Raw genomic sequence first — 56,399 nt, 5'->3', positions numbered from 1 at the left:
GATCAAGGTGCTGAGCCGGGTGATCCTGGGCGCGGTCGGGGCTTGATGGCCCGGGTCGAGATCGTCGAGATCCAGGTACCCGACGGCAGCACCCTGCCGGTGCGGCTCATTCCGGCCACCGGCGCCCACCGGCATCCGGTCACCCCGGACGCGCCACGCGCGGTCGTGGTGATCGTGCCCGGCCTAGCGGTGCCGGGGGAGTTCTACGAGTACTTCGGACACCGGCTGGCCGCCCGCGGATTCGATGTCGCCATCGGCGAACTGCGTGGTCAGAGTGAGAGCACGCGTCGTCCCGACGCCGAAAGCACCTACGGCTACCACGAACTGGTCTCGGTGGACTTTCCGGCGATGCTGGCCGCGGTGCGCAACCGGTTCCCGGCCAGCACGCCGTACCTGCTCGGGCACAGCATGGGCGGCCAGCTCGCGTCGATGTACGCGGCCAGGGTGCGCGGCAGGCTCGGCGGCTTGATCCTGGTCGCTTCCGGGACGCCGTATTTCCGTGGGTATCGCGGTGTCTTCGGGCCGGGCGTGCTGGTGGGCACCGCGGCGGTGGCGGTCGCGTCGAACCTGGCCGGGTTCTGGCCGGGGGACCTGCTCGGCAAGCGCGCGTACGGCAGGCAGTCCAAAGTGCTCATGTCGGATTGGGCCAGGCTGGCCCGCACCGGGCGCTTCGTGCCCGTCGGCGCCGATATCGACTACGACGAGCGGATGTCGCGGCTGAAGTTTCCGGTCCTGTCGATCACCATCGCCGGTGACGACCTGGCCCCGCAGACCTCCGCCGACCACCTGCTCGGCAAGCTGCCCGGCACGCAGGTGACCCGGTGGTTCCAGCCGGAGGCCCTGGGGCACAACGGCTGGATCACCAATCCGGACTCCACCGTCGACACGGTGGAGAAGTGGCTGCGCGACCGCTGAGGATCAGGCCGAGCGGCGGCCCTCGATCAGCATCTGGATGAAGAATTCGTAGACCAGCGCGGACAGGTAGGCCGACTGCTTGTTGTCGGCGGCGCCGCCGTGACCACCCTCGATGTTCTCGTAGTACCAAACAGTGCGATCTTGCGACTCCAAGAGCGCGGCCATCTTTCGCGCATGGCCGGGATGGACCCGGTCGTCGCGAGTGGAGGTGGCGAGCAGGATCGGCGGGTACTGCTTGCCGGGGTCGGTGTTCTGATACGGCGAGTACTCGCTGAGGTAGGCCCATTCCTCCGGCTTGTCCGGGTCACCGTATTCGGCGACCCACGACGCACCGGCCAGCAGCAGGTGATAGCGCTTCATGTCCAGCAGCGGGACCTGGCAGACGATGGCGCCGAACAGTTCCGGGTAGCGGGTGAGCATCACGCCCATCAGCAGCCCGCCGTTGCTGCCGCCGATCGCGCCGAGCCGGTCGGGGGTGGTGATGCCGCGGGCCACGAGGTCGCGGGCGACCGAGGCGAAGTCCTCGAACGCGCGGTGGCGGTGCTCTTTCAGTGCGGCAGTGTGCCATTCGGGGCCGTACTCGCCGCCGCCGCGAATGTTGGTCATCACGTAGGTGCCGCCACGTTCGAGCCAGTTCATGCCCGCCGAGCCGAGATAGGCGGGGGTCTTGGAGATCTCGAAGCCGCCGTACCCGTTCATGATCGTCGGTCCCGGTGTGCCGCGCCGGTCGCGATGGCGGATCACGAAGTAGGGCACCGCGGTTCCGTCGTCGGAGGTGGCGAAGAACTGTTCGGTCTCGATGCCGGTGGCGTCGAAGTAGCCGGGCGCCTGCTTCAAGGTCACTGCGGTTTCACCGATGGCGCTGCTGAGCAGGGTGGTCGGGGTGGTGAAACCGGTGGTGGTGAGCATGAATTCGTCGCCACCCTCCAGCGGGTCCAGGTTGGCCACCGAGGTGGACGACATGGCGGGGGAATCGGTGAGCGCACTGGCGGCCCAGCCGTCCGGGCCGGGGGTGAGCACGCGGAATCCGGTCTGCACGTCCTGCAAAGTGGTCAGGATCAGGTGGTTCTCGGTCCATCCCCACGATTCCAGTGAGGTGTGCGGATCCGGTGTGAAGAGGACGTCGAATTCTCTGCCACCGGCGAGGAAGTCGTTCAGGTCGGTGACCAGCAGACTGCCGGGCGCGTAGGTGGTCTGGGCCGGAGTCCACTCGGTCTTCAAGCGCACCAGCAGCCAGTCGCGGTACCAGTCGACGTCGGCGTCGGTGGGGGTTTCGATCAGGCGCCACGCGCCGTCTTCCAGCAGGGACACCTCACTGTTGAAGAAGTCCGTCGACCGATGCAGATAGTGCCGCTCGTAGCCGGGGTGGCGGTCGTAGCCCGCGCCGATCGAGACATCGCTCGGCTTGCCCTCGTACACCGTGTCGGCGGTGGACAACGCGGTGCCGCGTCGCCAGCGCTTGGCGATGCGCGGGTAGCCGGAGTCGGTGAGCGATCCGGGTCCGAAATCGGTGCCGAGGTAGACGGTGTCGGCGTCGATCCAGCCGATGCGCGACTTGGCCTCCGGCAAGTAGAACCCGCCGTCCTCGGGGGCGATGAATTGCCTGGTGGTCAGGTCGAATTCGCGTTCGACGGTGGCGTCGGCGCCGCCGCGGGACAGATGGATGATGGCGCGTTCCTGCGACGGACGCAGCACGGCGGCGCCCGCCCACACCCAGTTCTCGCCGTCCGCCTCGGCCAGCGCGTCGACGTCGATCAGCACGTCCCACTCGGGCTCGTCGGTGGCGTAGGACTCGAATGTCGTGCGCCGCCACAGCCCGCGCTGATGCTGCGCGTCACGCCAGAAGTTGTACAGCCACGGCCCCCGCCGGCCGGGGTAGGCGATCTTGGTGTCGTCGTCGAGCATCGCCAGTACGCGACGCTCCATATCGGCGAATCGGTCGGTGGCCGCGAACCGCCGCCCCACCACCTCGTTGCGGGCGCGCGCCCAGTCCAGCGCGCCCTCGTCGGTCACGTCCTCGAGCCAAAGATAGGGATCGGTCACGTTCTGCTCAACGCCGCTCATCCCCACATTGTTGCCGATGTGAGGATTCGCATGTCGCGCGAGCCGTCACCAGTGGTGGGCGACGTCCACGACTACGCGGGCCGGGCCGTCGAGCGTGCTCACGCGGAAGGGTAGGCGGGCGCGGACGCCGAGGCCGAAAGTGCTCTGGCCTTCGAAGGAGCCGGCGAACGCGGCTTGTCGGAAGGTCGGGTAGCCGTTCACGCCGACGAGCTCGGTGCGGCTCGGCGGGTTGTAGGTGCTGTTGCCCGCGTTGTCGTAGGCGGGGGCCATGACGGCGATCTGCAAGAACGCGCCACCGCGGAGTGGGACAGCGGCGCCGGAGCCGTCCTGGGTGACCGTGCCGACGTAACCGACGCGGTAACCGGCGGTGGGCCCGGACAGATCGATGACCAGGCGGTCGAAGCACTCGTGGCGGCCCGCGCGGACGTCGGCGACGGTGGCGCCCGAGTAGTTCGATGTCGATTGGTCCTGTGAGCTCCAGGCGAGACCGCAGTAGGAGGGGGTGGCGGACGCGGGCAGAGTGGACAGCCCGAGGCAGGTCGCGAGGGAGGCGAGGAGGACGAGGACGCGACGCATGTCGCACCGCCTTTGGATCAGGGGGCAATGGTCGGGGACGCAGTACTGACTTATCGACGAATCAGACATCGCGTTAACGTCGGTCCGGCGTCGGATGTGCCGCGAAACGTACGATCACAGGTCACGAATCAACCGGAGGTGGATGTGTTCCTGTGGGAGCAGCACTGTTGTCTGCCGTTGCGGCCCACGGCCAGGGTCGCGGAGCTGGCTCGGTACCCGGCGGGGTCGTATCTGTCGGTCAACGTCGGGTACTCGGCGCAGACCAAGGATGATTCGCTGGCCTTGCTGCGGCAGTTCCGGGACGAGGCCGCGGCGGATTCGCGGTTTCGGTTGGTCGACCGAGTGGGCGATATCGGTGCGCCCGAGGTGATCTCGTTGGCCTTCGACCTCGAGGATTCCGGGCCACTCGACGGTGATCTCGACACTGTGGAACTGTTCTACGAGCTCGGCGTTCGCTCGCTGCTGCCCACCTACAACCACGCGAACGCGGCGGGCTGCGGTTGCCTCGACAGCGACGACACCGGGCTGACCGGATACGGAAAAGACTTGGTGCGCAAGCTCAACGAGGTCGGCATGTTCGCCGACGGCTCGCACTGCTCGCGCCGCACCGGCCTCGACATCGCCACCCACACCTCGGTTCCGATGATCTACAGCCACTCCAATTTCGCCGCGCTGTGGGACCACCCGCGCAATATCACCGACGAGCAGGCACGCGCGTGCGCCGCCACCGGTGGGGTGATCGGCATCAACGGCGTCGGAATCTTCCTCGGCCGCAACGAGCCCGCCGCGCGCGCCGAGCGGGTCGCGGCGACAGCCGACCACATTCGATACGGCGTCGACCTGGTCGGGATCGACCACATCGGGATCGGGTCGGACTATTCGTTCGACGGTCAGGAGTTCAACGACGAGATCCGCGACAACCCGAGCGCGTTCTCCGACTCGTACACGAAATGGGGCCCGCTGCAATGGACTCCGCCCGAGGACCTGCTCGGCGAATCCGACGTGCCCGGGCTGGACGAGCTCCTCGCGGCCCGTGGTTTCACCCCTGTCGAGCGCGCGGCGATCTTCGGCGGCAACTTCGCCAGGGCCGCGAGCCACGTCTGGCGTGAGTGACCTTTCGCCCCGCCGGACCGAGGATTTCGGTGCGCGGCGGGGCGTTCGGGTTCAGGCGAGGTGAACGAGCATTTTGCCGGTGTTGGCGCCGGTGAGAACGCCGAGGAACGCGGCGGGCGCCTGGTCGAGTCCGTCGTAGACGGTTTCGGCGGTGTGCAGGGCGCCGTCGGCGAGCCAGCCCGCGGCCTTGGCGATGTACTCGCCGAAGATCGGGAAGTAGCTGGTGACCAGCATGCCGCGCAGAGTGATCTCCTTCGTCGCCGCGAGGTAGAGATCGGGGGTCTGCCCGGTGGTGGCGCCGTTGTAGCCGCTGATCGCGCCGACCAGGGCGATCCGGCCGTGCTGGTTGAGCGCCTCGATGGCGACCTTCAGGTGTTCGCCGCCGACACTGTCGAGGTAGACATCGATGCCATCGGGTGCGGCCGCCGCGAGCTGACCATCGAGATCGCCGGCCCGGTAGTCGATCGCCGCGTCGAAACCGAACTCTTCGAGCAGCTTTCGGGCCTTGACGGGACCACCGGCCGAGCCGATCACCCGCTTCGCGCCGAGCGCCTTGGCGATCTGGCCCGCCACGCTGCCGACCGCTCCCGCTGCCGCCGAGATGAACACGGTGTCGCCGGGCTCGACCCGGGCGACGTCGGTGAGCGCGGCGTAGGCGGTGAGTCCCGTGGTGCCGAGCACGCTCAGGAAGTGCTGCGGTGCGGCGAGTTCGGGGTCGACGGGGGTGGCCGTCGCGGCGTCGACGATGGCGTGTTCGCGCCATCCGGCGAAGTGCGTGACCGTGGCGCCGACCGCGATATCGGCTGAGCGGGAAGCGATCACCTCGCCGATCGCCGAACCGTCCAGGGCCGCACCGAGTTCGAAGGGCGGGATGTAGGACGCCTTGTCGTCCATCCGGCCGCGCATGTACGGATCGACCGACATCCAGGTGTTGCGGACCAGGATCTGGCCCTCGGCGAGTTCCGGCAGCTCCCGCTCCACCAGGGCGAAATCGCCGGCGACCGGTGCGCCGTTCGGGCGGGAGGCGAGGTGGATCTCGCGGGTGAAGGTGGGCAGTGCGCGGGTGGCCGTGTTCGACATGATCGAGCCTTCTTTCGAGGTCAGCCGGTGTTTCTCGCCGGTGATGACTACGTTATGGCGGCCGGGACCTCGCTCCCAGGTCCGCGGACGCCACCACCCGGTCCGTTCACGCCATGGTGGGCGCGCTCACCCCGCGCGCGAGGCGGTCGGTGTGGTGCCGGTCCATCGGTGGAAGGCCTTGCGCAGGGCGCGGTCGTCGGTGAAGGCGAGGCGCTGGGCGATGGTGGCGGTGCTGTGGCCTCGGTCGAGCAGAATTCTCGCGCGTTCGTGGCGGAGCAGGTCGAGCTCGTCGCGCCAGGAGGTGCCGTGTTCGGCGAGATGACGTTGCAGGGTGCGCTGGCTCATGGCAAGGCTTTTCGCGACGCGGGGCAGAGCTGGGTCGCCCGCGTCCAGTGCCGCGCCGAGGGCGATGCGAAAGGCATCGAGGGGGTCGGCGATCGGGCGGGCGGAGGCGAGGACCAGGTCGGCGTGGCTGCGCATCAAGTCGGCCAGCATCGGATCGGCGCGGGCCAGTGGTGCGTTGGCGTCGTCGGCGTGGAAGGTGATCGAATCCGCCTCGGCCTCGAATTCGATGTCGGCGGTGCCGAATACGGCGACCAGCCCGGTGTGGTCGGCCGGTGCGGCGTGGCCGAAGCTCACCCGGATGGGCACGAGCGGGCGACCGATCGCCTCGCGCGCACGGCGTAGGTAGTAGGCGAGCACGTATTCGTTGACCACCGAGGCCACTGCCGGATCATCGGCCGAGGTCCGGTAGCCGATGGTGAGATCCCCGTCGCCGGACAGGTCGAAACCCTCGGTCGCCGCGGTCACCAGGCGGTGATAGGGCTGGGCCGCGCGCAGCGAATCCGCCAGTGTCTCGCCGGTTGTCACCAGGTAGTCCCAGGTGTTGAGCGAGCCGAGCGGCGCAGCCGCGGCGATCGCGGCCCCCGATCCCGCACCGGGTCGCGCCTGTGCGATCAACTCCCACAACCGGAGCAGCGAACTCATCGGGATCCGGTTGAGCTCACCGCGCAGAACCACCTCGTCGGTACCGGCCACGCGGGCCAGTTGGTCCTCGGCCGCACCCGCCTGCCTGGCTGCCTGCACGAGCAACCGGACGAGATGGGTCGACGCCGTGCCGTCGAGCCGGCTGCCGATTCCGCCCGCCGACCCAGCACCGCTCACCTTCTCGACAGTACTGGCGCCACAGCGACCAGCGGCCGGTCGAGGGCACATCTCACCTATAGGGGGGACGGGTGGGTGAACTCCCCGAAACAGAGTTAGGCTCGGTGACGTGACTTCCCACTACGATGTCGTCGTTCTCGGCGCTGGTCCCGGCGGATATGTCGCCGCGATCCGTGCCGCTCAACTCGGCCTGCGAACAGCGATTGTCGAGCAGAAATACTGGGGTGGCGTGTGCCTGAACGTGGGCTGCATCCCGTCCAAGGCACTGCTGCGCAACGCCGAGCTGGCCCATATCTTCCACAAGGAGGCCAAGACCTTCGGCATCTCCGGTGAGGTCAGCTTCGACTTCGGCGCCGCCTTCGATCGCAGCCGCAAGGTGGCCGACGGCCGGGTCAAGGGCGTGCACTTCCTGATGAAGAAGAACAAGATCGACGAGTTCGACGGTCTCGGTACCTTCACCGGCCCGAACTCGATCGACGTCGCGCTCACCAAGGGCGGCGCCGAGACGATCACGTTCGACAATGCCATCATCGCCACCGGCACCACCACCAAGCTGCTGCCGGGCACCCAGCTCTCCGAGAACGTGGTCACCTACGAGGAGCAGATCCTCACCCGTGACCTACCGGGCTCGATCCTGATCGTCGGCGCCGGCGCCATCGGCATGGAGTTCGCCTACGTCCTCAAGAACTACGGCGTCGACGTGCGGATCGTGGAGTTCCTCGACCGCGCGCTGCCCAATGAGGACGCCGACGTCTCCAAGGAGATCACCAAGCAGTACAAGAAGCTCGGCGTCACCATCTCCACCGGTGCGGCCGTGCAGTCGATCGACGACGACGGCTCCAAGGTCACCGTCCAGATCAAGGACAACAAGTCCGGCGCGATCGAGACCGTCACCGTCGACAAGGTGCTGCAGGCTGTCGGCTTCGCACCGCGGGTGGAGGGCTACGGCCTGGAGACCACCGGTGTCGCGCTCACCGACCGTGGCGCCATCGAGATCGACGACTACATGCGCACCAACGTGGCGCACATCTACGCGATCGGTGACGTCACCGCCAAGCTGCAGCTCGCCCACGTGGCGGAGGCGCAGGGCGTGGTCGCGGCCGAGACCATCGGCGGCGCCGAGACGATGCCCCTCGGTGACTACCGGATGATGCCGCGCGCCACCTTCTGTCAGCCGCAGGTCGCCAGCTTCGGTCTCACCGAGCAGCAGGCCCGCGACGAGGGCTACGACGTGAAGGTCGCGAACTTCCCGTTCCAGGCCAACGGCAAGGCGCACGGCCTCGGCGATCCGACCGGCTTCGTGAAGCTGATCGCCGACGGCACGCACGGCGAACTGCTCGGTGGGCACCTGATCGGCCCCGACGTCTCCGAGCTGCTGCCGGAACTCACCCTCGCCCAGAAGTGGGACCTCACGGTCAACGAGGTGGCCCGCAATGTGCACACCCACCCGACGCTGAGCGAAGCGGTGCAGGAAGCGATCCACGGCCTCGCGGGGCACATGATCAACTTCTGAGATATCAGCCGACCGGGCCGGGTACGCGAATCGCGTGCCCGGCCTTTTGGTTTCTTTTCGGTCTTTTTCCGGGCGTTGATTTGGTGAATCAGGGTCTGTGGCCGATGATCGACATCACCTCCAGGTAGTTGTTCCACGCTCGTGTTCGACATATTTGTGTTCCATGAGATGGTCCCCTCACCCGGGCAGGCTCGCGGGTGGCGGGCACGGTTGAGAGGCAACGACTCGATGAGCAAGAGCATTCTCGGTTGGACAGCACGGATCGCGGCAACAGCCGCAGTCGCTGTGGCCGGACTCGGCACGGTGACACCGGCCGTCGCGGAACCTCTTTTCCCCGGTGGACCGGACGTTCCCGGTGTTCCCGCCATTGTTCCCACCGCATCGCCGTGCCCGGTCGTCGAAGCCAGGGCATGCCTGCGGCTGTCGACGAACGAGGCGTGGCTGGTCGACAACGGCCGGGTGATCTTCGGACCGACGCCGATTTCGCACGGTATGGCCGGATACGAAACGCCGCCCGCGGTGACCAAGATTTCCTTCAAGCGGGAATTCCACTGGAGCACGATGCACAATGCGCCGATGCGATGGGCGACCTTCTTCAACGGCGACATGGCATTCCACGTGGGACCGGTCGATTCGAAATCGCACGGCTGTGTCCGGATGACCGAAGACGGCGCCCACCGCTTCTTCGACTACCTGAAGCCGGGCGACGTCACCCAAGTTATCGCGTAGGTGCGCCGGTAACTCACCGGGCCGAGCAGACCCGGTGAGTTACCGTCTGTCCATGCGTCGTTGGCTGGTGGGTGGGATTCTCGGCATCGTGGTGGTTTCAGTGGTGGCGGTCGGCCTGTACGTGCTGATGAATTCGCGGACCTATCAGGTGGCGGGACGGCTGGTCGATCGCGTCGAGACCGACGAGAAGGTTGTCGCGTTGACCTTCGATGACGGCCCGACCGCGCGAACCCCGGAAGTGCTGCGAATACTAGGGGAATCGCAGGTTCGCGCGACTTTCTATCTGGTCGGCGACAACCTGGCCGCCCATCCCGAATACGGTGCGGCGATCGTGGCAGCGGGCCACGAGATCGGAAACCACTCCTATTCGCACCGGCGCATGGTGCTGGTCTCCGGTGGCACCGTGCGTGACGAGATCGAACGCACCGACGACGAGATCCGCCGCGCCGGGTATCCGGGACCGATCACTTTCCGCCCGCCCTACGGCAAAAAACTGTGGACGCTGCCGCGCTACCTCTCCGACCACGATCGCACCACCGTGACCTGGGACGTCGAGCCCGATTCCGCGGGTGGCGCGTCGCGCGCGGCCATCGTCGCCGATACCCTCGCCGAGACCAGGCCGGGCTCGATCATCTTGCTCCATGTCATGCACGGCGCAGAATCCCTTGCCTCGGTCCCCGAGATCGTCGACGGATTGCGTGCGCAGGGCTACCGATTCGTCACTGTCTCGGAGCTGCTCACGCGTTGAGCTGGTCCTGGCCGATGACACCGGCGCGGTGGTAGCTGTCCTGTGCCGCGCGGACGGTGTCCATATTGGATTCCAGCACGACGATCAGCGACCGCAGATGGTCGGCGACCTGCGCGCCCAGCTCGGTGAGGGTGTATTCGACGCGGGGCGGGATCGCTTCCAGCACCTCGCGATGAACCATGCCGTCGCGTTCCAGCGCCTGCAGGGTCTGCGAGAGCATGCGCTCGCTCACGCCGTCTACCCGGCGACGCAGGGCGCTGAATCGGACGGGACCGTCGCGCAGCGCGACCAAGGCCAGCACACCCCACCGCCCGGCGATGTTCTGCAGGACGGGCCGAGAGGTGCAATTGCGCGCGAAGACGTCGGCTTCCAGCGTGGGGTCGTGGTCTGCGGGCGTCTCTGACATGAGTCCATCGTACCCACTTGACGCAAGTGCCCGCTAAAGGCATAGTGCTTACTAATAGTTAGTACTTGTAGCGCTGGAGGTAGCAATGACCGTGGCAGTGACAGCAGCAGGCGGAAAGCTCGGCCGGTTGGTCGTGGAGGCCCTGCTCGCCGCAGGGGAGCGGCCCGTCGCGATCGTGCGCGATCCGCGGAAGGTGGCAGACCTGGCCGAGCGAGGCGCCGACGTTCGGCAGGCGTCCTACGACGATCCGGCGGCCCTCGATGCCGCCCTGGTGGGTGTAAATCGGGTGCTGCTGATCTCGGGCAATGAATTCGGCTCTCGAATTGCCCAGCACACCAATGTCATTCGTGCCGCCGAGCGCGCCGGTGTCGAACTGCTGGCCTACACCAGCATCCCCCGCGCCGACAGCAATCCGATGCTGCTGGCGGCCGAGCACCGAGGCACCGAAGAGGTGCTGGCCACCGCCACCGTGCCGACGGTGCTGCTGCGAAACAGCTGGTACTGGGAGAACTACGACGGCGCCGTCGCGAACGCGGCGGAGTCGGGCGTCCTGCACGGCGCGATGGCCACCGGTCGCGTCTCCGGCGCCGCACGGGCCGACTACGCCGAGGCTGCCGCGCGCGTGCTCACCGGCGCCGGGCACGAGGGCCGCGTCTACGAACTGGGTGGTGACGAGGCGCTGACCGGTGCTGACCTGGCGGCCGCGGTTTCCGAGGCGAAGGGCTCCACCGTCCGCTACGCAGACCTCGCCGAGGCCGACTATCTGGCGGCGCTGCGCGCGGCCGGCCTCGACGGCCAGATCGCCGCCGCCCTCGCCGACGCCGACGCCCGTATCGGCGAGGGCATGCTCGAGGTGAACACCGGCGACCTGACCAAACTCCTCGGCCGCCCGGCGACCTCCGCGTCCACGGTCTTCGCGCGGTAGAGGCGCCCTCGTGACGACAGCACATGGGTAACTCGCCGGGCACGGGCTAGCGGTCCTCACGCTTACCGTCGGCCGCCGATGGATCGTCCTGCGCGCCTGGATCTGGCTCGAAGTCGCGGGCAGGCGGTACCGTCGGCGGTGTGGCTGATCAAACTCCCCGTCGACCCGCGCACTCCTGGTTGAGTGGACTGCTGTTCTTCGTGGGCATCCTGCACTTCGTCGCACCCAAGCCGTTCGACAAGATCGTGCCGCCGCAGCTGCCCGGCAACCCGCGGACCTACACCTATGGGTCCGGGGTTGCCGAGCTGGGCGTGGCGACCGCGCTGGCGGTGCCGCGCACGCGGCGGCTCGGTGGGTGGCTCGCCGCGGCGTTGTTCGTCGGTGTGTTCCCCGCCAATATCCAGATGACCGCGGATGTTCTCGGTAACCCGAAAGCGTCCAAGGTCTTCAAGGCAGGCGTGCTGGCGCGGTTGCCTTTGCAGATCCCGATGATCGTCGCCGCGCTGCGGGTCGCGCGCCGCTGATCAGACCCACTGCACGAGCTGGATGACGATGCCGTTGGGATCGGTCATCTGGAAGTAGCGCTCGCCCCACTCCTCGGTTTCGATGGGCGTCTCGATCGGGACGCCCTCGGCCCGCAAGCGGTCGTATTCGCGGTCGATATCGTCGACGACGAACACGACCAGCAGCCCCTCGCCCGCGTTGCCCGCGATGCGGGCGGGCTTGAACGAGCCGAGGCCGGTACGCAGGTAGATCACGTCCATACCCGCGTCGGCCCGCTCCACGTTGACGAATCCGTCGGCGGCCATCTTCTCGGTGAAGCCGAGGTGGTCGATCAGGAACTGGGCGGAGGACTGCGGGTCGGCGACGTTGAGCGAGAGGGCGGAAGCGGTGATCTGCATGGGTTCTCCTCGATGACGATGAACTCCGTACGTTGTACGTCTTTACTGTGGGAGATCCCGCGCGAGCTCGCTATATGACCTGGGTCACAGTGTCAGAACGTGTCACGCTCGATCCGCAGGGTCGTGATCGTCGACGCCAGACCTTCGTACTGGTTGATCAGCAACACGATCTCGATCAGTACCCGCTCGTCGTAGTGCTCGGCCAGCGCGGCCCACGCCGCGTCGTCCACATTCCGGGTGGACACCAGCTGATCGACCGCAGTCAGCAATGCCCGCTGCCGAGGTGTCCAGCCCTCGGCTTCCGGGCCTGCGGCAACGCGCTCGATCTCGACGGCGGACAGCCCTGCCTTTCGCCCCAACCGGCGATGATGATCGGCCTCGTAGTCGCACGCGCGCAGCTGCGCGACGCGCAGGATCACCAGTTCGGCCTCGGCGCGCGGCAACCTACCACCCGGCATCAGCTTGCCGGAGAAATGCAGCCAGCCGCGAAAGAGTCCGCCGGTGCGACCGAGGGTGCTGAACAGATGCGCGTCATCGGTACCCGACGCACGGGAAAGTACCTGCCAGACAACCCAGTTGATCGGCCCGAGTTCACCGAACCTGCCGGGCGAAACGCGTGGTAGTGGCGCTGAATCCATCGGTGATCCACCTGTCTTCTCGAACATCGTCGGCCAGGATCGGAGCGTACTCGCCGGTATAGCTGTGGTGGGCTGCCTGGAGGGTCCATCCTGCGTTTCTGCCGTTTTCTTTGGTTTCCAGTGGTTTTCGGAACAGTTGCGCGTCATGATCGGTGGGTACCGCAGCGGGCAGCGGCGGTGTGAAGTCGCAGCACTGGTAGGGGAACATCGAACATGCTGGTTCGGATCAGACCGGGTGCCGAGCTCACCGGCGCCGAGCGCGAGCTCGTGGATTGCCTGCGCGCTTATCCGAGTACGGGGCTCGCGCTGGTCGATTGCCGGGTGGGTGACCGGCGGCTCGGCGCGGTGATCGTGACGCCGCGCGGGATCACGGTGGTCGAGGTCAAGGGCTTCCGGCGGCGGCAGAGCGGCCTGCTCACCGTGACCGCCGATGGCTCGTGGCGGATCAGCGACAGTCCGCTGGATTTAGAAGCCGAGCCGTCGAACGGTCTCACCGACCGGGTCGAGCACGGAGTGCACGCGGTGCGGGTCGCGCTGGAACGGGCGTTGCAGGACAGCAGGCATGTGTCCGGCGCGGTGGTGCTCGTGCCGTATCGCGGCGTGGTCGTGCGGCCCGCGCGCACTGCGCTGCGGCCGGGTCTCGATGTGCTGGTCGCGAACAGCGTCGACGCGCACGAGCTGCGGGTATACCTCGAAGGGTTCTCGGCGGGGCCACGCGAATGGACGATCGATCGGGTGGTCAACACCTGCGCGACGCTCGGGGTGGCCGAGGTGCCCTCACGCGCCGAGCTGGCCGAGGAGGGGTTCACCGGCAATCGGCCCACGCCGACCCCGGTGGTACCGCAGGTGCGCAAGTTCAGCGCGCCGACCCCGCCCGCCCCGCCCGCCGATCCGTCGCGCCGGGGCAAGCTCGTCGGCATCGGAATGTTCGCCGCCGCGGTTCTCGGCATATTCGTCGTCTTCGTGGTGGTCGGGGTGGCGTTGTTCCAGGATTCGCCCGATTCGCGCCCGATGTCGGACACGTCGCAGACCTCGACGACCCGTGCGCCCTCGACGGCGACTCCGCGCAAGACCGAGTGCTGGCCGTTCCAGCAGGACTGTTGATCAATCCCGCACGGCGCGACCGAGTTTGGTGAAAGCGATCGCCTGTTCCGCGCGCACCCGAACGTGGGCGCGGGAGGAATCGATGTGGGTGGTGAGGGTGTGCAGGGCCTGTTCGTCGTCGCCGGCCAGCACCTGTTCGGCGATGGTGATGTGGTCGGCCGTCATGGCCGCGACCCGTTCGGCGGTGGGCACATCCATGGTGCGCACCGGGCGAACTCGCAGGTAGACGGCTGCTAGCGCCTCGGCGAGCGCGGTATTGCCCGCCGCCCTCAGCAGTTCGGTGTGGAACTGCTCGTCGGCGGCGACCAGATCGGGTCCGGGTTCCGGTGGGGTGTCGCGGTATTCGAGCCAGCGGGCCAACTCGGCGCGCACGGTGAGTAGGTCGTGCTCGGTCGGGACGTGTACCTGGACGGAACCACCGGCGGCGATGCGCTGAAAACCTCTGGATTCCAGCACAATTCGTAGCTCGTAGAGTTCGTCGAGTTCGTTGAGGCGGGGCCGGTACAGGTAGAGCCCATCGGGATGACGCTGCACGAGTCCGTCGGCCTGGAGCCGGGCCAGCGCCTCGCGCACCGGGGTGCGCGAGACGCCGTAGCGCTCGGCCAGCCGCTCGGCGCGCAGCCGTTCGGTCGGCGCCAGTTCCCCGGTGGCGAGGTCGTGGCGCAGCTCGTCGTAGACGCGCGCGGCCAGCGGAACCCGCCGTCTCCCTCCGGCGGGACGCAAGTCCTCGCCCGATCCCCTCCCGGCCATGCGCGCCGCTGCGATCAGATCGCCATCGCCGCGCGGACCGCGGATTCCGCGCCTGCCCCGCCTGCCCCGGTCGAGCCGAGATGTCCCGAATGCAGCACGTAGTACTGCTGCGCGGCCTGCAGTGCGAAGCCGATGTGCTGCTCCACCAGCAGCACGCTCAAACCGCCGCGCTGCGTCAATTCGATGATGGTGCGCTCGATTTCGGCGACCACCGACGGCTGGATGCCCTCGGTCGGTTCGTCGAGGATGAGCAGCTTCGGCTCGGTGATCAGGGCCCGCGCGATGGCCAGTTGCTGGCGTTGACCGCCCGAGAGCAGGCCCGCCTTGCGGGTGAGCAGGTCCTTCAGCGCGGGGAACAGATCGAGGGATTCGTCGATCAGCGCCTTGCCGCGCTTGCGTCCGTCCGCGACCACCTGGAGGTTCTCGGCGGTGGTCAGCTGCCCGAAGCTCTGCTGGCCCTGCGGCACGTAGCCGATGCCGCGCTTGACCCGTTGCGAGGGCGAGAGTTTGGTGATCTTCTCGCCGTCGAAGGTGATGGTCCCCGACTTGGTGGGCAGCAGTCCCACCGCGGCGCGCAGCAGCGTGGTCTTGCCCGCGCCGTTGTGGCCCATGATCGCCACGACGCTGTCGTCGGGCACGGTCATGCTGACGCCGTGGATGACCTCGGTGCGCCCGTATCCGGAACGGATGTCATGTAGCTCAAGCATCGGCCGACTCCTTGTCTGTCGTAACCAGAGTCGCGGTGCCGAGATAGACCTCTTGCACCTTCGGATCGGCCTGCACCTGTTCGACGCTGCCCTCGCTGAGTACCTTGCCGCCCGCGAGCACGGTGACCGAGGTGGCGAAGGACCGCATGAAGTCCATGTCGTGCTCGACGACGATCACCACGCGATCACTGCCGATGCGGCGCAACAGGTTTCCGGTCTCCTCGCGCTCCTCGGCGCTCATGCCCGCGACGGGCTCGTCGAGCAGCAGCACCGACGCGTTCTGCACCAGCAGCATGCCGATCTCGAGCCACTGTTTCTGCCCGTGCGCGAGTACCCCGGCGGGCTTGTCGCGCAGTGCGGTGAGACCCGTTGTCTCCAAAGCCTCTTCGATGCTGGGCAGGACCGACTTGCGGGTGCGCAGCAGCGACCAGGCCGAACGCCCCGCGCCCGCCGCGATATCCAGGTTCTGCAACACGGTCAGCTGTTCGAAGACGCTGGCCGTCTGGAACGTGCGCCCGATGCCGAGGCGCGCGATCTGGTGCACCTTCTTGCCGAGCAGTTCGGTGCCCGACTTCTGCGCCGAACCGGTGGCCGGAACGAGGCCGGTGATGGCGTCGATCAGCGTGGTCTTGCCCGCGCCGTTCGGGCCGATCAGGAACCGCAGGTCGCCCTGCAGCACCGTGAGATCGACCTCGGTGACCGCCTTGAATCCGTCGAAACTCACCGAGAGGCCGCGGATTTCGAGGTAGTCGCTGTCCATGCCCGCGTTGCCGCCGGCTTTGGGTTCGAGTGTCATCGCGCGTGCACCTCTTCCTCGATCACGACCGGGGCGGGTTCTTCCGGTGCGGGCGGCAACTTCTTGCGACTGTCGAGCCAGCCCTTGAACATCGGCCACAGCCCGGCCAGCCCGGCGGGGATGAAGCCGACGACCACGATGAACAGGATGCCCTGCATGTAGGTCCAGCCCGACGGGAACTGCTCCGACAGCGAGGTCTGCGCCCAGGCGACGCCGATCGCGCCGAGAATCGGCCCGAGCAGCGTGGTGCGGCCGCCGATGGCGACACCGATGAGGAAGGCGATCGACGGGATGACGCCGATGTCGGCGGGGGAGATGATGCCGACGATCGGGGTGAACAGCGCACCGGCGATACCGGCCAGGAACGCCGCCACCACATAGGCGACGATCTTGATATTGGCCGGGTCGTAGCCGAGGAAGCGCACCCGCTCCTCGGCGTCGCGCACCGCCACCAGCAGTTCGCCGTAGCGGCTGCGATTGAGCTGGCGGATCAGCGCGACCACTACCAGCAGCGTGCCCGACGCGATGAAGAACAGCATCTGCCGGTTGGCCGGGTCCGACAGCCGGAATCCGAAGAAGGAGCGGAAGTCCGACAGGCCGGTGAAGCCGCCGATGGCCTGCTGGCCGGTGAGCAGGATCGCCAGCGCCGCGGCCAGCGCCTGGCTCAGGATGGCGAAGTAGGCGCCGCGCACCCGGCGCTTGAACACGCCGTACCCGAGTACCGCGGCGACCAGCGCCGGCAGCACCAGGATGCCGAGAATCGCCACCGGCGCGGAACTGAACGGCTGCCAGAATCCCGGCAGTTCGCTGATGCCGGAGATCTCCATGAACTCGGGAACGTCGTTGCCGAGGCGGGCGGCGTCGGCGAGTTGCATGTGCATGGCCATGACGTAGGCGCCGATGCCGAAGAACACGCCCTGACCCAGGGTGAGCATTCCGCCGCGGCCCCAGGCCAATCCGATACCCGCCGCCACGATGGCGAAGCAGAGGAACTTGGCGAGCAGGTTCAGACGGAAGTCGCTCAGGACCGCCGGTGCGACGGCGAACAGCAGGATCGCGGCGATGCCGAAACCGGCGATCGGAGTCAGTCGCGGGTATTCGCGAAGACGTTGGGTGAGTGCGGTCATGCCAGGCTCCTCGTCCGCACGGTGAACAGGCCCTGCGGGCGGACCTGCAGGAAGATGACGATCAGCACGAACACGATCACCTTCGCGATGGACGCGGTGGTGGAGTATTCGATGAACGAGTTGAGCAGGCCGAGCGCGAACGCCGCGATCACCGTGCCCTTGATCTGGCCGAGTCCGCCGATCACGACCACCAGGAACGCGTCGATCAGATAGCTCTGGCCGATGGTGGGGCTGGTGGAACCGATCAGCGTGAGCGCCACACCGGCGACACCGGCCAGCCCGGAGCCGATGAAGAACGTGCTGATATCGGTGAATCTGCTCGAGATGCCACTGGTTTCGGCGAGTCCGCGGTTCTGCACGACGGCGCGGATCCGTCGGCCCATGGGCGTGGTCTTGAGCACCGCGGCCAGGGTGGTCACCGCGACGATCGCCAGCACGAGGATGAAGATGCGGGTCTTCGGCACGACCGCGCCCGCGATAGTGATGCCGCCACTGAGCCATTCGGGCACCAGCACGTTCTTGGCGGGCGCGCCGAAGATGTCGCGCGCGGCCTGCTGCAGCACGAGTCCGACACCGAAGGTGACGAGCAGCGTGTCGAGCGGGCGGTCGTACATGTAGCGGATGAGCCCCATCTCCAGGGCGGCGCCGAGCAGGCCGCCGATGAGGAAGCCCACCAGCAGGGACACGACCAGCGAAACTCCGGCCGACGAGAAGACCTGCTGCACAACGTAAGTGGTGTAGCAACCGGCCATGATGAATTCGCCGTGCGCCATATTGATGACGCCCATCTGACCGAAGGTCAGTGACAGACCGAGCGCGGCGAGCAGAAGAATGGATCCCAGACTCAACCCTGTGAAGAGCTGACTGATCAGCACGTCCATTGCAGTGGACTCCTTGGAGATGGGGCGATGTGGGACGCGCGCATCGCGCGTCCCACATCTGTCGGGCTACTTACTTGAGGCCCTTGGCCCACTCGTAGGACTTCAGGTACGGGTCGGGGGTGATGGCCTTGCCGGAATCCCAGACGGTGTAGATCAGGCCGTCGGGGCGGATCTCACCGATGCGGGCGGTCTTGGTGATGTGGTGGTTGGAGCCGTCGATGGTGACGGTGCCCTCCGGGGCGTCGAAGCTCACGCCGTCGGCCGCGGCCTGAATGTCGGCCACCGCGAACGACTTCGCCTTCTCGACGGTGTTCTTCCACAGGTAGACCGAGGCGTAGGCGGCTTCCATCGGGTCCGAGGTGGGCTTGTCGGCGCCGAAGGCGGCCTTGTAGTCGGCGACGAACTTCTTGTTCGCCGGGGAGTCGACGGTCTGGTAGTAGTTCCAGGCCGTCAGCTGGCCCGCGATGTTCTGCGCGCCGATACCGGCGACCTCTTCCTCGGCGATCGACACCGAGACCACCGGCATCTCAGCGGCTTTCAGGCCCGCGTTGGTGTACTCGCGGAAGAAGGCGACGTTGGAGTCGCCGTTGAGGGTGTTGAACACCGCGCCCGCCTTGGCGGCGCGCACCTTGTTGACGATGGTGGAGAAGTCGGTGGAGCCGAGCGGGGTGTAGTCCTCGCCCTTGATCTCGATGCCGTTGGCCGCCGCGTAGGCCTTGATCTCGCGGTTGGCGGTCTGCGGGAAGACGTAGTCGGAGCCGACCAGGTAGAGGGACTTGATGCCCTTCTGCTTCAGGTAGTCCAGCGCGGGGATGATCTGCTGATTGGTGGTGGCGCCGGTGTAGAAGATGTTCTTGGAATCTTCCAGACCCTCGTACTGCACGGGGTAGTAGAGCAGCGAGTTCAGGCTCTCGAACTTGGGCTTCATGGCCTTGCGGCTCGATGAGGTCCAACCGCCGAATACCGAAGCGACACAGTCGGAGCTGATCAGCTTCTCGGCCTTCTCGGCGAAGGTCTTGGGGTCGGAGGCGCCGTCTTCGAGGACGATCTCGATCTTCTTACCGAGCACACCGCCCGCCGCGTTGATCTGGTCGATCGCCAGCTTGGTCGAATTGGCCACGGTCACTTCGGAAATAGCCATGGTGCCCGACAGCGAGTGCAGCGAGCCCACCTTGATGGTGTCCTTGCTGGTGTCGACGCAGGAGGCGGCGGTCGAGCCGGTCGACGCGTCGTCGCGAGCACCACAGCCGGTGAGCAGCAGGCCGGCGACGGCCACCGCGGCAGGCACGACAAGTGCCTTGACCAAACGGGATTCAGACATGGGGCGGTTCTCCTCATCAGGTGTAACGGCGGCGCCACACGCGCCACAACGAACACCACCGCTGCTCCCGGCGACTGGATGTACACCGAGTTGTATACAGCTGCTGTATTCGTGATTCGAGACAGTAGATGGAACTTGTTGCCCCCGAATGACTCCCGGTCACGTGCCCGTTTCGTCTGTTTCGTCCGTGTGAATTGTTCGCCGGAGGGACTGCCGAAGGGTCGGCGTACCTACGGTTGCGTAAGGGCGCGCAGGTGCGGCACGCTCGATTTGTACGACGTCGAGCAGCCGAGTCACACGGCAATCCGCCGTGTGCGGTCAGTCGAGGAGGGCCCCGTGGGGCACTACAAGGCGAACGTGCGTGACATCGAGTTCAACCTGTTCGAGGTGCTGAACCTCGACAAGCTTCTTGACACCGGGGCCTACGGCGACCTGGACTCCGATACGGTGCGTCAGCTCCTCGTCGAGGTGAAGAACCTGGCCGAGGGGCCGATCGCGGACTCGTTCGCCGATGCCGACCGGCACCCGGTGGTCTTCCGCCCCGATACCCACGACATCACCGTGCCCGAGCCCCTGCGCAAGACGGTGGACGTGGTGCACGAGGCGGGATGGCACCGCCTCGGCATGCCTGCCGGTATGGACGGCACCGCCGCCCCGAACGTGGTGATGTGGGCGGTCAACGAGCTCATCATCTGTGCCAACCCGGCGGCCAGCTTCTTCAACATGGGCCCGCTGATGGGCTCGGTGCTCTACGAACTCGGCAACGACGAACAGCAGCGCTGGGCTCGGGGCGGGTTCGAGCGCGGGTGGCAGGCGACCATGGTGCTCACCGAGCCGGATGCCGGGTCCGATGTCGGCGCCGGTCGGACCAAGGCTGTGCCGCAGCCCGACGGGTCATGGCACATCGAGGGGGTGAAGCGGTTCATCTCCGGCGGTGACGTGGGTGATACGGCGGAGAACATGTTCCATCTGGTGCTCGCCCGACCAGAGGGCGCGGGCCCCGGCACCAAGGGGCTCTCGCTGTTCTACGTGCCGAAGTTCCTCTTCGATCCCGTGACGCTCGAACCGGGCGCCCGCAACGGTGTGTATCTGACCGGGGTGGAGCACAAGATGGGGATCAAGTCCTCACCGACCTGCGAACTCACCTTCGGCGGCACCGCGGTGCCCGCCAAGGGCTGGCTGGTCGGCGATGTGCACAACGGCATCGCCCAGATGTTCAAGGTGATCGAGAACGCTCGGATGACGGTGGGTGTGAAGTCGTCCGGGACGTTGTCGACCGGGTATCTGAACGCGCTCGAGTACGCCAAGTCGAGGGTGCAGGGTGCGGATCTGACGCAGATCGCCGATAAGGCGGCGCCGCGCGTCACCATTACCCATCACCCCGATGTCCGCCGGTCGCTGGCCATGCAGAAGGCCTACGCGGAGGGACTGCGAGCGGTCTATCTGTATACCGCCGCGCATCAGAACGCGGAGGTGGCGCAGCTGGTGTCGGGTGCCGATCCCGAGACCGCGCACCGCGTGGACGATCTGCTGCTGCCGATCGTCAAGGGCGTCGGATCCGAGCGCGCGTATCAGTTGCTCACGGAGTCGCTGCAAACGTTCGGCGGCTCCGGCTATTTGCAGGACTATCCGATCGAGCAGTACATCCGCGACGCCAAGATCGACTCGCTCTACGAGGGCACCACGGCGATCCAGGCTCAGGACTTCTTCTTCCGCAAGATCATTCGCGATCGCGGCATCGCTTTGGCCCATGTGAATGCCCAGATCAGCGCCTACCTGGACAACGACACCGGCCGCTTCGCCGTCGAGCGCGCCCTGCTGCGCACCGCCCAGGCCGACATCGGCGCCATGGCCGCCACTCTCACCGGCTACGCCATGGCGGGCCGGACCGAGCCCACCGAGCTCTACAAGGTCGGCCTCGGCTCGGTCCGCTTCCTGATGTCGGTCGGCGACCTCCTCATCGCCTGGCGCCTGCTGGTCCAGGCCGACATCGCGGCCGCCGCCCTGGCCTCCGACGCCACACCGCGGGACCGCCCCTTCTATCAGGGCAAAGTCGCCGCGGCGAGCTTCTTCGCCAAGAATGTGCTTCCCGAGCTCACCGCCACCAGGAACATCCTCGCCACCATCGACAACGACATCATGGCCGTCCCGGAAGAGGCCTTCTGAGGTGAGCGGCGCTATTTGATGAGGTACGGCGAGACCGAGCTGCGGTGTTCGCTGATATCGAGGGCCTTGCCCAGCGGGGGGAAGGCGCGCTGGGGGCAGTTGGAGCGCACACAGACTCGGCAGCCCGCGCCGATGGGGGTGGCGTTGGCTTCGCCCAGGTCGATGCCGTCGGCGTAGACGACGCGACCCGCGTGGCGCAGTTCGCAGCCGAGGCCGATGGCGAAGGTCTTGCCGGGTTGGCCGTAACGGGTGGCGCGGCGTTCCACGGTGCGCGCGATCCAGAGGTATTTGCGGCCGTCGGGCATCTGGGCGATCTGGGTCATGATCTTGCCCGGATAGGCGAAGGTCTCGTAGACGTTCCACAGCGGGCAGGTGCCGCCGCTGGCGGAGAAGTGGAAACCGGTGGCGGACTGGCGTTTCGACATATTGCCCGCGCGGTCGACGCGCACGAAGGAGAAGGGGACCCCGCGCAGGGTCGGTCGTTGCAGGGTCGAGAGGCGGTGGCAGATGGTTTCGAAACTCTGCGAGAAGAACGCTGACAGGCGCTCGATGTCGTAGCGGAAATTCTCGGCCACTTCGTGAAAGTGCGTGTAAGGCAGGACCATCGCGGCCGCGAAGTAGTTCGCCAGTCCGAGCATCGCGAGTTTGTGTGAGGCGTCGGAGGCGAAATTGCCTTCGTCGACCAGCTTTTCGAGCAGTGGCCCGCATTCGAGATAGGCCAGTTCGGCGGCGAGCTTGAAGGTGCGTTGGCCACCGGACAAATGTGGGGAGATCTCGAGCTGTTTGGTCTCGGGGTCGAAATGGTGCAGGACGCCCTCGCCGAGGTCGATGCGCTCGCTGATCCGCACGCCGTGCGCGCGCAGCAGGCGCACGATCTCGGTGCTCACCTCGCCACCGTGGAATCGGATACGCGCGGTGAGATCCTCTGCGGCGGTGTCCAATTCGTGGATGTAGTTCTGGCGCTGATAGAAGTAGTCGCGCACTTCCTCGTGCGGCTTGCTGATCGCGGCGCTGCCGGAGCCGTCGGCGAACCGGTCCTCGGTGGCGGCGGCCAGCTGCGCGCTGGTGTTGCGGTAGCGGTTGTGCATGGCCACCAGGGCGCGCGCCATCGACGGGTGCGCGGAGACCATGTCGGCGATCTGCTGGGTGTCGGCCTCGATGCCGAGCTCGGCGTCCATCACGACTTCGGACAACTCGGCGATCAGGCGGGTGTCGTCCTGGGCGGAGAAGAAGGTGGGGTCGACGCCGAAGACCTCGTTGATGCGCGTCAGCACCGGCACGGTGAGCGGTCGCACGTCGTGTTCGATCTGGTTCAGATAGCTGGCCGAGATCTCCAGTTTCTGCGCGAGCGCCACCTGGCTCAGCCCACGTTCGGTACGCAGCTGGCGCAGCCGCGCTCCGACATAGGTCTTGGCCATATGTCCAGTTTAAGGGCCTTTCGCAGGCTTGCCAAAGGATTCTTAACAACGGCATCGAGCTCTGTGTCACACCCTCGCGATACTGTCGTGAGGTGCTGTTCAGCGATGTCGTCACGGCCTCCGCTGCCGTGCGAGCGACTCGGTCGCGCAAGGCGAAAACCGCCGCGCTGGCCGAGCTCTTCGGTGTCGCAGGGCCTGCCGAGATCGGCACCGTGGTCGCGTGGTTGTCCGGTGAGCTGGTGCAGGGCCGGATCGGGGCCGGTTGGCGCACGATGACCGGGCTCGATACGCCGCCGAGCAGCGAGGCGAGCCTCACCGTCGGCGCGGTGGACGACATCTTCTCCCAGCTCACCGAGCTGAACGGCAAGGGCTCTACCAACCGGCGTCGCGCATTGCTCACCGCGCTGTTCACCGCGGCGACCGAGGAAGAGCAGTCCTTCCTGATTCGTCTGCTCACCGGTGAACTGCGCCAGGGCGCGCTCACCGCGATCGTCGTCGAGGCGCTCGCCCAGTCCACCGGTATCCCGGTCGACGTGGTGCGCCGCGCCCACATGCTCTCCGGCCAACTCCCCACCACCGCGATCGCCGCGCTCGCCGGGGGCGAACCAGCACTGTCGGCATTCCGGCTCGAGGTAGGCCGCCCCGTGGCGCCGATGCTCGCCTCGCCCGGCGGCTCACTGGACGAGGCCCTCGCCGAACTGGGCTCCGACATCAGTGTCGAACACAAGCTCGACGGCGCCCGCATCCAAGTGCACCGCGACGGCGACGAGGTCTGGGTGTTCACCAGAACCCTGCGCGACATCACCACCGGCGTCCCCGAACTCGTCGACCTGGTCAGAACCCTCGACTGCGCCACCGTGGTCCTCGACGGCGAAACCCTCGCCCTCACCGACTCGGGTCGCCCACGCCCGTTCCAGGAGACGATGAGCAGGTTCGCCACCATCGGCGATCCACGCCAGTTGCACCCCTATTTCTTCGACTGCCTGCACCTCGACGGCGTGGACCTCATCGACGAGCCACTGCGTGTGCGCCGCATCGCGCTCGAGCAGGTCGCGGGCGACCACAGCATCCCCGCGCTCATCGCGCCGACGCCGGAGGCCGCCGCCGACTGCTATGACGACGCACTCGCCGTGGGCAACGAGGGCGTGATGGTCAAGGCGCTCGATGCCCCGTACGCCGCGGGCCGACGCGGCAAGGCCTGGCAGAAGATCAAACCCGCGCACACCCTCGACCTACTGGTGATCGGCGCCGAATGGGGCTACGGCCGCCGCACCGGGTTCCTGTCCAATCTGCATCTGGCCGCTCGCGATCCGGAGACCGGCGAGCCGGTGATGGTCGGCAAGACCTTCAAGGGCCTCACCGACGAACTGCTGCGCTGGCAGACCGAGGAATTCCCGCGTCACGAAACCCACCGCGACGGTCAGACCGTGTACCTGCGCCCCGAACTCGTCGTCGAGATCGCGCTCGACGGCGTCCAGACCAGCACTCGATATCCCGGCGGGGTGGCGCTGCGCTTCGCCAGAGTGGTCCGTTATCGGCCGGACAAGGAACCCGACCAGGCCGACGCGATCGACGCGGTGCGCGCACTCGGCTGAGGTCAGCGCTGTTCAGGAGACCGACCCGCAACAGTTTGGCAATCCGGCGGCAGCATACGACACACTGTTCGGGTGAGCGCCGAATTAATGATCCTGTTGATCGTCATCGCCACAGCTCTCGCATTCGACTTCACCAACGGATTCCACGACACGGCCAATGCCATGGCGACGTCGATCGCCACCGGCGCTCTGAAGCCGAAGACGGCGGTAGCCCTCTCCGGTGTGCTGAATCTGATCGGTGCGTTCCTGTCGGTATCGGTGGCGGCGACTGTGGCCAAGGGCATTGTGAAATTGGACGATGTGAGTGGACACGACCTGCTGGTCATCGTCTTCGCCGGCCTGGTCGGCGGCATCCTGTGGAATTTGTTGACCTGGCTGCTCGGCCTGCCGTCGAGTTCCTCGCACGCGCTGTTCGGCGGGCTGATCGGCTCGACGATCGCCGCGCTGGGCTGGAACGGCGTGATCTGGGCATCGGGGTCGGACGGCGTGCTGATCAAGATCGTGCTGCCCGCGCTGCTCGCGCCGGTGATCGCGGCCATGGTGGCGGCCATCGGCATCTTCCTGGTGTACCGGATCACCCACGGCGTCGACCGGGAGAAGACCGACGAGGGATTCCGCTGGGGACAGATCGGGTCGGCCTCACTGGTCTCGCTGGCGCACGGCACCAACGACGCGCAGAAGACGATGGGCATCATCTTCCTCGCGCTGGTCGCCTACGGCTCGCTGGGCAAGGACGACCACATGCCGCTGTGGGTGATGGCTTCCTGCGCGGTCGCGATCGCCCTCGGTACCTATCTCGGCGGCTGGCGGATCATCAGGACCCTCGGGAAGGGCCTGGTCGAGATCGAGTCGCCGCAGGGTCTGGCCGCCGAGTCGACCTCGGCGGCGATCATCCTCACCTCGGCGCACTTCGGCCTGCCGCTGTCGACCACGCAGACCGCGACCGGCGCGATCCTCGGTACCGGCATCGGCAAGGGCGCGGAGGTGCGCTGGCGTGTGATGGGCCGGATGGCCGTCGCCTGGCTGCTCACCCTGCCGATGGCGGGCATCGTCGGCGCGATCTGCTGGGTGATCGCCCACCTCATCGGTGGGCTCCCCGGCGTCCTCGTGGTGTTCGGCCTCCTGATCGCCGGGGCGCTGGGAATCTATCTCCGGTCGCGCCGGGACCCGGTCGGCACCCACAATGTGAACGAATGGCCCGACGGCCATCAGCCACCCGCCTCGGCACCGTCGCCGATCGACCAGAACCTTGCCGGGTAGAGGGGAGCGATCGTGCACACCGTGATCACCAATCTGAGTTCACTGTGGGAAGTGGTGCTCGCCGCGCTGATCTTCGGCGCGGGCGTACCCGCCGTTTTCGCTTACGCCGTGCGGTGGTGGGCCAATGCCGAGACCGTCGACGCCGAGGGGCGAGTTCGGCGCAACTATCCGGCGCTGGCCGGTGCGCTGACCTGCCTGGTCCTCATCGTCGTCGTGGTGATCACCGGAATCCTGTTCACCGCCAAGGCATTCATCGCCCACCAGTTCGGCATCCACCTGTTCGGCCAATCATGAGTGAGGAAGCCATGACCGATCCGAACCCCGCCTCGCCGAGCCCCTCGGTCCGCGGCAACCTGCTCTCTCGGGTGCTCGGTTGGTTGCGTGCCGGGTACCCGCAGGGCATTCCGCAGTCGGACTACGTCGCGTTGTTCGCGGTGCTGCACCGCCACCTCACCGACTACGAGGTGGTGGTGATCGGAGAGCGGCTGGTCGAGGCCAGCCGCGAGGGCGAAAAGATCAGCGAGGCCGATATCGCCGCTGCCATCGCCGATTTCGCGAAGCAGCAGCCCGCGCCCGACGATGTCTCGCGGGTGGCATCGCATCTGGCCGCCGGTGGCTGGCCGTTGGACGAGCCGCTCGACGACGGCGAACCCACTATCGAACAGAATTGATCACCCCGTTCGACAATTCCGTCGCGCCAGCGGAATTCGCTGGTGGCGACAATGGCGAATCGACTGGCTACCGGGCGATCGCGCGCTAGCATGCATCCGTGGTTCGGCGTGCGGATGTAACCGATAGTGGTCGTAGTTACGGTGGATTGTCGCGCCAGCAGCGAGTAGCGCTACGCCGCAACAGGTTGACCGACGCGGCGCTGGAACTATTCGGTACCCAGGGATATTCGTCGACCTCGATCGAGCGACTGTGTGCGACCGCGAATGTGTCGACCCGCAGTTTCTACGAAGACATCGGTAGCCGCGAGGCATTGTTGATCGCACTCGTCGACCGGTTGAACGCGGCCGCGCTGCGCCGCCTCGACGAAGCCTTGGAAAGCACCAGTGAACAGCCGCTGGTGGTGCGCGTGGTGGAAAGTTTCCGTGCGTTCCTCGCGGTGACCTGCCGTGATCGCCGGGCGGCGCGGGTGTTCTATGTCGAGGTCGTCGGGGTGAGTCCGGTGGTGGAGGAATGGCGGCGCGCACAGCGACGGTCGATTTCGGCCCTGCTCACGCGCGAAGCGCAACGGGCCGCCGAGCGCGGCGAGGCGGAATCGCGCAGCCTGCACCTGTTCGGCCTCGCGGTAATCGGCGCGGTGAATTCGCTCGCCCAGGAGATGGTGCACGCCACCGTCCCCGGCGACGCGATCTCGGTCGACGAGATCTGCGAGGAGATCGCCTATTTCATCCGCTCCGGGCTCACGGTGCGCACCGCGGTCGCGCCCACCGCGTAGCCGGCGACAACGCAAAAGCGGGAGGCATCCGAATCCGGATGCCTCCCGCTTCTCAGTGAGAAATCAGATACCCATGCCCTGAGCGAGCAGCGGCCACGACTCGTGCAGCGCCTGCTCCCAGTACGGCCAGTAGTGGGTGCCCATCGGGGTGAACTGGTAGGTCGCCGGGATACCCAGCGAGTCCAGCTTGGTCTTCAGGTTCTGGCTGCAAGCGTTGGTCGCCGCTTCGATGCCGATTCCGAGACCGAGGTTGATCACGCCCATCGGGCCGGGCGAACCGTTGAGGTAGTAGGCCACGTCGGCGTTGGTCGGCATGCCGCTACCGCTGGAGATGTAGAGGTTGGTGCCGCGCAGCTTCTCGGCGTTGACGACCGGGTCGTTGTCGACCCACGCCGGATCGTTGTCCGGACCGTACATGTTCGCGGTGTTGCCGCCTGCCCAGGTCTCCACGGAGAACTTGACGGCCTGCTTGCCCATCGGGTCGGCGATCTGCGCGCAGCCACTGTAGGCGGCGACGGACTTGAACAGACCCGGGTTGGCCTCGGCCAGCTGCAGGACCGAGGTGCCGGAGGTGGACAGCCCGGCCAGCGAGTTCAGGCCGGTCGAGTTGAGGGCGCCGTCGAGCAGCGGCGGGAGCTCCTGGGTGAAGAAGGTGCTCCACTTGTTCAGGCCGAGCTTGGGGTCGTCTTGCTTCCAGTCGGTGTAGTAGCTGCCGCGACCACCGATCGGCTGGATGACATTGACCTGCTTGTCGGACAGGAAGCCGAGCGCCTGGGTCTGCGCGGCCCAGCTGGCGGTGCCCTCGCCGCCGTCGAGGCCGTTGAGCATGTAGAAGTTGGGGGCGGGCTTCGACTCGTCGACGGGACGCTGCACGTCGATCGTGATGTCCTTCTTCATCGCCGCCGAGTACACCTTCAGATGCCACACGCGTCCGTCTTTGACGATGGACGACACGGCTGAGGGCTTCTCGGGCTCGGCGGTCGCGGCGCCACCGGCGACAACGGCCACCGACAATGCGGCGGTCAGAGCCACGGCGGTGGTGCGCAGCGCGGCCACGGTACGTAGTGCAGAGAGCTTCATCGAACAGTCGGTTCCAGTCCACGGGCCCTGTCGGGCACGTCATCGCAGTGCTTCCCCCGGTCGCCGAGAGCATATGCGCTCGACGCTCGCAGGGCTGTCAGATCCTCCGACACTCTATGTCCTCTCACATGAGCGAATCGTTACCGGTTCACTTTTATGGTGACCTCGAGCACGGTTTACGGGGGCGCAATCTGGGCTCCGATTCGGAAATGCCGCCGCAACCAGCCGCTCTTATGGTGACGAGCATGGGTAAGGAAATCCCCGGCAGCGCGACCGCCGGGATCGAGATCAGTGGGTTGAGCAAGACGTTCAAGGTAGGCCGCAACACGGTCGACGCGCTGGACTCGGTCGATTTGCGGACTTCGCACGGTGCATTCCTGGCATTGCTCGGGCCGTCGGGCTGCGGCAAATCGACGGTGTTGCGGATTCTGGCCGGCCTCGACGAACCGAGCGCGGGTACCGCCCGGATCAACGGCCTGTCCCCGGAACAATTGCGCGGCGGTCATCAGCTGGGTATCGCGTTCCAGGATTCGGCATTGCTGCCGTGGCGCAGCGTGGAATCCAATATCGGGCTGCCGTTGCAGGTGGCCGGGCTGCCCGCCGCACCGGACCGGATCGCCGAGCTGATCGCGCTGGTCGGCCTCGAAGGGTTCGAGAAGGCCAAGCCCGCGCAGCTGTCCGGCGGTATGCGCCAACGGGTTTCGATCGCACGGGCACTGGTCGTGCAGCCGTCGGTGCTGCTGCTCGACGAACCGTTCGGCGCGCTCGACGACATGACCAGGCAGCGATTGAACCTGGAACTGCTGCGCATCTGGACCGAGAAGCCCGCGACCACGCTGATGGTCACCCACGGCATCGGCGAGGCGGTGTTCCTCTCCGATGTGGTGGCGGTGATGAGTCCACGACCGGGCCGGGTGCTGGAACTGGTCGAGATCGACCTGCCGCGACCGCGCACACCCGAGATGATGCGGACCCCGGAATTCCACAAGCTCTGTGACTACCTGTCCGAGTTGCTGTTCGGGCGGGGTGGGGTCGCGTGAGCGCGGGCACGGGCCGCGCGGCCGGTGCGCTGGGCGTGGTGGCGCTGATCGCGCTGTGGTGGGCGCTGGCCGCCGCGGGCACCGCGGGCGGGACGATTCCCACGCCGTGGCGAGTTCTTTCCACCATGTGGTCGGACGGGTGGGGGCTCTACGGGCCCAACTTCCAGGTCACCGCGATCGGGGCGGTGCAGGGCTTCCTGTGGGGGAATCTGCTGGCGATCGGGATCGCGGCGCTGATCATGGTGGTACCGCGGATCGAACCCCTCGCCACCCAATTGGCCATCCTGAGCTATTGCACGCCGCTGGTGGCGCTCGGCCCGATCATCCTGGTGGTGTTCGGTGGACGCACACCCACGGTGTTCCTGGCCGCGATGTACTGCTTCTTCACCACCATGGTCGGCGCGGTGACCGGATTGCGCTCGGCGGATCCGGCGAGCCTGGATCTGGTGCGCGCCTACGGCGGTGGCCGCTGGCAGCGGCTGTATCGCGTCCAATCCATCGCGGCGCTGCCGAATACGTTCGCCGCCTTGAAGATCGCCGCGCCGTCGGCTGTGCTCGGTGCGATCATCGGTGAGTACCTGGGCGGCGTCGACAGCGGCATCGGAGTCGCGCTCACCGCGGCGCAGACCGCCTACAACGTGCCACGCACCTGGGGCATGGCGATCGCCGCCGCCGCACTGGCCGGGCTCGGCTACCTGCTGGTGGCGGGTGCGGCCCGACTGATCACGCCGTGGACGGCGACCGCCGAGGAGTCGACGCGATGACCACCACCGTCTTGCGCAGGATCGGCCGCTTCCTGCTGCCGCTGGCGAGTTCGCTGATCCTGCTGCTCGTCATCTGGACGCTGTTCCTTCGCCTGTTCCCGCAGATCGGTCCACGGGTGGGCAAGACACCGGCGGATGTCTGGGCCTACCTGGTGACCTCGGCGGGTGCGGCGACGGCACGGCAGGCGATTCTCGACGACCTCGCGATCACCCTGCGCGACGCGGCATCGGGCTTTCTCGTCGGAATGGCGGGCGCGCTCGGCGTTGCCGCGCTGTTCGTGCTGTATTCGGCTGTGCGGCAGACGTTCATGCCGGTCGCGATGCTGTTGCGTTCGGTGCCGCTGGTCGCCCTGTGTCCGATCGTCGTGCTGATCTTCGGCCGTGGCGCGGCGGGGGTGACGGTGCTGACGGCGATCGTCGTGTTCTTCCCCGCCCTGGTGATGATCATGACCGGCCTCCGTGAAGCGCCGAGGCAGGCAATGGAATTGGTGACGGCCTACGGCGGCACGCGCTGGACCCGGCTGCGGATGGTCGCGGTGCCCGCCGCACTGCCGTCGGTGTTCGCCGCGGCCAGGATCTCGGTGCCCGGTGCGCTGATCGGCGCCCTGCTGGGTGAATGGCTCGGTAGTGGAACAGGATTGGGCGCGAGCCTGGTGCGGGCCATCCCGATGTTCCAGTACAACCGGCTGTGGGCGTCCATCGTGGTCGTCACGGTGGTGTCGGTGCTGCTGTACGCGATTGTCGGAGTGCTCGAGAACGTGGTGCTCGCGCGCTTCGGTCCGAACGCTGGAAAGTAGGAATAGTGGGTGGAACGTGACGGCAAAGAGAACGAAACGCGGCGAATCTAGATTCTGCGTATGAACAGTGTCGACCGTCGTTCCTTTCTCCGCTTTTCCGCATTGACCGGCGCCGCGCTCGGCGGCGCCGGATTGCTCGCCGCGTGTGGCAGCGGTTCGAGCACATCCTCGAACGGCTCGACTGACGACGGCTCGAAATTCGGCAAGGTCGCTATCCAGTTGTCGTGGATCAAGAACATCGAATTCGCGGGTGAGTATTTCGCCGATTCGAAGGGCTATTTCAAAGATGCGGGATTCGGTGCGGTAGATCTCGTCGCGGGTGGCGCGGCGTCGACTTCGGTGGAAGCGGGCCTCGATACCGGCAAGATCTGGCTCGGCCTTTCCGCACCGCAGACCACCGCGCCCGCCGTGCTCGAAGGACTGCCCGCCAAGATCGTCGGTGCGACCTATCAGAAGAACCCGTTCGCGATTGTCAGCTCGGCAGGCAAACCGATAAAGACGCCCGCGGAGATGAAGGGCCGCAAGATCGGCGTGCAGGACACCAACCAGCTCATCTTCAGTGCCCTGCTGGCCGCCAACGGCATCAGTCCGGGCGAGGTGACCGTGGTGCCCGCGCAGTTCGATCCGACGCCACTGGCCAACGGTGAGGTCGACGGCTGGGTGAGCTATGTGACCAACGAGCCGATCACCTTGGCTGCCAAGGGCTTCGCCAACGACCACTTCCTGTTCGCCGACTTCGGTCTACCGCTGGTCGCCGAGACGATGACCGTCAGCCAGCACACCATCGACAACGAGCGCGACAAGCTCAAAGCCTTCCTGACCGCCCAGATCAAGGGCTGGAAGGACGCCGTCGCCAGTCCCGCCGAGTCCGCGCGCCTCGCGGTAGAGGTCTACGGCAAGGACCTGAAGCTCGACCTGGCCGAGCAGACCGCGGAGGCCACCGCGCAGAACGACCTGGTCGTCTCCGCGTCGACCAGGACCGACGGACTGCTGACGATGTCGGACGCGCTGATCGAGCAGAACATCGCCGCCCTTCGTACCGCGAAGATCGATATCAAGGCCGACCAGCTGTTCGACCTGTCGGTTATTCGTGAGATCTACGCCGAGAACCCTGGTTTGGAGTAGACGGTCGGCCGGCGCCGCGGGTCGCGGCGCCGGCGCACATCAAATCGCCATGCCCACAGCGGCGGTCGAGACGTAGTCGCGCTGGGCCGCGAGGCGCAGACCCGCACGGGAGGCGAGGAAGTCGGCGGTGATGAAGACGGCGGTCTCGGCGGGGGTGCGCGGGCCGGTCTCCAGGCCCGCGGGCACGTGCACGCGGGACAGGGTCGGCTCGTCGAAGCCGCCGGCCCGCAGGTCGTCGAGGCGGCGGGCCTGGTCGGCCGGGGTGCCGAGGGCGGCCAGGTATCCGAGCTCGGGTAGTCGTAAGGCGACGGTGAGCAGCGGGATCTCGAAGCGCGGCTCGTTGGCGAGCACGACGATCGCGGTGCTGCTGTCGACCTCGCCCGCGGCCGAGAGGGTGTTGAGGTAGCGGTGCGGCCAGTCGACGACCACTTCGGCGCCGGGGAACGAGGCCGGGTCGGCGAACTCGGGGCGCGAGTCGCAGATGCTCACCCGGTAGCCGATCATCCGCGCCTGCGCGACGAGGGTGGCCGCATAGGCGTTGGCGCCGAAGATGATCAGGCGCGGCGGCGGGCAGTACGAGGCGACGAACAGATCCGACTCGGGCAGCGCGACGAGTTCGGTCGCGTGCTTGCGGTCGGTGACCAGATGCTGACCGATGACATCGGGATCCTGATTCCAGACCACGGTGAACACGGTGACCCGGCGATGGGCTTGGATATCAGCGGCAATGGAGGGGAATTCGGGAAAATCGCGGCAGGAGAACGGTTCTACGAAAATATCGACGAGCGTGCCGTCGTCGGCGCTCGATTCCATCCCGGTGAGCATGCTGTAGCGGCGCAGTTGCCGGACGCCGGTGCGACCCGCTTCCAGAGCCGCGTCATACACGGTCTCTTCCAGCCGGCCGGAGGCAATGGATCCGAAGACGCCACCGTTCGGCGTGACGAGCATCGAAGATCCGATGGGCAGGGAATTGGTGCCGATAGTACGGACCACGGTGGCGAGGCCACCCGTACGGCCCGAATGCCACACTCGCAGAAGGTCATCGACGATATCGCGCATATCTCACAACTCCGATCACCGTGCGCCGACTTCCGGGAAATCGCGATCGGTCCCTGTCGCCAAGTCGTCGCACGTGACGCACACCATATCCTGTCGACCGCCCAAATAGGAACCGGCCCCGACATCGCCTGCCGTTACCTCCGAAATGGCTTCCCAGTGCTTGTTCTCGATCACAACGGGGTGACCAGGTGTGTTGTTGAACACAGCACGGGCAAGTCCGCTCTGGCTCGAACGCGCCGCGGCGAGCACTCTGGCGACTACATCGGCCCCGATATCGGGGGTATCGACGGGCAAGAACGCCACATAACGAGTGTCCTTTTCGAGGGCGGCGCGCAAGCCCGCGCGCACCGTCGCGGAGAGTCCGGTGGCCCAGTCGGCTACCCACCGCCACTCGGTGTCGACGGGCAGTCCGAGGGCGTCCGGATCGGGTCCGGTCGCGCCGAGCGCGACGATCACCGGATCGCAACCACCGTCGCGCAGGGCGGTGATCGCCGAGCGCAACCAGGCGCCGTTCTCGGCGAGTGCCTTGGGTTTGCCGTATCGCGTGCCCGCACCCGCCGCGAGGACGATGCCCGTGCACGACGGGTTCGCGGAAGGGGCGAGTGGGGGCATGTGAGCGAAGGTAATGACGCAATGTTGCCGCTCGATTACGGCAGGGGAGCGCGGCGACGACGACACGCCGACGTGATGGACTGCACATCGGTGGCGACGGGGCGGGGATCGCGCGATGCTGGATCGATGACGAGCCAAGGGTTGAGCCTCGCGGGTTTCAACGATCTACCTGCGGAGACTGCCGAAGAGGCATTGCTTGCCTGTTGCGCTGCGCCGCGCTGGGCACGGGCTGTCGCGGCTGCCCGTCCCTACGCGACCACGGAATCGCTGACGGCGGCCGCCGACGCGGCGTCAGCCTCGCTCGATGACGCCGACATCGATGAGGCGCTGGCTGGTCACCCGCGCATCGGCGACCGCCCGACCTCGGCGGCGTCGGCGCGCGAACAGTCCGGCGTGACCGGCCAGGACGTGCGCTCGGCGCTGGCCGAGGGCAATCGCGCCTACGAGGCGAAGTTCGGCCACATCTATCTGGTCTGCGCCGCGGGCCGCAGCGGCGAGGAGCTGCTCGCGGTGTTGCGGGCGCGCTTGGACAACGATCCGTCGACCGAAAGGCAGATCATGCGAACAGAACTGTCGAAGATCAACCGGCTGCGACTGGCGGGACTGGTGGTGCGATGACGAGCCTGAGCACCCACGTCCTCGATGCTGTGTGCGGGGCGCCGGCGGCGGGTGTCGCCGTCTGGCTCCTGCGCGAGGACCAGCGGCTCACCGAAGCGCTCACCGATGCCGACGGGCGGGTGAAAGAGCTTGCGGCCGGGCTGAATCCGGGCGACTACCGCCTCTTCTTCGACACCGGCAGCTATTTCGCGGCGCAGGGTAGCGAGACTTTCTATCCGGAAGTCTGCGTCGCGTTCACGGTGGGTGAGCAGACGCATCTGCATGTGCCGCTGCTGCTGTCGCCGTTCGCCTATTCCACCTACCGAGGGAGCTGAGATGGCACTGAATGGTCCGATCGTGCTGACCGATCATCGATATGGCAAGGCCGAGAATCGGGTTGTGCGTTTCTACAAAGAGAACGCGCGCCACGAGATTCGCGACGTGAACGTCTCCACCGCCCTGCGGGGCGATTTCGAGGCGGCATACACCGACGGTGACCAGCGTCACGTTCTGCCCACCGACACCCAGAAGCACACCGCCTTCATCTACGCGAAGAAGCCCGGCCTCGACACCATCGAGGACTACGCGATCGCGCTGGCGAAGCATTTCGTCGATGCGGTCGAGCCGGTGTCGAGTGCGCGGATCGACGTGGACTCCTATGGCTGGCAACGGGTCTCGATCGATGGTGCCGAACACGATCACACGTGGGTGCGGCAGGGGCCCGAGGTGCGCACGGCGGCGGTGACGGTGGCGGGCACGGGCGCCGAGCAACAGACCTGGGTGATCGGCGGGATCAAGGACCTGGTGCTGCTCAAGTCGACCGGCTCGGAGTTCGCCGACTTCCTCACCGACGAGTACACGACTCTCGCGCCGACCCATGATCGTGTGCTGGCCAGTTCGCTGGTGGTCCAGTGGCGCTTCGCCGAAATCGGTGGAGTCGACTGGGACGAGGTGTACGCCGGGATTCGCGCCACGCTGCTCGAGCTGTTCGCGACCACGTATTCCAAGGCGTTGCAGCAGACGCTGTACGCGATGGGAACGGCCGCGCTGGAACGTTTTCCGATGCTCGCCGAGATCCGGTTGTCGGCGCCGAACAAGCACCACTTCGACTACGACCTGGCGCAGTTCGAGATCGAGAACAAGGGTGAGGTCTTCTGGGCGGCCGACCGGCCGTACGGCTCGATCCACGCCACCCTGGCACGCGCGGACGCACCCGACGCGGGGATCGCGTGGCAGCCGTGAGCGCGCCCGATCTGCTGATCCACGGCTGCGCGGTGGTGACCGTCGACGCGGCGGGCACCGAGTACCGCCACGGCTGGGTCACCTTGCGTGGCAACAGGATCGATGCCGTCGGCGAGGGTACGCCGCCGGAATTCGGCCCCGGGGTCGCGCGGATCGACGGGCGCGGCTGTGTACTCACGCCCGGTCTGGTCAACACCCATCACCACCTCTACCAGTGGATCACCCGCGGGCTGGCCGCCGACAACACCCTGTTCGAGTGGCTGACCACGCTGTACCCGGTGTGGGCGCGGATCGACGAGAAATCGGTGCGGACCGCGGCGACCGGCGCGCTGGTCTCGCTGGCGCGCAGTGGCTGCACGACGTCGTCGGATCACCATTACGTGTTCCCGCGCGGCGGCGGCGATCTGCTCGCCGCGGAGATCGGAGCGGCCGCCGAGGTGGGGCTGCGGTTCCACCCGGCGCGCGGGTCGATGGATCTCGGACAGAGCAGCGGCGGGCTGCCGCCGGACTCGGTGGTGGAGTCGATCGACGACATCCTCGCCGCGAGCGCCGCGGCCGTCGAGGACTGGCACGACCCGTCCTTCGACGCGATGGTGCGGATCGCGCTGGCCCCCTGCTCGCCGTTCTCGGTGACCGCCGATCTCATGCGCGAGTCCGCGGCGCTGGCGCGTTCCACGGGTGTCCGGCTACACACGCACCTCGCCGAAACCCTCGACGAGCAGCAGTTCTGCCTGGAGAAGTTCGGGTGCACGCCCGCCGAGTACATGGAGCGGCTCGGCTGGCTCGGCGAGGACGTCTGGTACGCCCACGCCGTGCATCTCGACGACCCGGCGATCGCGGCGATGGCCAGGACCGGGACCGGGATCGCACACTGCCCGACGTCGAACGGTCGGCTGGGCGCCGGGATCGCGCGGACCGCCGACCTGGTGGCGGCCGGTGTGCCCGTGGGGCTCGGGGTCGACGGTGCGGCCAGCAACGAGTCGAGTTCGATGATCGAGGAGCCGCGCAACGCGCTGCTGTACGCGCGGGCGGTCGGTGGGCCACGGGCGATGACGGTGCGGACCGCGCTGGAACTGGCGACCATGGGCGGCGCGCGCGTGCTCGGGCGCGCCGAGGAGATCGGGTCCATCGAACCCGGCAAGCTGGCGGATCTGGCGCTGTGGCGGCTGGATACCCCCGCTCACGCGGGCATCGAGGACCCTGTTGTCGCGCTGGTGCTCGGGTCGGCGCCGCCGTTGGCCGCCTTGGTGGTGAACGGGCGCGAGGTTGTTCGCGACGATGTGGTGCTGACCGTGGACGAGATGGCGGTCGGCGCCGAGGTGGCCCAGGCGCAAGCCACGCTGCTGGCCGGTGCGTGATCTCGCGCAAGATCTCGGTTGTGGGCGGTACTCGTCGGCGACGGCGTGCTGAACTGCGGTTTTGCTCGGATCGGCGCACACTGGATGGCGTACACCGGGTTAACCGCGGCGCAATCTGGCGCGGGTTTCGTGCAACATCGTGGCAACTCGCGGCCCCTACTGTGGCCGGTGAGGCAAGCGAGGTGAACGTGGATCTGGATACTGTTTCCGAGGTTGTTCTCGCCCGCGAGCGCGCCGATCTGGCACAGGTCGGAGCGGGTAGCGCGGTGCTGGCGGGCGGCACCTTTCTTTTCTCCGAGCCGCACGATCATCTCGACCGGCTGGTCGACATCACCACCCTCGGCTGGGCTCCGCTCACGGCCCGCGCGCAAGGTCTGGAGATCGCCGCGACCTGCACGCTGGCGGAGTTCGCCGGCGCCGGGCCCGGCCGCGAACTCGGCACCTCGACGCTGCGGCCGGAGTGGCCGGGGACGGCGCTGTTCGCGCAGTCCTGCCGGGCGCTGCTGGCCTCGCACAAGATCTGGCGCACCGCGACAGTCGGCGGGAATGTGTGCCTGTCGCTGCCCGCCGGTGCGGTACTCGGCGCGCTCGTCGCCTTGGACGCCACGGCGGTGATCTGGCCGCGTGGCGGCGGCGAGCGTCGAATCAGCCTGCGCGACTTCGTCACCGGGCCCGGCGAGAATCTGCTGGCCTCGGGCGCCGTCGTGCGCTCCTTTCTGGTGCCTACTTCGAGTCTGTTGGCGCGCACCAGCTTTCGCAAGATAGCCCTGGCTCCGCTCGGGCGTTCCGGATCGGTGGTGATGGGTAGACGCGAGGCCGACGACCGCTGCGCGATCACCGTCACCGCGGCGACCGTGCGACCGATCGTCCTCGACTTCGATTCCGTCCCAGCACAATCCGATCTGACCGACGCGCTGGCCGAACTGGACGACGACGTGTGGTTCGACGACCCGCACGGTGCGCCGGACTGGCGCGAGCACGTGACCGGGCTGCTGGTCACCGAGGTCGCCGCCGAACTCGGGGAGGCGTCGTGAGTTCAGATGGTCGCGTCGTAGGCGGCGGGCACGGTGCGGGTGACCAGGCCGTCGCGTTCGAGATCGCGCAGCATCCGGACTGGTCGAGGGCGGCCCGCGCGGCCGAATTGTGCTGACCACGGAACACGGAGGTGGTTCATGAGGCTCGAGATCGACGGCCGTGCGGTCGAAGTGAGCGCGCGGCCAGGCCAGTGTCTGCGCACGGTGCTGCGCGAACACGGTGAGCTGGCGGTCAAGAAGGGCTGCGACTCCGGCGACTGTGGCGCCTGCTCGGTGCTGCTCGACGGCGAACCCGTCCACTCCTGCCTGATCCCGGCACACCGCGCCGCCGACCGCGCGGTGACGACCGCCGCGGGACTCGGCGATACGGACGGGCCGAACTCCGTGCAGCGCAGCTTCGTGGCGAACGCCGGGTTCCAATGTGGTTTCTGCACTGCTGGAATGGTGGTGACAGCGTCGGGTCTGGCCGCCGTTCGGCCCGACACACCTGTGGACAACTCTGCTGCTCAGGCAATCACCGACGCCGAACGCGCCGAGCTGTTGAAGGGAAACCTGTGCCGCTGCACGGGGTATCGCGCCATCGCCGACGCTTTGGCCGCACCCTGTGCATCAGTGTGCACAAATACCGAAGCCGACTCGGCGCAGCGCCGTTCGGGAGAATCCGGCACGTTGTGCACAGGGGAGGGCGGTCGTGAGTCGACCGCTGACCGATTCGACAGTAGTTCGTCGGCCTCGCGCGGCGTTACCGATGAAGTCGCAGAGCGGGCGGGTGCCGGTCGCAGCACGGAGTCGGAGGCGGAATCGGCGGACACGGCAACGCTGCCGGACGTGTCTGCGGCCACCACGGCGAGCAGCGATGGCGGTCGGTCAGCTCATTCGCCTGGTGACGACGTGCGGCCGCGAGGTGACGAGGTGGCGCGATCGGCTGGGCCGATCGTTGCGGAGGGGCCTGGTGTCGAGTCTTATGTGGGCGGCCATCTGGCCGGCGAGGTCACCGCGGTCTCGGCTGAAGAAGGGCCTGATGTCGGGGTGTCTGCCGTGTCGGTAGTGGAGGCGCGGGTCGGTGGGGTGATGCGGCGGAAGTATCGGCCGGGGCAGATCGGGGACGGGGTGGGGGCGCCCGCGGGGGCGCGGATCGTGCGGGGTGGGGAGGCGTTCACGATGGACGTGGTGCCGGGGGCGGGGAAGCAGATGCCGCCGGTGGCTCCGTGGCATCTGGCTGTGCTGGCCAGTCCGCACGCGCATGCGCGGATCGTCTCCATCGACGTCGCCGCGGCGCGGGCGGTGCCGGGTGTGCACACGGTGTTGACGCATGTGGATGGACCGCGGACCGCGTTCTCCACGGCTCGCCACGAGCTGCGCGAGGATGATCCGGACGACACCTTCGTGCTCGACAGCACGGTCCGGTTCGCGGGGCAGCGGGTGGCCGCGGTGGTGGGGGAGACCCTGGACGCCGCACGCGCGGGGGTGCGAGCGCTGCGCGTGGAGTACGAGGTGCTGCCCGCGGTCTTCGAGCCCGAGGCGGCGTTGGCCGATGGCGCACCGTTGCTGCATGCCGACAAGCCGGACTCGGCGCGGATCGCCGACGCGCAGCGCAATCTGATCGCCGAGATCCACGGTGGTGTGGGTGATTTCGACGCGGGCATCGAGCAGGCCGCCAAAGTGGTGAGCGGCGTGTGGAATTCACCTCGCGTGCAGCATGTGCACCTGGAGACCCACGGTGGAATCGGATGGCTCGACGACGCGGGCAGGCTCGTCGTCCGCTCGAGCACCCAGGTGCCGTTCCTGGTCCGCGACGAACTGTGCCACCTGTTCGGGCTGGATCGAGATCGCGTGCGGGTGTTCGCGACTCGCGTGGGCGGCGGATTCGGGGCGAAGCAGGAGATGCTGGCCGAGGATCTCATCGCGCTGGCTGTGCTGCGCACCGGGCATCCCGTGCAATACGAGTTCACCCGCACCGACGAATTCACCTCGGCCACATGTCGTCACCCGATGCGCGTCGCGGTCACCGCGGCAGCCGACGCGGCGGGGGTCCTGACCGCGCTCTCGGTGGACGTCCTCGCCGACGCGGGCGCCTACGGCAATCACAGCGCGGGCGTGATGTTCCATTCGGTCGGTGAATCCGTGGCCGTCTACCGCTGCCCGAACAAGCGGGTCGACGCGCAAGCGGTGTACACCAACAACGTTCCCTCCGGCGCGTTCCGTGGATACGGGCTCGGCCAGGTGATCTTCGGCGTCGAATCGGCGATCGACGAACTGGCCCGCGAACTCGGCATCGACCCGTTCGAATTCCGCCGTCGCAATGTGGTGATTCCGGGAGATCAATTCACCGCCGCCGAAATCGACGAGTCCGACCTGACTTTCGGCAGTTACGGTCTCGACCAATGTCTCGACACCGCTCAACAGGCACTGCGTCGCGGCAACGGTGTCGCGGCGCCCGGTCGGCACTGGCAGGTGGGTGAGGGGATGGCCGTGGCCATGATCGCGACGGTACCTCCGCGCGGACACCACGCCGATGCCACGGCGAGCCTGCTCGCCGATGGTCGCTACGAAATAGGCGTCGGCACGGCGGAATTCGGCAACGGAACCACGACCGTCCACGCCCAGCTCGCGGCGACGGCACTGGTCACCGCCGCCGAGCGGATCGTCATCCGCCAGTCCGACACCGACGTGGTCGGCCATGACACCGGCGCGTTCGGCTCCACCGGCACCATGGTCGCGGGCAAAGCCTCCTACGCGGCGGCGCTCGAACTGCACGCGATGATGTTGGCGAGGGCGGCGAAGGTGAGCGGCCACCCCGAACGCGACTGCCTGCTCGAAGCGGACGGTGTGCGCTGCGGCGACGAGCTGATCACCGCGGACCGACTGCTCGCCGACGGCGAGCTGATCGCCCACGGCACCCACGCGGGCACCCCGCGCTCGGTGAGTTTCAATGTGCACGCGTTCCGGGTGGCGGTACAGCCCTCGACCGGCGCGGTACGGATTCTGCAATCGATCCAGGTCGCCGACGCGGGCACCGTGCTCAACCCGGTGCAGCTGCGCGGGCAGGTGGAAGGCGGGGTCGCGCAGGCACTCGGTACCGCGCTCTACGAGGACATGCGGTCGGAATACGGTGTGGTGACCACCAGGACGCTGCGCCACTATCACGTTCCACAGTTCGCCGATCTGCCCCGCACGGAGGTCTATTTCGCCGAAACGAGTGACGAGTTGGGCCCGCTGGGTGCCAAATCGATGAGTGAGTCCCCCTACAACCCGGTGGCCCCGGCCCTGGCGAACGCGATTCGCGACGCCATCGGTGTCCGCCCGGACCGATTACCGATGACCGCCGACCGGGTGTGGCGGACCATCAAGGAAGGAACCGCCGGGTGAATACTCGCCTGCCCGAACATATTCGAGCCCGCATCGACTCCATTCTCGACTCCGTCGACGCGGAACTGCGCGTGCGCTACCCCGGGGCCGGTGACCGGGTCCAGCCCGTGCACACCGCCTACGTTCCCGCCGACCGCGCCACCGCGCAGACCCCCGCCGAGTGGGGTGCTACCGCCTCGGAGTTGCTGCATCGCCACGCCGACTTCCTCGTCGGCCTCGACGTCACCGGCTCGCTGCCTGCCGTACGCCGTCAACTCGCGGACCGGCCGGTGCAGGACATGCGCATCGACTTCGAGGACGGTTACGGGTTCCGGACCGACGAGGAAGAGGACGCGGCCGCGAAGGTCGCGGGGGAGGCGTTGGCGGCGTGGGCCGAAAAGCCCGGCGCCCCGGTCTCCTTCGGAGTTCGGACGAAGGGGCTGGCCGCGAACGAACGTCGGCGCGCGTTGCGGACCCTCGAACTGGTCCTCGACGGGGCGGGTGGGGCGCTGCCCGGCTTCGTGTTCACGGTGCCGAAGATCCGCGCCGCGGAACAGGTGTCGGCGATCGTCGACCTGTGCACCGGGCTCGAGCGTGGACACGGCCTGCCCGAACGGTCGCTGCGGTTCGAACTGCAGATCGAGAGCCCGCAGGCGATCATCGCCCCCGACGGTACCGCGCCCATCGTCAAGATGATCCAGCTGGCCGAAGGACGCTGTAGCGCACTGCATTTCGGTACCTACGACTACACCGCCGCCTGCGGCATCGCGGCCACCGATCAGGCCCTCGACCATCCCGCCGCCGACTACGCCAAGTCGGTGATGCAGGTCGCCGCCGCGCAGACGGGGGTGTGGATCTGCGACGGCTCCACCCAGATCGTTCCCGATGTCGATCCCGAGGGCGCCATGGCCAACCATCACCGCCTGGTCGACCGGGCGCTGCGTCGCGGCTACTACCAGGGCTGGGACATGCACCCCGGCCACCTGATCACCCGCTGGCTCGCCACCTACGACTTCTTCCGTAGCGCGTCCGAGGTGGCGGTGCCGCGCCTGATCGCCTATCTGGACCGGCGCGGCGGGGGCGTGCTGGACGAGCCCGCTACCGCCGAAGCCCTGGCGAGCACCGTGCTGCGTGGCCTGCGGGCCGGGGCGTTCACCGAGGCCGAACTACTCGCGAAGGCCCCGGACCTGACCGGCGATGTTCTGCTCGACCTCGCCGCTCGGCGCGTGCGTACGACATGAGCCATCCACCACAAATAGCGGTATACCAGTAATATCGAACCCGACATGAGGAGGCACCCGTGAGCCGAGTCGACGGCAGCGACGATTTCACCCTGCTCCCGGATCTGGCTGTCCGCACCCTTGGCGGTTCGGTGATCTGGGCGAACGACGAATTCTTCGCGGAGAAGGAGAACCTCGTCAGCCCGGGTCCGTCGGAATACCAGCCGGCGACGTTCGGGCACAAAGGTCAGGTCTACGACGGCTGGGAGACTCGCAGGCATCGCGGCAGACCCGGTGACGATTCGGCCGTCGTGCGCCTCGGCGTGCCCGGCGTGATCCGCGGCGTGGTGGTGGACACCGCCTGGTTCAAGGGCAATTTTCCGCCTGAGGTGTCGCTGTCGGCGCTCGCGATCGAGGGCTATCCGCCCGCCGAGGAGATCGCCGCCCGCACCGATTGGGTGACCCTGCTCGACCGCGTGAAGGTCGGTGGCGACAGCCGCAATCCGTTCGCCGTCGACGACGAGAACCGGTGGACCCATGTGAAACTCACCATGCATCCCGATGGCGGCGTGGCCCGGCTTCGCGTGCACGGCGAAGGTCGCCCCGATACCGCGCTCCTCGGCCTCGGCCCGCTCGACCTCGCCGCGCTGGAAAACGGCGCCCTCGTGCTCGACTGCTCGAACCGCTTCTACAGTTCGCCGAACCAGATGCTCTACCCCGGCCTGGCCAGGGAGATGGGCGACGGCTGGGAGACAGCGCGTCGCCGCGACGACGGAAACGACTGGGTGCGCATCAAATTGGCGGGCCCGGGCGCGATCCGGCTCGCCGAGATCGACACCTCCTGCTTCCTGGGAAACAGCCCCGGCTCGGCGTCGCTCACCGGGTTGACCAGCGACGGAACAGAAGTCGAACTCCTGCCGCGCACCGACCTGCTCCCCGACACCCGGCATCGCTTCGCGCTCGCCCTCGCGGCGGCCTCGGTAGTGGAGGTACGCCTCGACATCTATCCCGACGGCGGCCTGGCCCGGCTGCGCCTCTACGGAGAGCTCAGCGCATGAGCGAGCTTCGCGATTTCGTCGGATACGGACCGAATCCGCCCGACCCACAGTGGCCCGACGGCGCGGTGATCGCGGTGCAATTCGTGCTGAATTACGAAGAGGGTGGGGAGAACAACGTCCTCGACGGTTCGCCGCATTCGGAGACCTTTCTCTCCGAGATGACGCCCGCCGATGCCTTTCCGAACCGGCACATGAGCATGGAATCGCTCTACGAATACGGCTCGCGCGCCGGGTTGTGGCGAGTGCTGCGCGCCTTCGAACGGCGCGGCCTACCGCTCACCGTCTTCGCCGTGGCGCAGGCGATGCAGCGCAATCCCGAAGCGGTAGCGGCCTTCTCCGAACTCGGCCACGAGATCGCCTGTCACGGACTGCGATGGAAGTCCTATCAGCTGATCGATCGCGAAAGCGAACGCGCCGACATGGCCGAAGCGGTCCGCATCCTCACCGACCTCACCGGTGCGGCCCCCCTCGGCTGGTACACCGGCCGCGACTCCCCGAACACCCGCGAATTGGTTGTCGAACAGGGCGGTTTCGTCTACGACTCCGATTCCTACGCCGACGACCTCCCCTACTGGACCGAGGTGCGCGGGCAGAACCATCTCGTGGTGCCGTACACCCTCGACACCAACGACATGCGCTTCTCGTCCCCGGCCGGCTTCGCCAACGGCGACGAGTTCTACGCCCACCTGCGCGACGCCTTCGACGTGCTCTACCGCGAAGGGGCCGAAGGCGCCCCGAAGATGTTGTCGATCGGCCTGCACTGCCGCATCGCGGGCCGTCCCGCCCGCACCGCCGCCCTCGAACGGTTCCTCGACCACGTCCAATCGCACGAACGGGTGTGGACAACCCGCCGCATCGACATCGCCGAACACTGGCGCAAAGTCCACCCGGCGGGGGTTCGGCTCCTCGGCGACTGATCGCGCGACGTCGACCCCGCTGCGCGCGGGGGTCGACGTCGGCTCGGCGCTTACGCCAAACCGCAGCGTTCGATGTTGCTCAGCGTGATCTGGCGATCGGATTCCTTGGCCTGCGGGACGCGGTTGTAGGCGCCCAGGGAATCCATGTACTCGACGAACGCGTTCGCGATCTCTTCCGGCGTCGCATCGGGTTTCGCGGCGCGGACATTGTCGACCAGGGTGCGCGTGGTCTCGCACTGCTCTTCCTGAGTGAAGATCGGCGGCGGGTCGGCGTGCGCGAAGGCCGGTGCGAGCAGCAGCACGAACGCGGCAAGGGCGGCGGATCGAATAATTCTCACGCCTGCGACTGTACGTACGAAAACGTAACGGCCCCAAGCTACTTGGAGTAGCGCGGGGCCGTTCTCGTACTCGGGTCAGGCGAACAGCGCGCTGACGAAGGGCACCGAGTCGACCAGGGAGGCGTTGACGGTGCCGTCGTGGTCGGTGGGGTAGGTGCGGAAGGTGAGCGGCTGGCGGTTTGCTTGCAGGACCGCGGCGTAGCGCAGGGTTTCGGGGGTGACAACGTCGGTGTCCTGCAGGCCCTGGCCGAGGAAGAGCGGGCGGTCGTAGCCGGATTCGGGCAGACCCATGTAGTGGGCGAGCAGGCCGTGGACGTCGGGGATCGAGGACATGGGGCGGGCGAACATGCTGCCGATCGAGGGTTTCGCGGCGGCGAGTTCGTCGCCGAGGGGGCCGATGCAGGCGGTTTGGGCGCGGGCGAGCCAGGTGCGGCCGGTGTCGGTGAGCAGGCCGTCGATGTTCAGGTCGGGGTAGGTGGTGCGCAGGCCGCTGAGGATGTACAGGACGTAGGCGGTGAGGTGCGAGCTCAGGGCGACGGGGGGCACGCCGGGGCCGAGTAGTTGGATGACGTCCTCGATGTAGGCGGGGACGCCGGTGCCCACCGCACCGCGGTAGTCCAGATCGGGACCGCCGAATTCGGTGGCGTAGCGGGCGGTGAACACCGCGGCGCCCGCGCCCTGGGACTGGCCGACCACGGCCCACCTGTTCGACAGGGACGAGTACTGCTCGGTCGCGGCCTTCACCGCGTCGACCACATTGTGCGCTTCGGCGATGCCGTTGAGGTAGGGATGTTCGCCGGGGCCGCCGAGGCCCGCGTAGTCGGCGGAGACGATCGCGTAGCCCTGGTTCAACCAGGTGCCGAGGTAGGCCCAGTCGCGCTCGACCGCGGCGGGCCCGCCCACGCTGTAGGCGCAGTCGTCGCCGAGTCCGACGGTGCCGTGTGCCCACGCGATCACCGGCCAGCCGCCCTGCGGGGCGTCGCCCGCGGGGAAGTACACAGCCGCGCTGGTGGTGGTCGGCTGGTCGCCCGCGGTGGTCGATCGGTAGAGCAGGCGCTCGGCCCGGGCGGAACCGGGCAGAGTAGCCGCGGCGGACAGTGACTCGACGCCGACGACGGTGCCCGCCGCCTCGGTCGGCTGCGCGCTCGCCACCGGTGCCAGGCTCAATGCCGCCGCCAATACGGTCAGCGATGTCGCCGCGATCCTCGAAATCCTCATGGACCCACTCTTTCGTCTTCCGAGCAACCTGTCTCGGTGGACGAGTGTCTCGCACGCTGTGCGGTGCACCCACTTCTGGGGGGCGATGGGGGAATCCGCGCGTCGTGACCCAATCGAGTGACGACACGCACATCATTCGTGTCCGGCGTGGTGTGTGAAACGACTCACACGCTGGAAGGCTCGGGAGTGTCGGAGGGCGCCCACCCGATGATCGCTAACAGTACGAGCGTTATGCTAAAACTCCTGGTCAGCACTACCCGTCGGTAGGGCCGATGCTTGCAATCAGCCCGCTAATTTCGCAAAGTTAGCAAACGCGTCGTCAAAACTAGCTGAGATTCACACAACCAACAGGTAGACGGCTATTTCCGGGTGTGCCATTGTTTGGAAGTACACCCCTTGGGCCCTAGTTAGTCCTAGCAAGCCTGCAAATTGCTCCAGCAGTACGAGATGTGCAACCGAAAGCGTTCAGCCACCGGTTGATTCGCACGCCGACTGCGTGGGGCACCGACCACACGAGGAAGTGGAGTCAAGAGATGTCTCTCCCCGGCACCCCGAAGACCGCAGCGGAAATCCAGCAGGATTGGGACACCAACCCGCGTTGGAACGGCCTGACCCGCACCTACTCCGCCGAGCAGGTTTCCAAGCTGCAGGGCAACGTCGTCGAGGAGCACACCCTCGCCCGTCGCGGTTCGGAGATCCTGTGGGACCTCGTGAACAACGAGGACTACATCAACTCGCTGGGCGCCCTCACCGGCAACCAGGCCGTGCAGCAGGTTCGCGCCGGCCTGAAGGCCATCTACCTGTCCGGTTGGCAGGTCGCCGGTGACGCCAACCTGTCCGGCCACACCTACCCGGACCAGTCGCTGTACCCGGCGAACTCGGTTCCCGCGGTCGTGCGTCGCATCAACAACGCCCTGTCGCGCGCCGACGAGATCTCCAAGGTCGAGGGCGACGAGTCGGTCAAGAACTGGCTGGCCCCGATCGTGGCCGACGCCGAGGCCGGCTTCGGTGGCGCCCTGAACGCCTACGAGCTGCAGAAGGCCATGATCGTGGCCGGCGCCGCCGGTGTGCACTGGGAAGACCAGCTGGCTTCGGAGAAGAAGTGCGGCCACCTCGGTGGCAAGGTGCTGATCCCCACCCAGCAGCACATCCGCACCCTGACCTCCGCGCGTCTGGCCGCCGACGTCGCCGACGTGCCTTCGGTGATCATCGCCCGCACCGACGCCGAGGCCGCCACCCTCATCACCTCCGATGTGGACGAGCGCGACCGTGAGTTCCTGGACGGCACCCGTACCGCCGAGGGCTTCTTCGGTGTGAAGAACGGCATCGAGCCCTGCATCGCGCGTGCCAAGGCCTACGCCCCCTACGCCGACCTCATCTGGATGGAGACCGGTATCCCGGATCTCGAGGTCGCGCGCAAGTTCGCCGAGTCGGTTCGCAGCGAGTTCCCGGACCAGCTGCTGGCCTACAACTGCTCGCCTTCGTTCAACTGGAAGCAGCACCTGGACGACGCGACCATCGCGAAGTTCCAGCGTGAGCTCGGCGCGATGGGCTTCAAGTTCCAGTTCATCACCCTGGCGGGCTTCCACTCGCTCAACTACGGCATGTTCGACCTGGCGCACGGCTACGCTCGCGAGGGCATGACCGCGTTCGTCGACCTGCAGGAGCGCGAGTTCAAGGCTGCTGCCGAGCGTGGCTTCACCGCCATCAAGCACCAGCGTGAGGTCGGTGCCGGCTACTTCGACACCATCGCCACCACCGTCGACCCCAACACGTCGACCGCCGCCCTGAAGGGCTCCACCGAAGAGGGTCAGTTCCACTGATCCCCCTCGGAGTTGCTTTGACCGGCAACGTCTTTCCTCTACTCCGGTAGGGGTGTACGCCCTCCCTCGCCGATCAGCCCTCGGTGAGGGAGGGCATCCCTATACTTTGGTCGCTATGACCTCCCCAGCCACCCCACAGCCAGACACACAGCAGGAGCGGGACGTGAGCAGCAGCGAGAAGATTCAGCGCGTTGGCATCATCGGCGCCGGACAGATGGGCGCGGGCATCGCGGAGGTGTGCGCACGCGCGCACGTCGACGTCCTCGTCTACGAGACCACGCGTGAACTCGCCGCCGCGGGCCGCGCACGGATCCTGCGTTCGCTGGACCGTGGCGTGAGCAGCGGCAAGATCACCGAGCGTGAGCGGGAGCAGGCCGCATGGCGGCTGCGCTTCACCTCCGATCTCAGCGACTTCGCCGACCGTCAGCTGGTGGTCGAGGCCGTTGTCGAGAACGAAGAGGTCAAGACGGCCATCTTCGCCGAGCTGGACAAGGTCGTCACCGACCCGAACGCCGTGCTCGCCTCCAACACCTCCTCGATCCCGATCATGAAGATCGCCGTCGCCACCGCCAACCCCGAGCGCGTGGTCGGCCTGCACTTCTTCAACCCGGTGCCGGTGCTGCCGCTGGTCGAGCTGGTCACCACGCTCAAGACCAGCGAGCCGGTCGCCAAGCGCGCCGAGCAGTTCGCCGCCGAGATCCTGGGCAAGCAGATCGTGCGCTCGGCCGACCGCTCCGGTTTCGTCGTCAACGCGCTGCTGGTGCCGTACCTGCTCTCGGCCATCCGGATGGTCGAGTCGGGCTTCGCCACCAAGGACGACGTCGACAAGGCGATGGTGCTCGGCTGTGCCCACCCGATGGGCCCGCTGGCGCTGACCGACCTCGTCGGCCTCGACACCGTGAAGTCCATCGCGGACTCGATGTACTCCGAGTTCAAGGAGCCGCTCTACTCGGCTCCGCCGCTGCTGATGCGCATGGTCGAAGCCGGGCTGCTCGGTAAGAAGACCGGAGCCGGGTTCTACCAGTACGGCAAATAGGGGACTCGTCCGAACAGCCCGGATTCGGGCTGTTCGGTAGGGACGCATCAGGTTTACCCGCTCGGGGTCGTTTGGTGGCTGTGTTTATTGGAGCGCTGGCGCGCTCGAGCGGGGCCCTTCGGGCCCCTGATCTTCCCTCCCTACGGGTACTCCTTCGTCGCACCCTTCGGTCAGTCCAGATCAGGGCGGGCCCCTAGAGAGACTTACAAAAGGCGCTCAGGTGCTCGGGGTTTGCGGGGGGAGCGGCGCGGAGGCGTTCTTGCGGCTTAAGCTGCTGTAGCCGGACGCGCTCGCGTGCCCGGTGCTATGTCTCGAGCGCAGCGTGTGATCGAAAGGGAGTATCGGCGGTCATGGTCAACGTCACCGATGGATTCGGGTCGAGCGTTCTCGGATACCCGAGGATCGGTCCGCACCGAGAGCTCAAGCGCGCGCTCGAGTCGTATTGGCGCGGATCGCTCGAACGCGAGGAACTGCTCACGGTAGGACGCGATATCCAGGAGCGTCAGTTCAACGAGCTGGCCGCGACCGGACTCTCGCAGGTGCCGGGCAACACCTTCTCCTTCTACGACCACATCCTCGACAACGCGCTGCTGTTCGGTGCGGTGCCCTCGCGCTTCAAGGAATTCCAAGAGGGTCTCGACCCGCTGGACTTCTACTTCCTGATGGCGCGCGGCAACCCGGACACCCCGCCGCTCGAGCTGGTGCGATTCTTCGGCACCAACTACCACTACCGCCAGCCCGAACTCGACGCCGACACGACGTTCTCACTGCATCCCGAGGCCCTGCTCGACGAGTGGGACCGGGCGGCCGCCCGCGGGATCGAGCTGCGTCCGGTGGTGCTCGGCCCGGTGTCGTTGCTGCTGTTGTCGAAGGCCGGGCATGTGCCGGGCGAGACCGAGTTCGACACATTGAGCCTGCTCGATCAGCTGCTGCCGTTCTACGAAGAGCTGTTCGAGATCCTCGCCAAGCGCGGGTCGACCTGCGTGCAGCTCGACGAGCCCTGCTTCACCGGTGAGCGCACGCCCGCCGAGCTGGCCGCGTTCGAGAAGGCCTACAACCAGCTGGCGAAGGCGCCGCTGCGTCCGCGCATCCTGGTCACCGGGCAGTACGGCGACTTCGGTGAGGCGCTGCGGATTCTGGCCGCGAGCAATGTCGAGGCGATCGGCCTCGACCTGGCCTCCTACCGGATGCAGCCGGAGGAGCTGGCGGCGATCCCCGGCATCAAGCGCAAGCGGATCTACGCCGGCGTCATCAGCGGCCAGAACGTGTGGCGCGCCGACCGGGTGGTCACGCTGAACTACCTGAACTCGATCGCCGAGGTGTGCCCGGATCTGGTGGTGTCGACCGGCACCACGCTGCTGCACGTGCCCTACGACGTGCTCGCCGAGTACGACATCGAGGGCAACGTCGCCGACCGGCTCGCCTTCGCGAAACAGAAGGTGGGCGAGGTCGTCTCGCTCGCCAAGGCGCTCACCGAGGGCCCGTCGGAGAACTGGCGCAAGCGGCCCACCGAGGTGCACTTCAAGCAGAAGCACGCGGTGCGCCAGCGGGTGTACGCCGTGACGCCTCAGATGCGCGAACGCGCGCCCTACGACGAGCGCGCGGCCGCGCAGCAGGAGCGGTTGAACCTGCCGCTGGTGCCCGCCACCACGCTCGGCTCGTTCCCGCAGAGCGGCAAACTGCGCCAGGCCCGCCACGAGGTGTCCTCGGGACGGCTGTCCGACGACGACTACCGCAAGCTGGTCGAGGCCGAGATCGAGGCGACGATCCGGCTCCAGGAAGACATCGGCCTCGACGTGTTCGTGCACGGTGAGCACGAGCGCAACGACATGATCCAGTTCTTCGCCGAGCAGCTCGACGGTTTCGCGACCACCCGTTTCGGCTGGGTGCAGGTGTACGGCTCGCGGTGTGTGCGCCCGCCGATCGTCTACGGCGATGTGGCGCGGCCCGCGCCGATGTCGGTGGAGTGGACCACCTACGCGCAGTCGCTCACCGACAAGCCGGTCAAGGGCATGGTCACCGGGCCGGTCACGATGCTGGCGCGCTCGTTCGTTCGCCAGGATCAGCCGCTCTACGAGACGGCCGACCAAGTGGCACTTGCCATCCGGGACGAAGTGGTGGACCTGGAGAAGGCCGGGATCGCGATCATCCAGGTCGACGAGCCCGCCATCCGCGAGCTGCTCCCTGCCCGCCCGCACGGCCGCGAGGAGTACCTGCGCTGGGCGGTCGGCGCGTTCAAGCTGGCCACCTCCGGCGTGCGGTCCGACACCCAGATCCACACCCACATCGGCTATTCCGGCCGCACCGAGGTGGTCGACGCGATCGATCAGCTCGATGCCGACGTCACCGCGATCGTGGCGACCCGCTCGATCGAATGGGTCATCGAGGCGCTCACCGAGGACCTCTCCTCCGGCCACGGCCTCACCCACGGCGTCGGCCCCGGTGTGTACGAGAGCCGCTCGGCCCGCATCCCCGATATCGACGAATTCGACGAGCTGCTCACCCAGGCCGCGAATGCCGTGACCCCACAACGGTTGTGGGCCAACCCCGACGGCGGCCTCAAGACCCGCCACTACTGGCAGTTGGAGCCGTCGTTGCGGAACATGGTGGCCGCGGCTCGCCGGGTGCGGCGACGAGCATTGGCCGCGCAGGCGGCTGCCGCGACCGAGGAGTAAGCGAACAGGACAAGGGGCGCACCGGATTCCGGTGCGCCCCTTTTTGTCTGGGAGCGGTACTCGCACGGGTGCAGCGTGATTCGGATCAGGTTCTCGTGATCGGGGGGAGGACGTAGGACTGGTCCAGGACTGACTGCTGGGGCTCGTACATGCGCATGCCGGGGCGGAAGTCGCCGTCCGGGGCGGGGAGCCAGTTGGCGCGGGCTTTGGGGTCGGCGGGCTCGGCGTGGCTGATGGTGATCGTGAGCGCGCCGTTGTCGTCGTAGACGAGGCCGGGGGTGCGGTCGCCGATCGAGTAGCGGTCGATCGGGTTGGCGCACAGGTAGAAGTCCGGGGTCGAGTACATGGTGATCGACCAGAAGGCGTGGACCGGCGGGGTGGGGTCGAGGCGAAGGGTATAGGTGTTCGCGCCGGTCAGCTGCTGGCCGGTGCTGTCGGTGTAGATCATCGCGTAGGCGGCCTCGTAGGCGTGGTTGCCCCAGAGTCCGGCCTTGGCGGCTACGGCGCGAGCGATGATGCGCTGGTTCGGGTCGGTGATCTTGAAGTTCTCGTCGTCGAGCGTGCCGACCTCGAAGAAGTCGATGTTGTAGTCGAAAAGGTGCAGCGTCAACTGCCAGCCGTTCTCTTCGGCGCCCGCACCGCTCTTCGTCGCGTTGCTCAGTTCTTCCTGGCCCTCACCCAATCCGGCGCGCAGCGCGGACGCTCGGTCCGGGTCGAGGGACAGGTAGGGGGAGGCGCCCGCAGTCGTCAGGCCGATCGGCGCGAACGATTCCTGGAGCGCGAGATCGCGCTTCGCGGGAGGAAATGCCTGCGACCAGACGCGGACCTTCTCGAGGAACATCAGGTCCGGCGCGACCGTCGGATCCGGCGACGGAAGTCCGGTCGGCTGTGCGGCTCCGTCGGCGGCTGTCAACGTCAGCGCGTCCTGCAAGGCGTGCACGGCGGGGAGGTCGTTCTCGCCTGCGCAGGCCCAGCGGCCGGCGATCACGCCGACAACGGTGGGGAAATGGATGACCGTCGTGTCCTCGGGGGCGGTACCGGTCCATCCCGGCGGGACCAGGAGGTAGTCGCCCGCGCGGTTTCCGGTGGCCCGCGTGCCGACGTAGGCGAAGTTGTCGGTCCAGGCGTCGATGAACTGCATGACGTAGTACCGATCGCCGGCGTCCGGCACATGGAAGGTCAATGGACCGACTGAGAGGTCGATCAGGGCGATCGAGTACACGGTGTCGTTGTTGATCGAGACGAAGGTCGCCGAGGCGCCGGCGAGGGTGCGGGCATGGGCGAAGTCGTTGAACGGCGTCGCGGGGATATCGCCGATGCCCTCATGGAGCAATCGCTCGATCGAATCGAGGTTGAAGACCAAGGGGAATCCATACAGGTAGGCCTGTGCGGTCAATTCGGGCACGTTCTGATCCGGCATGCGCGCTCCTCGTCTTCGCGTCCACGTCGCGCGACCATGATCGGACCGCGCGACACCAGCATCCGCCGATACTCGGGCGGCGCACATCGCCCGGAGCGGGTGAGATCGCTGCTCGCCGGTTCGGTGGTCGCGCTGGTCAGGCGCGGATCATGGCGCGGGCGCCCGCGGTGAGCTCGGCCGCGGTGGGGGCGTTGTCCGGGTCGATCAGCCACTGCAGGAGCAGGCCGCCGATCATCGTCTGCAGGATCGCGCCGACATTGCTGTCGCCGTTGCCGAAGGCTTCGGTCAGACCGCTCCGGGCCCGCCCCTGCGCGTGGGCGAGTTCGGTGCGCAGTTCGGGCGAGTGCAGTGCCTGGTTGAGGCATTCGGCATTGGCGTGCCACAGCGGCGCGTTCTCGACGAACGAGGTGATCAGGCTGTGCCAGAACGCTTCGAGGCGGGCGGTGGGATCGGCCGGATCGCTCGCGGGCAGTGCGTCGAGGATCTGCGTCACCGCGCTCGCGCTCGATTCCAGCATCGCCTGTTGGAGCAGCTTGTCGCGGGTGCCGAAGTGGTAATTGATGGCCGCCAGGTTGGTGCCGGAGGCGGCGACGATATCGCGCACGGTGGTGCGGGCATAGCCGCGTTCGGCCAGGCACTGCTTGGCGGCTTCCAGAAGATCTTCGCGCGTTCCCACCCGCGCACGATAGCAAGCGGCGCATACGCCTGTTCGTGACATTCGTTTCAAACAAACGTCAGTGACAAGTGTATGAAACGGATGTATGTTTCGACTATGACCTCTCGACGACGTATCTCCCCGTTCGAATCCAGCTTCTTCGGCACCGGTACGACCATCGGCAGCGTGCCGACCGGCGGGATGCCACTGTTTCTCGGCACCACGGTGCACGGCGTGCTCGACCCCGCGATCCTGCGGACAGTGCTCGACGAACTCGCCGCGGCGCATCCGCTGCTGCGCAGTCGGGTGGTGACCGACGACGGCGTGGGCCATTTCGTCCGTGACGACGAGTTCCGGCCTCGGCTCGACATCGTCGAAGGTGGGGAAGCCGAGTATCTGGCGCTGGTCAACGGGCCGAGGGACTGGAGTGACGGGCTGTTTCACGCGTACCTGCTGCGGGCGGGTCTACGTCAGCAGGTCGTGTTGGTCGTCCATCACGGAATCTCCGATGGCAGATCGGGATTCGCGTTGCTCGGACAGATGTGGCGGCACTACACGGCGCACGCGGCAGGTATCGCTGTGCCGGAGACGAATTCGGATCAGACGCTGCCCGAGGCCATGGATACCCGGCTGGCCGAAGTGGTTTCGGTCGCGGCGGCTGAAGCATGGCTGGATGAAATCAGGGCAGGCGCGGCGTCGATGGGCCCCGAGGACGCGCCGCGAACACTGCCCCGCGACGGTTCCGACACCGATCCGCTCGGCCGATTCGCGATGCAGCGCATCGAACTCAGCGCCGAGGAGACCGCCGAACTCGTGACAGTGGCACGCGCCCATGGCCTTTCGGTGACCAGCGTGCTCGCCGGTACGGCGCTGACCGCCTTCCGAACCCGCTTTCCCGAATCAGGCCTCTTGCCGATGTTCTGTGGGTACGCGGCCGACGTTCGCGCGGAATTCGACCCGCCGGTACCTGCCGAGACGGTCGTCAACTTCGCCTCGGGCGCGGGCGTCCTGGTCCACGCGACCGGCGAAACCACCCAGCTCGAACTGGCTCGCTCGATCGAGACCGGCCTGCGCGCCGGCCTCGACCGCCGCGAACCCGCCCACTTCCCCCTCGCCGCCCAACTTGTCAACGACGAACTCACCGCCGCCCTCCTCTCGGCACCTCCCACCATCGCCATCTCCAATATCGGCCGCCTGCAACCCCATTCGATCCCCGACAGCATCGCCTTCGTCCGCGACGACATCTACGCCATGGGCCCGGCCATGCCCCCGAAGCTCACCACCTTCACCATCGGTGGCAGCCTCACCCTCCAACTCGAATACGACACCGCCCTGTACCGCCGAACCCACATGGAAAAGCTCCGCCTGACCCTCGTCGAACTCCTCCAAACCCTCGAGTGACACGGCCGGAGTCCCGCTTGTTCAGTGCGGTCGGTGGGGGGTCAGTTGGGGGTTCCGTGGGCGAGTACTGCTTCGACGGTGCGGGTGGTGCCGTTGGGGGAGGTGACGTCGAGGCGGATCGGGTCGGCGGGCTTGCGGAGGTTGATGGCGGCGCTGAGGGCCTTGGCGGTGGTGATCGAGACGCCGTCGACCGCGGTGATCACGTCGCCGATGGTGATACCGGCCTCGCGGGCGGGCTGGCCGTAGAAGGCCCAGCTCACCTGGGCGCCGGCGGGTCTGGCGTCGATGACCTGCACGCCGAGGGTGGCGGTGGGGCCGATGTGGACGGTGTCGGTCGGGGTTCCCGAACGGATCTGGGCCACGATGCGCATGGCGGTGTCGATCGGGACGGCGTAGCCGTTGGCCGGTCTGCCCTCGGCCCTGGCGTTCTCGCCGGAGGCCGCCGTGATCACCCCGACCACCGCCCCTGACGCGTCTGCCAGCGCGCCGCCGGACTGCCCGCCCATCACCGGCGCGGCGACCTCGACCATCCCCTTCAGCGCCTTGCGGGTCAGGTCGGCGGAGTTCATGGCGACGATCGTCGCGTCCAGATCGGTGATCGGACCGGCGACCGAGGTCGGCTCGCCGCCGTCGCCGCCCGCGTCGCCGATGGCCAGCACATCCTGGCTGATCCGCAGGTCGGCGGAGGTGCCCAGCCGGGCGGTCGGTAATCCGGTAGCCCCGGCCAACGACAGCAGCGCGATGTCGGCGCCGGAGTCGTAGCCGAGCACCGTCGCCTCGTAGACGAGTCCGTTGGCGATATCGGTGACGCTCAGCGCCTCGGCGCCCTTGATCACATGATGACTGGTCAGAATCTGTCCGTCGGAGGTGAGCACGATCCCCGACCCGGCCGCCCCGATGCCGAAACCGGCCGCGTCGACATCGATATTGACCAGAACCGATTCCAGCTGCCCCGCGACCAGCGCGGGGTCCAGCGGCACCAGCACCGGCGCCTGCGCCTGCGCCACGAACTCCGGCTCGACCAGGGCGAACTCCCCGCGATACCCGAGAAACGCGCACACGCCGAGCAGCGCGACCAGCATCGTCACCAGCACTCGTCCGACACGCTTCACAGCACATGTCCTCTCTCGCGAGCCGACCAATCCATTGTGACCGTTTTTCGGCGCACGCCGGTCTCGATACGGACGCGGTCGGGGCGCGGCCTACTTGGCAAAGCACGCATGCGGCTGTAGGCATGTAG

55 protein-coding genes (1 of these 55 running past the window's edge) are annotated in these 56,399 nt (G+C 67.2%); 32 read left to right on the top strand and 23 right to left on the bottom strand.

Going from position 1 to position 56,399, the window contains the following annotated elements; genetic code table 11:
- Both ASD42_RS13380 and ASD42_RS13375 read left to right on the top strand, forming a co-directional pair.
- Nucleotides 1-46 carry the end of a TetR/AcrR family transcriptional regulator gene (locus ASD42_RS13380; RefSeq protein ID WP_235569398.1) on the top strand. 587 nt of this gene lie to the left of the window's left edge, so the window shows 46 of its 633 coding nt (coding positions 588-633); its start codon lies off the left edge, out of view; it ends in the stop codon at nucleotides 44-46.
- The gene (locus tag ASD42_RS13375; RefSeq protein WP_056814750.1) at nucleotides 46-915 is read left to right on the top strand and encodes an alpha/beta hydrolase family protein; all 870 of its coding nucleotides are present in this window, start codon (nucleotides 46-48) and stop codon (nucleotides 913-915) included. Before ASD42_RS13380 ends, ASD42_RS13375 begins: the two co-directional genes overlap by 1 nt.
- A gap of 3 nt (nucleotides 916-918) precedes the next feature.
- Here ASD42_RS13375 and ASD42_RS13370 read toward each other — a convergent pair whose 3' ends face one another.
- The gene (locus ASD42_RS13370; protein WP_056814748.1) at nucleotides 919-2,979 is read right to left on the bottom strand and encodes a prolyl oligopeptidase family serine peptidase; all 2,061 of its coding nucleotides are present in this window, start codon (nucleotides 2,977-2,979) and stop codon (nucleotides 919-921) included.
- Between the two features lie 45 nt (nucleotides 2,980-3,024).
- Nucleotides 3,025-3,555: an AMIN-like domain-containing (lipo)protein gene (locus ASD42_RS13365; RefSeq protein ID WP_056814744.1), complete on the bottom strand. Its 531-nt coding sequence runs from the start codon at nucleotides 3,553-3,555 to the stop codon at nucleotides 3,025-3,027.
- A gap of 138 nt (nucleotides 3,556-3,693) precedes the next feature.
- Here ASD42_RS13365 and ASD42_RS13360 point away from each other — a divergent pair, with 138 nt between their 5' ends.
- Nucleotides 3,694-4,668 carry a dipeptidase gene (locus tag ASD42_RS13360; RefSeq protein WP_056814741.1) on the top strand — a complete coding sequence of 325 codons (975 nt, stop codon included), beginning with the start codon at nucleotides 3,694-3,696 and terminating at the stop codon, nucleotides 4,666-4,668.
- A 51-nt stretch (nucleotides 4,669-4,719) separates the two neighbouring features.
- On the opposite strand, the gene ASD42_RS13355 is transcribed toward ASD42_RS13360, so the two are convergent.
- Nucleotides 4,720-5,748, bottom strand: a complete 1,029-nt coding sequence (locus ASD42_RS13355) for an NADP-dependent oxidoreductase (RefSeq protein ID WP_056814738.1) — start codon at nucleotides 5,746-5,748, stop codon at nucleotides 4,720-4,722.
- A 126-nt stretch (nucleotides 5,749-5,874) separates the two neighbouring features.
- A complete protein-coding gene (locus ASD42_RS13350) occupies nucleotides 5,875-6,912 on the bottom strand; it encodes an AraC family transcriptional regulator (RefSeq protein WP_056814734.1) in 1,038 nt (345 codons plus the stop codon).
- 109 nt (nucleotides 6,913-7,021) lie between these two features.
- Here ASD42_RS13350 and lpdA point away from each other — a divergent pair, with 109 nt between their 5' ends.
- The 3 genes from lpdA (at nucleotide 7,022) to ASD42_RS13335 (ending at nucleotide 9,902) form a co-directional block, all read left to right on the top strand.
- On the top strand, nucleotides 7,022-8,425 hold the full coding sequence (lpdA, locus tag ASD42_RS13345) for a dihydrolipoyl dehydrogenase (protein ID WP_056814731.1): 1,404 nt from the start codon (nucleotides 7,022-7,024) through the stop codon (nucleotides 8,423-8,425).
- Between the two features lie 228 nt (nucleotides 8,426-8,653).
- Nucleotides 8,654-9,154 (top strand): L,D-transpeptidase, encoded by a 501-nt coding sequence (locus tag ASD42_RS13340; RefSeq protein WP_056814728.1) that lies wholly within the window; start codon nucleotides 8,654-8,656, stop codon nucleotides 9,152-9,154.
- 52 nt (nucleotides 9,155-9,206) lie between these two features.
- Complete coding sequence (locus ASD42_RS13335) at nucleotides 9,207-9,902, top strand: polysaccharide deacetylase family protein (protein ID WP_056814725.1); 696 nt, start codon at nucleotides 9,207-9,209, stop codon at nucleotides 9,900-9,902.
- Here the strand turns inward: ASD42_RS13335 and ASD42_RS13330 are convergent.
- A complete protein-coding gene (locus tag ASD42_RS13330; RefSeq protein WP_056814722.1) occupies nucleotides 9,892-10,308 on the bottom strand; it encodes a winged helix-turn-helix transcriptional regulator in 417 nt (138 codons plus the stop codon). The genes ASD42_RS13335 and ASD42_RS13330 overlap by 11 nt on opposite strands.
- Nucleotides 10,309-10,393: 85 nt before the next feature.
- On the opposite strand from ASD42_RS13330, the gene ASD42_RS13325 reads away from it, so the two are divergent.
- Both ASD42_RS13325 and ASD42_RS13320 read left to right on the top strand, forming a co-directional pair.
- Nucleotides 10,394-11,233 carry an NmrA family NAD(P)-binding protein gene (locus ASD42_RS13325; RefSeq protein WP_056814719.1) on the top strand — a complete coding sequence of 280 codons (840 nt, stop codon included), beginning with the start codon at nucleotides 10,394-10,396 and terminating at the stop codon, nucleotides 11,231-11,233.
- A gap of 140 nt (nucleotides 11,234-11,373) precedes the next feature.
- A complete protein-coding gene (locus ASD42_RS13320; protein ID WP_056814716.1) occupies nucleotides 11,374-11,757 on the top strand; it encodes a DoxX family protein in 384 nt (127 codons plus the stop codon).
- On the opposite strand, the gene ASD42_RS13315 is transcribed toward ASD42_RS13320, so the two are convergent.
- A complete protein-coding gene (locus tag ASD42_RS13315; protein WP_056814714.1) occupies nucleotides 11,758-12,135 on the bottom strand; it encodes a VOC family protein in 378 nt (125 codons plus the stop codon).
- 92 nt (nucleotides 12,136-12,227) lie between these two features.
- Complete coding sequence (locus ASD42_RS13310; protein WP_056814711.1) at nucleotides 12,228-12,773, bottom strand: carboxymuconolactone decarboxylase family protein; 546 nt, start codon at nucleotides 12,771-12,773, stop codon at nucleotides 12,228-12,230.
- 213 nt (nucleotides 12,774-12,986) lie between these two features.
- On the opposite strand from ASD42_RS13310, the gene ASD42_RS13305 reads away from it, so the two are divergent.
- Complete coding sequence (locus tag ASD42_RS13305) at nucleotides 12,987-13,877, top strand: NERD domain-containing protein (protein WP_056814709.1); 891 nt, start codon at nucleotides 12,987-12,989, stop codon at nucleotides 13,875-13,877.
- On the opposite strand, the gene ASD42_RS13300 is transcribed toward ASD42_RS13305, so the two are convergent.
- The 6 genes from ASD42_RS13300 to urtA form a co-directional block, all read right to left on the bottom strand.
- The gene (locus tag ASD42_RS13300; protein WP_082843583.1) at nucleotides 13,878-14,627 is read right to left on the bottom strand and encodes a GntR family transcriptional regulator; all 750 of its coding nucleotides are present in this window, start codon (nucleotides 14,625-14,627) and stop codon (nucleotides 13,878-13,880) included.
- 14 nt (nucleotides 14,628-14,641) lie between these two features.
- A complete protein-coding gene (gene urtE / locus ASD42_RS13295; RefSeq protein ID WP_056814706.1) occupies nucleotides 14,642-15,334 on the bottom strand; it encodes an urea ABC transporter ATP-binding subunit UrtE in 693 nt (230 codons plus the stop codon).
- On the bottom strand, nucleotides 15,327-16,130 hold the full coding sequence (gene urtD / locus ASD42_RS13290; RefSeq protein WP_056814703.1) for an urea ABC transporter ATP-binding protein UrtD: 804 nt from the start codon (nucleotides 16,128-16,130) through the stop codon (nucleotides 15,327-15,329). The genes urtE and urtD overlap by 8 nt, the downstream gene beginning before the upstream one ends.
- Complete coding sequence (gene urtC, locus ASD42_RS13285; protein ID WP_056814701.1) at nucleotides 16,127-17,257, bottom strand: urea ABC transporter permease subunit UrtC; 1,131 nt, start codon at nucleotides 17,255-17,257, stop codon at nucleotides 16,127-16,129. Before urtC ends, urtD begins: the two co-directional genes overlap by 4 nt.
- Complete coding sequence (gene urtB, locus ASD42_RS13280) at nucleotides 17,254-18,138, bottom strand: urea ABC transporter permease subunit UrtB (protein WP_056814698.1); 885 nt, start codon at nucleotides 18,136-18,138, stop codon at nucleotides 17,254-17,256. Before urtB ends, urtC begins: the two co-directional genes overlap by 4 nt.
- A gap of 70 nt (nucleotides 18,139-18,208) precedes the next feature.
- Nucleotides 18,209-19,459 (bottom strand): urea ABC transporter substrate-binding protein, encoded by a 1,251-nt coding sequence (urtA, locus tag ASD42_RS13275; RefSeq protein ID WP_056814694.1) that lies wholly within the window; start codon nucleotides 19,457-19,459, stop codon nucleotides 18,209-18,211.
- Between the two features lie 336 nt (nucleotides 19,460-19,795).
- Here urtA and ASD42_RS13270 point away from each other — a divergent pair, with 336 nt between their 5' ends.
- Nucleotides 19,796-21,625 carry an acyl-CoA dehydrogenase gene (locus ASD42_RS13270; RefSeq protein WP_056814690.1) on the top strand — a complete coding sequence of 610 codons (1,830 nt, stop codon included), beginning with the start codon at nucleotides 19,796-19,798 and terminating at the stop codon, nucleotides 21,623-21,625.
- A gap of 11 nt (nucleotides 21,626-21,636) precedes the next feature.
- On the opposite strand, the gene ramB is transcribed toward ASD42_RS13270, so the two are convergent.
- The gene (gene ramB / locus ASD42_RS13265; protein ID WP_056814684.1) at nucleotides 21,637-23,043 is read right to left on the bottom strand and encodes an acetate metabolism transcriptional regulator RamB; all 1,407 of its coding nucleotides are present in this window, start codon (nucleotides 23,041-23,043) and stop codon (nucleotides 21,637-21,639) included.
- Between the two features lie 92 nt (nucleotides 23,044-23,135).
- Between ramB and ASD42_RS13260 the strand changes: the two genes are divergently transcribed.
- The 5 genes from ASD42_RS13260 to ASD42_RS13240 all read left to right on the top strand — a co-directional run bounded on the left by ASD42_RS13260 (nucleotide 23,136) and on the right by ASD42_RS13240 (nucleotide 27,342).
- Nucleotides 23,136-24,638 carry an ATP-dependent DNA ligase gene (locus tag ASD42_RS13260; RefSeq protein ID WP_056814680.1) on the top strand — a complete coding sequence of 501 codons (1,503 nt, stop codon included), beginning with the start codon at nucleotides 23,136-23,138 and terminating at the stop codon, nucleotides 24,636-24,638.
- Nucleotides 24,639-24,710: 72 nt separating this feature from the next.
- Entirely contained in the window at nucleotides 24,711-25,898 is a 1,188-nt protein-coding gene (locus ASD42_RS13255; protein WP_056814677.1) for an inorganic phosphate transporter, read from the top strand.
- 12 nt (nucleotides 25,899-25,910) lie between these two features.
- Nucleotides 25,911-26,192 carry a hypothetical protein gene (locus ASD42_RS13250; protein WP_056814674.1) on the top strand — a complete coding sequence of 94 codons (282 nt, stop codon included), beginning with the start codon at nucleotides 25,911-25,913 and terminating at the stop codon, nucleotides 26,190-26,192.
- Between the two features lie 11 nt (nucleotides 26,193-26,203).
- Complete coding sequence (locus ASD42_RS13245) at nucleotides 26,204-26,569, top strand: DUF3349 domain-containing protein (protein ID WP_056816253.1); 366 nt, start codon at nucleotides 26,204-26,206, stop codon at nucleotides 26,567-26,569.
- Between the two features lie 98 nt (nucleotides 26,570-26,667).
- Nucleotides 26,668-27,342, top strand: a complete 675-nt coding sequence (locus ASD42_RS13240; RefSeq protein ID WP_056814672.1) for a TetR/AcrR family transcriptional regulator — start codon at nucleotides 26,668-26,670, stop codon at nucleotides 27,340-27,342.
- A 63-nt stretch (nucleotides 27,343-27,405) separates the two neighbouring features.
- Here the strand turns inward: ASD42_RS13240 and ASD42_RS13235 are convergent, their stop codons facing one another.
- Nucleotides 27,406-28,422, bottom strand: coding sequence for an alpha/beta hydrolase (locus tag ASD42_RS13235; protein WP_056814669.1), 1,017 nt, complete (start codon nucleotides 28,420-28,422; stop codon nucleotides 27,406-27,408).
- A 245-nt stretch (nucleotides 28,423-28,667) separates the two neighbouring features.
- Between ASD42_RS13235 and ASD42_RS13230 the strand changes: the two genes are divergently transcribed.
- From ASD42_RS13230 to ASD42_RS13215, 4 genes are read left to right on the top strand one after another with little or no spacing between them, the layout of a single operon-like run.
- Nucleotides 28,668-29,462: an ABC transporter ATP-binding protein gene (locus ASD42_RS13230; RefSeq protein ID WP_235569397.1), complete on the top strand. Its 795-nt coding sequence runs from the start codon at nucleotides 28,668-28,670 to the stop codon at nucleotides 29,460-29,462.
- On the top strand, nucleotides 29,459-30,226 hold the full coding sequence (locus ASD42_RS13225) for an ABC transporter permease (RefSeq protein ID WP_056814662.1): 768 nt from the start codon (nucleotides 29,459-29,461) through the stop codon (nucleotides 30,224-30,226). The genes ASD42_RS13230 and ASD42_RS13225 overlap by 4 nt, the downstream gene beginning before the upstream one ends.
- Nucleotides 30,223-31,023, top strand: coding sequence for an ABC transporter permease (locus ASD42_RS13220; protein WP_056816249.1), 801 nt, complete (start codon nucleotides 30,223-30,225; stop codon nucleotides 31,021-31,023). Before ASD42_RS13225 ends, ASD42_RS13220 begins: the two co-directional genes overlap by 4 nt.
- A 60-nt stretch (nucleotides 31,024-31,083) precedes the next feature.
- Nucleotides 31,084-32,148, top strand: coding sequence for an ABC transporter substrate-binding protein (locus ASD42_RS13215; protein ID WP_056814659.1), 1,065 nt, complete (start codon nucleotides 31,084-31,086; stop codon nucleotides 32,146-32,148).
- Nucleotides 32,149-32,187: 39 nt separating this feature from the next.
- Here ASD42_RS13215 and ASD42_RS13210 read toward each other — a convergent pair whose 3' ends face one another.
- Nucleotides 32,188-33,207, bottom strand: coding sequence for an XdhC family protein (locus ASD42_RS13210; protein WP_056814656.1), 1,020 nt, complete (start codon nucleotides 33,205-33,207; stop codon nucleotides 32,188-32,190).
- 15 nt (nucleotides 33,208-33,222) lie between these two features.
- Complete coding sequence (locus ASD42_RS13205) at nucleotides 33,223-33,819, bottom strand: nucleotidyltransferase family protein (RefSeq protein ID WP_056814652.1); 597 nt, start codon at nucleotides 33,817-33,819, stop codon at nucleotides 33,223-33,225.
- A 126-nt stretch (nucleotides 33,820-33,945) separates the two neighbouring features.
- Between ASD42_RS13205 and uraD the strand changes: the two genes are divergently transcribed.
- The 5 genes from uraD (at nucleotide 33,946) to ASD42_RS13180 (ending at nucleotide 38,050) form a co-directional block, all read left to right on the top strand.
- Nucleotides 33,946-34,437: a 2-oxo-4-hydroxy-4-carboxy-5-ureidoimidazoline decarboxylase gene (gene uraD / locus ASD42_RS13200; RefSeq protein WP_056814649.1), complete on the top strand. Its 492-nt coding sequence runs from the start codon at nucleotides 33,946-33,948 to the stop codon at nucleotides 34,435-34,437.
- Complete coding sequence (uraH, locus tag ASD42_RS13195; protein ID WP_056814646.1) at nucleotides 34,434-34,751, top strand: hydroxyisourate hydrolase; 318 nt, start codon at nucleotides 34,434-34,436, stop codon at nucleotides 34,749-34,751. Before uraD ends, uraH begins: the two co-directional genes overlap by 4 nt.
- A gap of 1 nt (nucleotide 34,752) precedes the next feature.
- Nucleotides 34,753-35,658 (top strand): factor-independent urate hydroxylase, encoded by a 906-nt coding sequence (gene pucL, locus ASD42_RS13190; protein ID WP_056814643.1) that lies wholly within the window; start codon nucleotides 34,753-34,755, stop codon nucleotides 35,656-35,658.
- On the top strand, nucleotides 35,646-37,016 hold the full coding sequence (locus tag ASD42_RS13185; protein ID WP_056814641.1) for an 8-oxoguanine deaminase: 1,371 nt from the start codon (nucleotides 35,646-35,648) through the stop codon (nucleotides 37,014-37,016). Before pucL ends, ASD42_RS13185 begins: the two co-directional genes overlap by 13 nt.
- A 188-nt stretch (nucleotides 37,017-37,204) precedes the next feature.
- Nucleotides 37,205-38,050 (top strand): FAD binding domain-containing protein, encoded by an 846-nt coding sequence (locus ASD42_RS13180; protein WP_056816246.1) that lies wholly within the window; start codon nucleotides 37,205-37,207, stop codon nucleotides 38,048-38,050.
- Nucleotides 38,051-38,052: 2 nt separating this feature from the next.
- Here the strand turns inward: ASD42_RS13180 and ASD42_RS34370 are convergent, their stop codons facing one another.
- Nucleotides 38,053-38,190, bottom strand: a complete 138-nt coding sequence (locus tag ASD42_RS34370) for a hypothetical protein (protein WP_156677433.1) — start codon at nucleotides 38,188-38,190, stop codon at nucleotides 38,053-38,055.
- On the opposite strand from ASD42_RS34370, the gene ASD42_RS13175 reads away from it, so the two are divergent.
- Genes ASD42_RS13175 through puuE form a run of 4 tightly spaced genes read left to right on the top strand, consistent with a single transcriptional unit; the run spans nucleotide 38,189 to nucleotide 44,593 of the window.
- On the top strand, nucleotides 38,189-41,419 hold the full coding sequence (locus ASD42_RS13175) for a molybdopterin-dependent oxidoreductase (protein ID WP_056814638.1): 3,231 nt from the start codon (nucleotides 38,189-38,191) through the stop codon (nucleotides 41,417-41,419). The two genes, ASD42_RS34370 and ASD42_RS13175, sit on opposite strands and share 2 nt — an antisense overlap.
- A complete protein-coding gene (locus ASD42_RS13170; RefSeq protein WP_084787084.1) occupies nucleotides 41,416-42,639 on the top strand; it encodes a DUF6986 family protein in 1,224 nt (407 codons plus the stop codon). The genes ASD42_RS13175 and ASD42_RS13170 overlap by 4 nt, the downstream gene beginning before the upstream one ends.
- Nucleotides 42,640-42,698: 59 nt before the next feature.
- Nucleotides 42,699-43,676, top strand: coding sequence for an allantoicase (gene alc, locus ASD42_RS13165; protein WP_056814632.1), 978 nt, complete (start codon nucleotides 42,699-42,701; stop codon nucleotides 43,674-43,676).
- On the top strand, nucleotides 43,673-44,593 hold the full coding sequence (puuE, locus tag ASD42_RS13160) for an allantoinase PuuE (RefSeq protein ID WP_056814629.1): 921 nt from the start codon (nucleotides 43,673-43,675) through the stop codon (nucleotides 44,591-44,593). The genes alc and puuE overlap by 4 nt, the downstream gene beginning before the upstream one ends.
- Before the next feature lie 50 nt (nucleotides 44,594-44,643).
- Here puuE and ASD42_RS13155 read toward each other — a convergent pair whose 3' ends face one another.
- Nucleotides 44,644-44,931 carry a hypothetical protein gene (locus ASD42_RS13155; RefSeq protein WP_131816571.1) on the bottom strand — a complete coding sequence of 96 codons (288 nt, stop codon included), beginning with the start codon at nucleotides 44,929-44,931 and terminating at the stop codon, nucleotides 44,644-44,646.
- 75 nt (nucleotides 44,932-45,006) lie between these two features.
- Nucleotides 45,007-46,149 (bottom strand): alpha/beta hydrolase, encoded by a 1,143-nt coding sequence (locus ASD42_RS13150; RefSeq protein ID WP_056814624.1) that lies wholly within the window; start codon nucleotides 46,147-46,149, stop codon nucleotides 45,007-45,009.
- 533 nt (nucleotides 46,150-46,682) lie between these two features.
- Between ASD42_RS13150 and aceA the strand changes: the two genes are divergently transcribed.
- The 3 genes from aceA (at nucleotide 46,683) to metE (ending at nucleotide 51,683) form a co-directional block, all read left to right on the top strand.
- The gene (gene aceA, locus ASD42_RS13145) at nucleotides 46,683-47,972 is read left to right on the top strand and encodes an isocitrate lyase (RefSeq protein WP_056814620.1); all 1,290 of its coding nucleotides are present in this window, start codon (nucleotides 46,683-46,685) and stop codon (nucleotides 47,970-47,972) included.
- A 163-nt stretch (nucleotides 47,973-48,135) separates the two neighbouring features.
- Nucleotides 48,136-49,008, top strand: a complete 873-nt coding sequence (locus ASD42_RS13140) for a 3-hydroxybutyryl-CoA dehydrogenase (RefSeq protein WP_255284589.1) — start codon at nucleotides 48,136-48,138, stop codon at nucleotides 49,006-49,008.
- 350 nt (nucleotides 49,009-49,358) lie between these two features.
- Nucleotides 49,359-51,683: a 5-methyltetrahydropteroyltriglutamate--homocysteine S-methyltransferase gene (gene metE / locus ASD42_RS13135; protein WP_056814614.1), complete on the top strand. Its 2,325-nt coding sequence runs from the start codon at nucleotides 49,359-49,361 to the stop codon at nucleotides 51,681-51,683.
- 85 nt (nucleotides 51,684-51,768) lie between these two features.
- On the opposite strand, the gene ASD42_RS13130 is transcribed toward metE, so the two are convergent.
- Both ASD42_RS13130 and ASD42_RS13125 read right to left on the bottom strand, forming a co-directional pair.
- Entirely contained in the window at nucleotides 51,769-53,103 is a 1,335-nt protein-coding gene (locus ASD42_RS13130) for a DUF1254 domain-containing protein (RefSeq protein ID WP_056814611.1), read from the bottom strand.
- 136 nt (nucleotides 53,104-53,239) lie between these two features.
- On the bottom strand, nucleotides 53,240-53,779 hold the full coding sequence (locus ASD42_RS13125; protein ID WP_056814608.1) for a TetR/AcrR family transcriptional regulator: 540 nt from the start codon (nucleotides 53,777-53,779) through the stop codon (nucleotides 53,240-53,242).
- A gap of 96 nt (nucleotides 53,780-53,875) precedes the next feature.
- On the opposite strand from ASD42_RS13125, the gene ASD42_RS13120 reads away from it, so the two are divergent.
- Nucleotides 53,876-55,159, top strand: a complete 1,284-nt coding sequence (locus tag ASD42_RS13120; protein WP_056814603.1) for a phthiocerol/phthiodiolone dimycocerosyl transferase family protein — start codon at nucleotides 53,876-53,878, stop codon at nucleotides 55,157-55,159.
- 41 nt (nucleotides 55,160-55,200) lie between these two features.
- Here ASD42_RS13120 and ASD42_RS13115 read toward each other — a convergent pair whose 3' ends face one another.
- The gene (locus ASD42_RS13115; RefSeq protein WP_268793517.1) at nucleotides 55,201-56,271 is read right to left on the bottom strand and encodes a S1C family serine protease; all 1,071 of its coding nucleotides are present in this window, start codon (nucleotides 56,269-56,271) and stop codon (nucleotides 55,201-55,203) included.
- Nucleotides 56,272-56,399: the final 128 nt, after the last annotated feature.

Origin of the sequence: Nocardia sp. Root136 (assembly GCF_001427185.1) — a bacterium.
Lineage (GTDB): Bacteria > Actinomycetota > Actinomycetes > Mycobacteriales > Mycobacteriaceae > Nocardia > Nocardia salmonicida.
This window is presented reverse-complemented; position numbering and strand designations above follow the sequence as displayed.

Bases quoted from the DNA above. Each gene is read 5' to 3' on its own strand.
- ASD42_RS13130 (WP_056814611.1), bottom strand. From the start codon at position 53,103: ATGCCGGATCAGAACGTGCCCGAATTGACCGCACAGGCCTACCTGTAT.
- ASD42_RS13335 (WP_056814725.1), top strand. From the start codon at position 9,207: ATGCGTCGTTGGCTGGTGGGTGGGATTCTCGGCATCGTGGTGGTTTCA.
- ASD42_RS13315 (WP_056814714.1), bottom strand. From the start codon at position 12,135: ATGCAGATCACCGCTTCCGCCCTCTCGCTCAACGTCGCCGACCCGCAG.
- urtC (WP_056814701.1), bottom strand. From the start codon at position 17,257: ATGACCGCACTCACCCAACGTCTTCGCGAATACCCGCGACTGACTCCG.
- ASD42_RS13330 (WP_056814722.1), bottom strand. From the start codon at position 10,308: ATGTCAGAGACGCCCGCAGACCACGACCCCACGCTGGAAGCCGACGTC.
- ASD42_RS13325 (WP_056814719.1), top strand. From the start codon at position 10,394: ATGACCGTGGCAGTGACAGCAGCAGGCGGAAAGCTCGGCCGGTTGGTC.
- ASD42_RS13175 (WP_056814638.1), top strand. From the start codon at position 38,189: ATGAGGCTCGAGATCGACGGCCGTGCGGTCGAAGTGAGCGCGCGGCCA.
- ramB (WP_056814684.1), bottom strand. From the start codon at position 23,043: ATGGCCAAGACCTATGTCGGAGCGCGGCTGCGCCAGCTGCGTACCGAA.
- aceA (WP_056814620.1), top strand. From the start codon at position 46,683: ATGTCTCTCCCCGGCACCCCGAAGACCGCAGCGGAAATCCAGCAGGAT.
- pucL (WP_056814643.1), top strand. From the start codon at position 34,753: ATGGCACTGAATGGTCCGATCGTGCTGACCGATCATCGATATGGCAAG.
- ASD42_RS13375 (WP_056814750.1), top strand. From the start codon at position 46: ATGGCCCGGGTCGAGATCGTCGAGATCCAGGTACCCGACGGCAGCACC.
- urtD (WP_056814703.1), bottom strand. From the start codon at position 16,130: ATGACACTCGAACCCAAAGCCGGCGGCAACGCGGGCATGGACAGCGAC.
- uraH (WP_056814646.1), top strand. From the start codon at position 34,434: ATGACGAGCCTGAGCACCCACGTCCTCGATGCTGTGTGCGGGGCGCCG.
- ASD42_RS13300 (WP_082843583.1), bottom strand. From the start codon at position 14,627: ATGGCCGGGAGGGGATCGGGCGAGGACTTGCGTCCCGCCGGAGGGAGA.
- ASD42_RS13355 (WP_056814738.1), bottom strand. From the start codon at position 5,748: ATGTCGAACACGGCCACCCGCGCACTGCCCACCTTCACCCGCGAGATC.
- ASD42_RS13305 (WP_056814709.1), top strand. From the start codon at position 12,987: ATGCTGGTTCGGATCAGACCGGGTGCCGAGCTCACCGGCGCCGAGCGC.
- ASD42_RS13245 (WP_056816253.1), top strand. From the start codon at position 26,204: ATGACCGATCCGAACCCCGCCTCGCCGAGCCCCTCGGTCCGCGGCAAC.
- urtA (WP_056814694.1), bottom strand. From the start codon at position 19,459: ATGTCTGAATCCCGTTTGGTCAAGGCACTTGTCGTGCCTGCCGCGGTG.
- ASD42_RS13340 (WP_056814728.1), top strand. From the start codon at position 8,654: ATGAGCAAGAGCATTCTCGGTTGGACAGCACGGATCGCGGCAACAGCC.
- ASD42_RS13235 (WP_056814669.1), bottom strand. From the start codon at position 28,422: ATGAAGCTCTCTGCACTACGTACCGTGGCCGCGCTGCGCACCACCGCC.
- ASD42_RS13220 (WP_056816249.1), top strand. From the start codon at position 30,223: ATGACCACCACCGTCTTGCGCAGGATCGGCCGCTTCCTGCTGCCGCTG.
- uraD (WP_056814649.1), top strand. From the start codon at position 33,946: ATGACGAGCCAAGGGTTGAGCCTCGCGGGTTTCAACGATCTACCTGCG.
- ASD42_RS13150 (WP_056814624.1), bottom strand. From the start codon at position 46,149: ATGAGGATTTCGAGGATCGCGGCGACATCGCTGACCGTATTGGCGGCG.
- puuE (WP_056814629.1), top strand. From the start codon at position 43,673: ATGAGCGAGCTTCGCGATTTCGTCGGATACGGACCGAATCCGCCCGAC.
- ASD42_RS13120 (WP_056814603.1), top strand. From the start codon at position 53,876: ATGACCTCTCGACGACGTATCTCCCCGTTCGAATCCAGCTTCTTCGGC.
- ASD42_RS13370 (WP_056814748.1), bottom strand. From the start codon at position 2,979: ATGAGCGGCGTTGAGCAGAACGTGACCGATCCCTATCTTTGGCTCGAG.
- ASD42_RS13365 (WP_056814744.1), bottom strand. From the start codon at position 3,555: ATGCGTCGCGTCCTCGTCCTCCTCGCCTCCCTCGCGACCTGCCTCGGG.
- urtB (WP_056814698.1), bottom strand. From the start codon at position 18,138: ATGGACGTGCTGATCAGTCAGCTCTTCACAGGGTTGAGTCTGGGATCC.
- ASD42_RS13215 (WP_056814659.1), top strand. From the start codon at position 31,084: ATGAACAGTGTCGACCGTCGTTCCTTTCTCCGCTTTTCCGCATTGACC.
- urtE (WP_056814706.1), bottom strand. From the start codon at position 15,334: ATGCTTGAGCTACATGACATCCGTTCCGGATACGGGCGCACCGAGGTC.
- ASD42_RS13310 (WP_056814711.1), bottom strand. From the start codon at position 12,773: ATGGATTCAGCGCCACTACCACGCGTTTCGCCCGGCAGGTTCGGTGAA.
- ASD42_RS13230 (WP_235569397.1), top strand. From the start codon at position 28,668: ATGGGTAAGGAAATCCCCGGCAGCGCGACCGCCGGGATCGAGATCAGT.
- ASD42_RS13210 (WP_056814656.1), bottom strand. From the start codon at position 33,207: ATGCGCGATATCGTCGATGACCTTCTGCGAGTGTGGCATTCGGGCCGT.
- metE (WP_056814614.1), top strand. From the start codon at position 49,359: ATGGTCAACGTCACCGATGGATTCGGGTCGAGCGTTCTCGGATACCCG.
- ASD42_RS34370 (WP_156677433.1), bottom strand. From the start codon at position 38,190: ATGAACCACCTCCGTGTTCCGTGGTCAGCACAATTCGGCCGCGCGGGC.
- ASD42_RS13205 (WP_056814652.1), bottom strand. From the start codon at position 33,819: ATGCCCCCACTCGCCCCTTCCGCGAACCCGTCGTGCACGGGCATCGTC.